Source organism: Aeromonas sp. JL9, from assembly GCF_024436075.1.
Classification (GTDB): domain Bacteria; phylum Pseudomonadota; class Gammaproteobacteria; order Enterobacterales; family Aeromonadaceae; genus Aeromonas; species Aeromonas veronii.
Genome location: NZ_JANFNV010000028.1, coordinates 1 through 54,047, shown reverse-complemented (window position 1 = coordinate 54,047; position 54,047 = coordinate 1). Strand labels below are relative to the sequence as shown.

General features: G+C 59.2%; 49 protein-coding genes and 1 pseudogene. 31 read left to right on the top strand and 19 right to left on the bottom strand.

Translation table 11 applies throughout. From position 1 onward, the window contains the following. The first annotated feature begins 508 nt into the window (after positions 1-508). A complete protein-coding gene (locus tag NOM06_RS16895; RefSeq protein WP_255912459.1) occupies positions 509-1,684 on the top strand; it encodes a retropepsin-like aspartic protease in 1,176 nt (391 codons plus the stop codon). A gap of 38 nt (positions 1,685-1,722) precedes the next feature. Here NOM06_RS16895 and NOM06_RS16890 read toward each other — a convergent pair whose 3' ends face one another. Further along, on the bottom strand, positions 1,723-2,319 hold the full coding sequence (locus tag NOM06_RS16890) for an MliC family protein (RefSeq protein ID WP_255912457.1): 597 nt from the start codon (positions 2,317-2,319) through the stop codon (positions 1,723-1,725). A gap of 186 nt (positions 2,320-2,505) precedes the next feature. Continuing rightward, positions 2,506-2,871 (bottom strand): DUF2061 domain-containing protein, encoded by a 366-nt coding sequence (locus NOM06_RS16885; protein WP_042084552.1) that lies wholly within the window; start codon positions 2,869-2,871, stop codon positions 2,506-2,508. Positions 2,872-3,062: 191 nt separating this feature from the next. Between NOM06_RS16885 and NOM06_RS16880 the strand changes: the two genes are divergently transcribed. Beyond that, positions 3,063-3,269: a hypothetical protein gene (locus NOM06_RS16880; protein ID WP_042656489.1), complete on the top strand. Its 207-nt coding sequence runs from the start codon at positions 3,063-3,065 to the stop codon at positions 3,267-3,269. A gap of 483 nt (positions 3,270-3,752) precedes the next feature. Here NOM06_RS16880 and NOM06_RS16875 read toward each other — a convergent pair whose 3' ends face one another. The 6 genes from NOM06_RS16875 to NOM06_RS16850 form a co-directional block, all read right to left on the bottom strand. Then, complete coding sequence (locus NOM06_RS16875) at positions 3,753-4,427, bottom strand: hypothetical protein (RefSeq protein ID WP_255912455.1); 675 nt, start codon at positions 4,425-4,427, stop codon at positions 3,753-3,755. A 114-nt stretch (positions 4,428-4,541) separates the two neighbouring features. Further along, positions 4,542-6,383, bottom strand: coding sequence for an ATP-binding protein (locus NOM06_RS16870; protein WP_255912454.1), 1,842 nt, complete (start codon positions 6,381-6,383; stop codon positions 4,542-4,544). A gap of 2 nt (positions 6,384-6,385) precedes the next feature. Further along, entirely contained in the window at positions 6,386-7,558 is a 1,173-nt protein-coding gene (locus tag NOM06_RS16865) for an SIR2 family protein (protein ID WP_199355854.1), read from the bottom strand. A gap of 738 nt (positions 7,559-8,296) precedes the next feature. Continuing rightward, complete coding sequence (locus tag NOM06_RS16860) at positions 8,297-9,151, bottom strand: 23S rRNA (adenine(2030)-N(6))-methyltransferase RlmJ (RefSeq protein ID WP_255912453.1); 855 nt, start codon at positions 9,149-9,151, stop codon at positions 8,297-8,299. Continuing rightward, positions 9,145-9,606 carry a DUF2390 domain-containing protein gene (locus NOM06_RS16855; RefSeq protein WP_244776189.1) on the bottom strand — a complete coding sequence of 154 codons (462 nt, stop codon included), beginning with the start codon at positions 9,604-9,606 and terminating at the stop codon, positions 9,145-9,147. The genes NOM06_RS16860 and NOM06_RS16855 overlap by 7 nt, the downstream gene beginning before the upstream one ends. After that, positions 9,599-11,509, bottom strand: coding sequence for an ABC transporter ATP-binding protein (locus NOM06_RS16850; protein ID WP_043821646.1), 1,911 nt, complete (start codon positions 11,507-11,509; stop codon positions 9,599-9,601). Before NOM06_RS16850 ends, NOM06_RS16855 begins: the two co-directional genes overlap by 8 nt. A 154-nt stretch (positions 11,510-11,663) precedes the next feature. Here NOM06_RS16850 and NOM06_RS16845 point away from each other — a divergent pair, with 154 nt between their 5' ends. Beyond that, entirely contained in the window at positions 11,664-12,077 is a 414-nt protein-coding gene (locus NOM06_RS16845) for a CBS domain-containing protein (RefSeq protein ID WP_040068349.1), read from the top strand. Positions 12,078-12,190: 113 nt separating this feature from the next. Here the strand turns inward: NOM06_RS16845 and NOM06_RS16840 are convergent, their stop codons facing one another. The 3 genes from NOM06_RS16840 to NOM06_RS16830 all read right to left on the bottom strand — a co-directional run bounded on the left by NOM06_RS16840 (position 12,191) and on the right by NOM06_RS16830 (position 15,919). Then, positions 12,191-13,852, bottom strand: a complete 1,662-nt coding sequence (locus tag NOM06_RS16840) for a hypothetical protein (protein ID WP_255912452.1) — start codon at positions 13,850-13,852, stop codon at positions 12,191-12,193. A 168-nt stretch (positions 13,853-14,020) separates the two neighbouring features. After that, positions 14,021-14,488, bottom strand: coding sequence for a hypothetical protein (locus NOM06_RS16835; protein ID WP_255912451.1), 468 nt, complete (start codon positions 14,486-14,488; stop codon positions 14,021-14,023). Positions 14,489-14,542: 54 nt separating this feature from the next. Further along, positions 14,543-15,919 (bottom strand): PLP-dependent aminotransferase family protein, encoded by a 1,377-nt coding sequence (locus NOM06_RS16830; RefSeq protein WP_255912450.1) that lies wholly within the window; start codon positions 15,917-15,919, stop codon positions 14,543-14,545. 116 nt (positions 15,920-16,035) lie between these two features. Between NOM06_RS16830 and NOM06_RS16825 the strand changes: the two genes are divergently transcribed. The 8 genes from NOM06_RS16825 (at position 16,036) to NOM06_RS16790 (ending at position 24,113) form a co-directional block, all read left to right on the top strand. Then, on the top strand, positions 16,036-16,632 hold the full coding sequence (locus tag NOM06_RS16825; protein WP_005335536.1) for a LysE family translocator: 597 nt from the start codon (positions 16,036-16,038) through the stop codon (positions 16,630-16,632). A 125-nt stretch (positions 16,633-16,757) separates the two neighbouring features. Beyond that, entirely contained in the window at positions 16,758-17,348 is a 591-nt protein-coding gene (locus NOM06_RS16820; RefSeq protein ID WP_005335534.1) for a LysE family translocator, read from the top strand. A 125-nt stretch (positions 17,349-17,473) separates the two neighbouring features. Next, positions 17,474-18,172, top strand: a complete 699-nt coding sequence (locus NOM06_RS16815; protein WP_255912449.1) for an aspartate/glutamate racemase family protein — start codon at positions 17,474-17,476, stop codon at positions 18,170-18,172. A 130-nt stretch (positions 18,173-18,302) separates the two neighbouring features. Continuing rightward, positions 18,303-19,409: a 1-acyl-sn-glycerol-3-phosphate acyltransferase gene (locus tag NOM06_RS16810; protein WP_139432270.1), complete on the top strand. Its 1,107-nt coding sequence runs from the start codon at positions 18,303-18,305 to the stop codon at positions 19,407-19,409. 314 nt (positions 19,410-19,723) lie between these two features. Further along, positions 19,724-20,194: a YhcH/YjgK/YiaL family protein gene (locus NOM06_RS16805; protein ID WP_255912448.1), complete on the top strand. Its 471-nt coding sequence runs from the start codon at positions 19,724-19,726 to the stop codon at positions 20,192-20,194. A 221-nt stretch (positions 20,195-20,415) separates the two neighbouring features. Then, positions 20,416-21,615, top strand: coding sequence for an acetate kinase (locus tag NOM06_RS16800; protein ID WP_005354534.1), 1,200 nt, complete (start codon positions 20,416-20,418; stop codon positions 21,613-21,615). A 143-nt stretch (positions 21,616-21,758) separates the two neighbouring features. Continuing rightward, positions 21,759-23,000, top strand: coding sequence for a mechanosensitive ion channel family protein (locus NOM06_RS16795; protein WP_101529604.1), 1,242 nt, complete (start codon positions 21,759-21,761; stop codon positions 22,998-23,000). Between the two features lie 186 nt (positions 23,001-23,186). Next, positions 23,187-24,113 carry a L,D-transpeptidase family protein gene (locus NOM06_RS16790; RefSeq protein WP_042656463.1) on the top strand — a complete coding sequence of 309 codons (927 nt, stop codon included), beginning with the start codon at positions 23,187-23,189 and terminating at the stop codon, positions 24,111-24,113. 69 nt (positions 24,114-24,182) lie between these two features. On the opposite strand, the gene NOM06_RS16785 is transcribed toward NOM06_RS16790, so the two are convergent. After that, positions 24,183-25,076: a DUF535 family protein gene (locus tag NOM06_RS16785; RefSeq protein WP_255912447.1), complete on the bottom strand. Its 894-nt coding sequence runs from the start codon at positions 25,074-25,076 to the stop codon at positions 24,183-24,185. Positions 25,077-25,400: 324 nt separating this feature from the next. Here NOM06_RS16785 and putP point away from each other — a divergent pair, with 324 nt between their 5' ends. The 10 genes from putP (at position 25,401) to rpoS (ending at position 33,864) form a co-directional block, all read left to right on the top strand. Next, positions 25,401-26,918, top strand: a complete 1,518-nt coding sequence (gene putP / locus NOM06_RS16780; protein ID WP_005354514.1) for a sodium/proline symporter PutP — start codon at positions 25,401-25,403, stop codon at positions 26,916-26,918. Positions 26,919-27,126: 208 nt separating this feature from the next. Then, entirely contained in the window at positions 27,127-27,444 is a 318-nt protein-coding gene (gene ftsB / locus NOM06_RS16775) for a cell division protein FtsB (protein WP_005335520.1), read from the top strand. After that, positions 27,437-28,129, top strand: a complete 693-nt coding sequence (gene ispD, locus NOM06_RS16770; protein WP_255912446.1) for a 2-C-methyl-D-erythritol 4-phosphate cytidylyltransferase — start codon at positions 27,437-27,439, stop codon at positions 28,127-28,129. Before ftsB ends, ispD begins: the two co-directional genes overlap by 8 nt. Positions 28,130-28,275: 146 nt before the next feature. Further along, entirely contained in the window at positions 28,276-28,752 is a 477-nt protein-coding gene (gene ispF, locus NOM06_RS16765) for a 2-C-methyl-D-erythritol 2,4-cyclodiphosphate synthase (protein ID WP_005335518.1), read from the top strand. Next, entirely contained in the window at positions 28,752-29,810 is a 1,059-nt protein-coding gene (truD, locus tag NOM06_RS16760) for a tRNA pseudouridine(13) synthase TruD (RefSeq protein ID WP_255912444.1), read from the top strand. The genes ispF and truD overlap by 1 nt, the downstream gene beginning before the upstream one ends. Further along, entirely contained in the window at positions 29,791-30,552 is a 762-nt protein-coding gene (gene surE, locus NOM06_RS16755) for a 5'/3'-nucleotidase SurE (RefSeq protein WP_040068372.1), read from the top strand. The genes truD and surE overlap by 20 nt, the downstream gene beginning before the upstream one ends. Before the next feature lie 7 nt (positions 30,553-30,559). Beyond that, positions 30,560-31,177 carry a protein-L-isoaspartate(D-aspartate) O-methyltransferase gene (locus NOM06_RS16750; protein ID WP_005335507.1) on the top strand — a complete coding sequence of 206 codons (618 nt, stop codon included), beginning with the start codon at positions 30,560-30,562 and terminating at the stop codon, positions 31,175-31,177. Next, positions 31,174-31,755, top strand: coding sequence for a YqaA family protein (locus NOM06_RS16745; protein WP_021229508.1), 582 nt, complete (start codon positions 31,174-31,176; stop codon positions 31,753-31,755). Before NOM06_RS16750 ends, NOM06_RS16745 begins: the two co-directional genes overlap by 4 nt. A gap of 9 nt (positions 31,756-31,764) precedes the next feature. Further along, positions 31,765-32,835 carry a LysM peptidoglycan-binding domain-containing protein gene (locus NOM06_RS16740; protein WP_139477910.1) on the top strand — a complete coding sequence of 357 codons (1,071 nt, stop codon included), beginning with the start codon at positions 31,765-31,767 and terminating at the stop codon, positions 32,833-32,835. Between the two features lie 45 nt (positions 32,836-32,880). Continuing rightward, the gene (gene rpoS / locus NOM06_RS16735) at positions 32,881-33,864 is read left to right on the top strand and encodes an RNA polymerase sigma factor RpoS (protein ID WP_005335504.1); all 984 of its coding nucleotides are present in this window, start codon (positions 32,881-32,883) and stop codon (positions 33,862-33,864) included. 114 nt (positions 33,865-33,978) lie between these two features. On the opposite strand, the gene NOM06_RS16730 is transcribed toward rpoS, so the two are convergent. Then, entirely contained in the window at positions 33,979-35,016 is a 1,038-nt protein-coding gene (locus tag NOM06_RS16730) for an alkene reductase (RefSeq protein ID WP_255912442.1), read from the bottom strand. Between the two features lie 199 nt (positions 35,017-35,215). On the opposite strand from NOM06_RS16730, the gene NOM06_RS16725 reads away from it, so the two are divergent. Further along, entirely contained in the window at positions 35,216-35,782 is a 567-nt protein-coding gene (locus NOM06_RS16725; RefSeq protein WP_005335495.1) for a TetR/AcrR family transcriptional regulator, read from the top strand. 106 nt (positions 35,783-35,888) lie between these two features. On the opposite strand, the gene NOM06_RS16720 is transcribed toward NOM06_RS16725, so the two are convergent. Beyond that, positions 35,889-36,842: a LysR family transcriptional regulator gene (locus NOM06_RS16720; protein ID WP_139477906.1), complete on the bottom strand. Its 954-nt coding sequence runs from the start codon at positions 36,840-36,842 to the stop codon at positions 35,889-35,891. A gap of 155 nt (positions 36,843-36,997) precedes the next feature. Here NOM06_RS16720 and aguA point away from each other — a divergent pair, with 155 nt between their 5' ends. After that, positions 36,998-38,095 carry an agmatine deiminase gene (aguA, locus tag NOM06_RS16715; RefSeq protein ID WP_167557523.1) on the top strand — a complete coding sequence of 366 codons (1,098 nt, stop codon included), beginning with the start codon at positions 36,998-37,000 and terminating at the stop codon, positions 38,093-38,095. A 266-nt stretch (positions 38,096-38,361) separates the two neighbouring features. Continuing rightward, positions 38,362-40,065 (top strand): amidase, encoded by a 1,704-nt coding sequence (locus tag NOM06_RS16710; protein ID WP_255912440.1) that lies wholly within the window; start codon positions 38,362-38,364, stop codon positions 40,063-40,065. A gap of 185 nt (positions 40,066-40,250) precedes the next feature. Here NOM06_RS16710 and NOM06_RS16705 read toward each other — a convergent pair whose 3' ends face one another. Then, entirely contained in the window at positions 40,251-40,964 is a 714-nt protein-coding gene (locus tag NOM06_RS16705; protein WP_255912438.1) for a hypothetical protein, read from the bottom strand. Between the two features lie 965 nt (positions 40,965-41,929). On the opposite strand from NOM06_RS16705, the gene NOM06_RS16700 reads away from it, so the two are divergent. Together NOM06_RS16700 and NOM06_RS16695 are read left to right on the top strand one after the other, a co-directional pair. Continuing rightward, positions 41,930-42,694: a CphA family subclass B2 metallo-beta-lactamase gene (locus NOM06_RS16700; protein WP_255912436.1), complete on the top strand. Its 765-nt coding sequence runs from the start codon at positions 41,930-41,932 to the stop codon at positions 42,692-42,694. A 215-nt stretch (positions 42,695-42,909) separates the two neighbouring features. Next, positions 42,910-44,181 carry a hypothetical protein gene (locus tag NOM06_RS16695; protein ID WP_255912434.1) on the top strand — a complete coding sequence of 424 codons (1,272 nt, stop codon included), beginning with the start codon at positions 42,910-42,912 and terminating at the stop codon, positions 44,179-44,181. 81 nt (positions 44,182-44,262) lie between these two features. Here the strand turns inward: NOM06_RS16695 and NOM06_RS16690 are convergent, their stop codons facing one another. Continuing rightward, a complete protein-coding gene (locus NOM06_RS16690; protein WP_255912432.1) occupies positions 44,263-45,510 on the bottom strand; it encodes a DEAD/DEAH box helicase in 1,248 nt (415 codons plus the stop codon). A gap of 217 nt (positions 45,511-45,727) precedes the next feature. Further along, positions 45,728-46,192 (bottom strand): hypothetical protein, encoded by a 465-nt coding sequence (locus NOM06_RS16685; protein ID WP_255912430.1) that lies wholly within the window; start codon positions 46,190-46,192, stop codon positions 45,728-45,730. Positions 46,193-46,390: 198 nt separating this feature from the next. Between NOM06_RS16685 and NOM06_RS16680 the strand changes: the two genes are divergently transcribed. Beyond that, the gene (locus NOM06_RS16680) at positions 46,391-47,299 is read left to right on the top strand and encodes an S-adenosyl-l-methionine hydroxide adenosyltransferase family protein (RefSeq protein WP_255912428.1); all 909 of its coding nucleotides are present in this window, start codon (positions 46,391-46,393) and stop codon (positions 47,297-47,299) included. 191 nt (positions 47,300-47,490) lie between these two features. Further along, positions 47,491-50,529: a cytochrome c peroxidase gene (locus NOM06_RS16675; protein WP_255912427.1), complete on the top strand. Its 3,039-nt coding sequence runs from the start codon at positions 47,491-47,493 to the stop codon at positions 50,527-50,529. Positions 50,530-50,711: 182 nt separating this feature from the next. Here the strand turns inward: NOM06_RS16675 and NOM06_RS20945 are convergent. Beyond that, positions 50,712-50,810: pseudogene (locus NOM06_RS20945) on the bottom strand (carbonate dehydratase); the annotation flags it as partial. A 12-nt stretch (positions 50,811-50,822) separates the two neighbouring features. Continuing rightward, positions 50,823-51,383 (bottom strand): carbonate dehydratase, encoded by a 561-nt coding sequence (locus tag NOM06_RS16670; protein ID WP_005343397.1) that lies wholly within the window; start codon positions 51,381-51,383, stop codon positions 50,823-50,825. 197 nt (positions 51,384-51,580) lie between these two features. Between NOM06_RS16670 and NOM06_RS16665 the strand changes: the two genes are divergently transcribed. The 3 genes from NOM06_RS16665 to NOM06_RS16655 all read left to right on the top strand — a co-directional run bounded on the left by NOM06_RS16665 (position 51,581) and on the right by NOM06_RS16655 (position 53,616). Beyond that, the gene (locus NOM06_RS16665) at positions 51,581-52,222 is read left to right on the top strand and encodes a ribonuclease (RefSeq protein ID WP_255912426.1); all 642 of its coding nucleotides are present in this window, start codon (positions 51,581-51,583) and stop codon (positions 52,220-52,222) included. 72 nt (positions 52,223-52,294) lie between these two features. Beyond that, positions 52,295-52,573: a helix-hairpin-helix domain-containing protein gene (locus tag NOM06_RS16660; RefSeq protein ID WP_255912425.1), complete on the top strand. Its 279-nt coding sequence runs from the start codon at positions 52,295-52,297 to the stop codon at positions 52,571-52,573. Then, positions 52,570-53,616, top strand: a complete 1,047-nt coding sequence (locus tag NOM06_RS16655; RefSeq protein WP_255912424.1) for a nitronate monooxygenase family protein — start codon at positions 52,570-52,572, stop codon at positions 53,614-53,616. Before NOM06_RS16660 ends, NOM06_RS16655 begins: the two co-directional genes overlap by 4 nt. Positions 53,617-54,047 lie beyond the last annotated feature (431 nt).

The window sequence follows — 54,047 nt, the reverse complement described above, 5'->3', positions numbered from 1 at the left end:
ATGAGCGTTCACATTGGTCCGGAAATGGTGTTCACGTTGAACCGGAATCGGTGTTCATGATCGGCCGGAATATGCAGGTCGAAGGCAACTCTCGCTTATCCATTCCATTCGGCATGGCTACCGCCCCTGAATTTCAGCCTCCAGTCTGCTGCGTTTCACCAACGGGATGGGGTTGGCATGGCTCATGGGAGACTCCGACGAGGCAAGTGTTGCCAAATGGCAATATTAACCATGGCGCTGTGTAGAGAAAGCTCAATATTGAGATTTTCTGTGCAAGATCAATAAGTTAATCAAATGTCACCCACGATTGATGACGCGCCGATATAGCGTGAACAGCCATTCTTTATCAATCTCCATAGAATATTCATGGTCATATCTGGCTTGAACTAGCATAAAACTCTTTGTTATTGTCCGTGCCCCCTGCGGAAATAGCTTATTTATCTATAAATCAACAAGATAGCATTATGCGGTGGCGTCGCGGGGGCATCTGCTATCGGGAAGGAGAGTTATGAAGTCGCAGTTCAAAGTGGCGCTGGCCATGTTGGCCCTGTTCGTCGTCCAAGGCTGCACAGCCCCGGATTCATCCACCAAGCGCAATGTACCCGGCCCGGTGCTGACCGCGCATTACGAAAGTGCCCCCCTGATCCCCGTCACTATCGCCGGTGAGCAGTACCAGTTTTTGCTCGATACCGGGGCCAGTATCACCTTTATCGATCGTCGTCTGGCCAGCCGCTTCAAGGCGCTGACCTTAAGCGAATTGCCCAGGGCCTATCAGGCTGATTTTGCCACTGTGAACAGCGTTTCGAGCCAACTGGGCAGCGAGCAGCTTGGTTTTGTTGAGCCGCAACCCTTCTCGGTGGGGTCGGTCACCATTGATGACAGCGAGCTGTGGGCAACCGTTGATTTCGATCTTTTCTCCCAGTCTCTTGGCAGCCGTATCGATGGCATCCTCGGGATCGACACCATCCGCCGTTTCAACTGGGTGTTTGATCGCGACAGGCATCAGCTCACGGCTTTGCTGACGGCACCGTCGGCAGCCACGTTCGAGCGTTGCATCGGCTATGAAGACAGCTACAACCGCTCCCCGGCAGTGTATCTGACCCACGGCGAGAGCAGCGTGCGCATGTATCTGGATACCGGGGCCGATCAGAGCTATGCCGACCATGCCTTTATCGACTTTATGGCGAGCCAGAAGGCGATCTCTGGCGAAGATGCGATGCCACGCAAAGGGGTGGACGCCAGCGGTATGGTGGAGGGGCGTGAACATATCCTCACCGGCCTGCACTTTGATGAGCGCCAGCTCGGTGAGCTGCGCGTTTCGGAAAACAGCAATGAGCAGTATGGTCTGGGGCTGGATTTTGTTAACCGCTTCAATCGCTTTGCGATCATGCCAGGGCGGATGATGATCTGCTACGACGCCAACAGCCTGGCGCGCAAAGTGCCGCCAACCCTGCGCAATATCGGAGTGCGTTTTGATGGCGAGCATCTGCAGGTCTACTACAGCGACGAACGGGATCTGGCCCCCTATGGTCTGGCCAACGGCGACATTCTGGAACAGATCAACGGGGTGGCTTATCGTCCCCTAGAGATCGACAAGGTGCGTGAACTGCTCAGCACCAGCAAGCCGGGGTCGCTCAAGTTGCGAATTGTGCGGGAAGGAAAACCGCTGGATATTGCCATCTAGTCAAGGTGGGGCGGCAAGACGAGCCGCCCCTATGAGCCTCAGCCCTTGGTCGGATTTTCCATGCAGGTGAGGGTTGGCTGGCCGTAACGCTCCAGCGTGGCTTCATCCCCTTTGATGAAGAAGGTGAGGTTTTGCCCTTCATAACGGGCGCCGCTGGCGCTGGGGGCTTCATAGGCGAGCGCTTGTTGCTGCTTGTCGCCCTCGCTCAGGTTGATCACTGCGGCGGGCAGCTTGGCATCGTTATAGAAGTAGGTAGAGAGTGTGACGCTCTTGCCGCACTGGTAGTTGACCGGTGCCGGCACCATCAGCTGGCCGCCGCTGATCTGCAGTTCGGTGATCCGCAGCAGGTAGTTATCTTCCACACACTGGCGCAGATCCTGCCCCTTCCAACAGTCGTTGCGACCCTTGATCCAGCCGCGCTGCATGGCGCGCTCTGTCTTGAGCTGTTCGGGAGAGAGCGCAGCAATCGCCTTGGGGTAGAGGGCCGCCAGTTCGTTATCAAGGGCGGCCAGTCCGGCATCCTTGCAGATCAGGGTTTCGACCGACCCGGAGGCTTTGGTGCAGTCAAAGGAGGGGGTTGCGGCGCTGGCCAGCAGAGGGGCAAACAGCAGGGTGGCAAGTAAGGTCTTGTTCATCGATAGATTCCAGCAATGAGGAGGGCATATTTGCCTACTACAGCACACTCTACAGGGCAATGCAGCAAGGGAGCCGAGCGCACTTGCACTGCTGAATAGCTGCCAAACGGACAAACCCGACACTCCTGGCCGGAATGTCGGGTTTTTTGTGGCCGCGATAAAGGGGGAGGCGGGTTGCCCGGTTGATCAGGCCAGCGCCAGTTGCTGACTGCGGGCGCGCCACAGCCGCTCGTGGAAGAAGAACACCACGGTATTGATGGCCGGTTCGATCATCGCCATCACACCGCCGGTGAGCAGTTCGCCGCTCAGCAGGAAGGCAACCCCGAAGGCCACCGAGAAGTGGACCACCGCGAAGCTGCTGGTCTTGGCCTGCAGGCTGTGATTTGGTTTGAGCTTGTGCCAGCCAAGGTCATGAAAGTAGAAGGCGACCGTGTTGACGGCGGGCTCGATCAGGGCGATCAGGCTGGCGGTCAGCAGCTCACCGGTCAGCAGGTAGGCCACGGTAAAGGCGACACCGAAGTGCAGGATGGCAAAGCTGATGGTCTTTTTCATGATGGCGGCTCCCTCTGTTGATGATGAGAGTATCCGCCGAAATGAGATTAAATGAAAACTATTCTCATCTATTGCCAAAATAGAGAGAACCTATCAACGGGCGAGTGGCCGGTGTGGTTCAGCGGTTGCCAATCGCAGCCAAGGCGATAAAGTACAGGTTCTTCACACTTGCCCATGAAAAAGGATCTTTCATGAATATCAATGCCACCCTGCTTGGCCAGTTCATTGCGTTGCTGATGGTCATCGTCGGCGTCATCGCCTGGCGACTGGCGCGCCGCAAGAGCGAGCATCCGGCGCTGGTCACCCTGATCTGCTCCCTGCTCTGTCTGTTTCCGCCCTTTGGCCTGCTGGCCCTGTTGCTGGTTGCGCTGAAACAGGATCTGCCCGCCCGCTCATAGGGCGCGCAGGTTCAGGCTGCTTGCACACACTGGCCGTACCAAAAGCAAAAGCCCCGTGATGGGGCTTTTGCGTTTCAACTTTGTGGTCGCTGTGGGGAGGGGGATTAACCTTCGGCCTTGTTGAGCCACTCGACCCTGTACAGAAGACCTTGGACACCCATCTTTTGGGTTCGGGCTCTGCTATGCCTTGCTCAAAAAGGTGGGTGTCCCAGATTTGTTGGCGGATAGTCCCAGTTCAAAGCTGTATCATGCCACTGTGATAGTTCGCTTAATCGCCCGAGTGCTAGTTTGCTCAGAGGCAATATTTCCTCTATCGGACCTACATCGAATTGCTTTAATGCGGCCTCATTACCACACCATAAAGAACCACCACCCCATTCAAACATTAGTCTGATGCGGAAGACCTCGGACATGGTGGTGGCCTCTAACGTTTGAGTTCAGCGGCGCGCTTTAGCGCGTCCGCTGGAACGAATTGTTAGATGCCTATGCTTGGCAGGCGCGTCGACATGAACAATATGCACCACAGCCATGATTTGGCCACATGCTTGTAGATGCGAGCTCAATTTTTATGATTTCATCAATAAGCGGTTCTTCGTCAAGCTCTTGAACGTAAAGCATTTCAAACATCTTATTCTTGTGTCGCTCACTTAACGGAAACATCGGAGTAATGCTTTTATCTCCAAATGCGGCAACTGCCAAATCTTTGCGAATTTCAGGCGTGTACTGCTCGCGATACATCAATTGCCACTTATATAGAGTGCGCTTTCCTAGAAGGCGGCAAATTTCACGGAATTGACCTTGAATGCGCTTAATTCGATCTTTCTTGTATTTTTCAGGATTTTCCTTGAATTTTTTGGCAGCCTTTTCGCGCTCGGCCTGCGTTATAGGGAAATGGTGAATGTAGCGATCGAAGTTTTTATTGCAGTATTCCATGTAGTTTTTTGTGTCCGCGATAAATAGATGCCACATCTCATCAATCATATACATTGGGTCATTGATTGAAAGATCACACTTCTCCGCGTTTGCTGCGAACCAAAGCCATCTCTTTGTTTCTTCAAAAATATCCAACGCTTCTTCCCGCGTCACCGCATATCGGTCTAAGAATTTTTGAATGAGGTCTGGGTTTTCGTACTTCAGTGCCTGTTCTAAAGTCTTCATTTCATTCTCCTTTTCTGCAGGTCAGGGTTGGGGGCATCTAACGCCGCACTCACCGGTAAATTATGAGCGCAGCGAGTAATTTATCCGCGTGCAGTGCCTTGTTATAACGCGCTTCTAACTGCACATTCTCTCAGATATCTCTTTCAATTTTTCTATATCTAGGCGATCACTCGCCCAGCCCTGAGCAAATGGTATCGTATTTGATTTCGGCAATTGCTCTTCTTTTAGATCCCTAACTCTTACTCTGGAAGGTAGAGCCGAACCTTCACCAACAAAAATTGCTTCTTGCTGAGATAAAATGGGTAATGCTCCAACCATGCCAGAAAGTCCATCTGGCAAGAATCGAGCGACATGCTGCTGGTCTGCAGAATTTGTTAGCCTTAGTACTACCCAAGTACCACACTGTGAAATTACTGTGCTGTCCACATCGGCTGGCCGCTGGCTTACCAGCATCAAACCAATTCCGTATTTTCGCCCCTCTCTTGCTATACGCCTGATTGCTTCCTGAGCGGCTGCGTACTGAGCCTCCCCGTGATCTGGAACATACCTATGAGCTTCTTCACACACTAATAATATAGGATCCTTCTCTTTCTCTTCTTGAGTTTGAAATACTTTGTACTGAAAAAGCAACCTAGCAATTAGTGCGGTAAGCGGGCCTGCAACTTCATTTGGTAAGCCTGAAATATCAATAATTCTAATATCTTTTCCTGCCTGACTAGGTGCGCCAATGAATTGATTCAAAACTTGATGTAGCTTTATTTCAGCATCGTTATCAACCCAACACCTCATCATAAATGAAAGTCGAGTATCTCTTCTCAGAACTTTTAATTTATCTAACACTGCTGAAACATAGGACATACCAGAATCTGATGGTGGTAGTGACTCTAAAATCTTTGTGCCTTTTTTAAATCTTCCACCCTGTATATACCTAACATGAGCTTCGAACTCATCAAGACAAAATGGTCTCGGCTTATCACGATCGAATTCCAGAATTTCTGAAGTATCCTTGCCATCGCATAAATCTGGATCGTCAAAATTTTCTAAATGGTTAAGGGCCTCTGTACCGAACTCTCTTGGGCAAGGTTTGACAATTCCAGCGGCAACCATTCTTGCATGAGCGAGAGCTATTTGAACTACATTGTTTTGACTGGTAGCGCTTCTTTCCGTTTTACCGATAACTAGGTTAGTAAACTCATCACTAGACATTAACCAATACGGTAGCTTTATCTCTTCCTGACCATCGTCGCCTGCCGCTATGTCATATGCTCGGTACTGTACAGCTCTCTCTTTAAAGGCTGAACCATACTCACCATGAGGATCAATGACCACTATCTGAGGAGACAGCTCTTTATCATTATTTTTATGCGATAGTACGCTATGAATAATCGCGGCAACAGTACCTGACTTACCAGATCCTGTAGATCCAAGAACCGCACAATGCATACCAAACATTTTATTAATGTTAGCTCGACAGGCTGTAGATTCAGAAGCACTGTAAACCGCAAAGGGAACTAATGGATCTACTTCATCATCTCTTGTACCTTCAGCGGAACGGTAGACAAAAGAAATTTCTTCGTTGGTTAGCAGGAATACGCCTTGTTGGGGCAAAGGGTAGGTTTTAATACCACGCTTAAAGGCCAAAATTGACTTTGTATTATTCCAGCTGCCTTCAGCTAACAGCTGGACTTCCATTACACGCTGATCAGAATCAGAAGTCACAGGCATACCTGCTTCAATTAACTCTTCCGATCGCATTCTGAGCATTGTTACCAAGCCAAAAATTATTTTGCGACCATAGTGAATTTTAACCATGCTACCTATTTGACCGATAGGGTAAACACGACCATTAAAAGTTCTTGTTAATTCAGATATTTTATCTGAAATCTCAACTTTTATATTGGTTCCTGACACCTCAACAACTTGGCCTATTTTCAACTCTTCAGATGGTGTAAACATAACTAAACCTCGCATCCGTTCTTTAATACTGATGTTACACCTTTGAATGTCCACCAATAATCGTCTTTGTCTTTTCTTTTAAATGGGCCTTCTTTTCCAATATATAGGCCGTGTATGGATGCGATAATTACTCTTGAACCAAAACTATCGCTACGCCACTTTTCTAAACATGGTGGAATTTCATCTCTACACTCCAAGAATGCGAGCAATACTGTTTTATTTTCTGCTTTCGATAACGCAAATTCAATTTCGTTGTTGATATGATCATCGCCAAAACTATAGCCGCACACCGCTAACATATTGCTATTGGAAGAATTTAGCGATTTTCTGAATAAGTCAAACTGCGTAGAGAACGGATCTTGCTGAGTGGCAACGTATTTAGTGGCTTGAGGGTAAATTAGAACCCGACGGTCCGCCTTTGGATATAGATCATTTTCCCTAACTCGCCATACATACCCTTTGTCACAAAGAAACCAATCTATGGAGCCATGCATTTTAATTAAGTTGGCGCGCTGATTGTTCGCTGGAATGGGTTCTCCATACTTCTGTTTTCGATAGGCTATAGCACCACCATCAAACCCATCCCAATAAGGAATTTTATTTAGTGCTAATGCATCTTCTAAAAGAGTGTCATAGTTGGTTGTGAAAATATTGACAGCTTTTCTTCGCTCATGAACACCAGCGGATGCGTGATTAAATAGAGTGTCAACAAATTCTAAATGTGCTTCGATGTCTACAATTGGTTTAGACAAAGAGCCTTCTTCAACTGTATTTCCATCCTTGTCCTCAACATAGCCACACCGGATAACATTTGAGATAGACTCAAGAATTTTATTATGTACATCCTTTAGGGTTGCTAACTCAACTTCCACCCCACGAATTACAGTTTTCTTTTCTTTATTTCTTTCAGCTAATGCAGCATAGTCGCCAAGATGACTAAGAACATGCTCTATATGGCACTGCTCTGGCAGCTCTTCAAACAGTGGAGTGATAATATCGTCATATAACTTCTTATGACTAGCTTCTATATCCTTCTTAACTTTATTCGTTAAAGGGTACATTAACGGTAATTTAGCATCGAAACTTATTCCTGCACCCAATAGCCAACTTTGCTCACTACACTTCAAGTGTTCCTCTACTTGCAAGAACAACTCGTCATCAATCAAATCATCCATTTTCTTTCCTTCTTATAGAGTTGTACCGAAGCTGGCAACCAGAGCGTTATAACAGTGATTAGATGGAAGGCGGCACTAATCCGTTAGCAGAGCATTCCATATAACTCCGTAACATTTTCACTGCCGCCAAGTAAAAACAATCATTAAATCATAACGTCATCAGCTTTCTTCGCATGCTGGGCGTATTCGCTTGACTTCCTCTTTTTGCGCCACCGTTACTACTGTATGAAAAATCAGTGCTCAGGGCAGTCGTGGAAAGCGCCGCCAGATCACGCCTGCGTGAGCAGGTCAGAAATAAAAATGGTGCCGTCACCATGTTGAGTCGGTCGTAGGCAACTCTCGCTTATCTATTCCATCCGGCATGGCTACCGCCCCTGAATTTCAGCCTCCAGTCTGCTGCGTTTAACCAACGGGATCGGGTTGGCATGGCTCATGGGGTGACTCCTACGAAGCTTTGTTGCCAATCGGGTATATTAGCGGCGGGCAGGCGGAGGGAAAGGACGAGATGGCCGATTTCTGAGCTAGATCGACTAATTAGTCAATAACGACTGATCTGGTATGCAGATGGGGCGGGTGCTGCCATTGATGAGGAAAACAGTTAGTGGGTAAAAGCGCTGGTGGGTAATAAACAAGAAGCCCCTGAACGGGGCTTCTCTTTGGCGGCATAGCCACTATGAACGGCTGGGCTGATCGTCTCGCTGGCGCGTTAACCGGGCGCCGGAGCGGGCTGGTGCGGGCTTACTCTTCGACCTTGTTGAGCCACTCGACCTTGTATTGGGCGCCTGCGCCCTGCGCCAGCTTGGCACACAGCGGTTTCAGGAAGGCTTCAATCTGCTCGTCCAGCATCCAGGGCGGACTGATGATCAGCATCCCTGAGCCGTTCATGCCCCAGTCGGCAGTCTGGCCGGCCACTTCCAGCTCGGCCACCAGGACGTTACCGAAGTTCTCGCGCTTGATGGCACGCAGCATGTCGCGGGATTTGTCCGCCTCTTCCCCCAGAATGGGATACCAGAGGGCGTAGATGCCGGTGGCCCAGCGTTTTTGCGCCTTTTTCAGGGTATCGACCACGGCGAAGTAATCTTCTTTGAGCTCATAAGGCGGGTCGATCAGCACCAGCCCGCGGCGCGGGGTGGGGGGCAGCAGGGCGACCAGCCCTTCGAAGCCGTCACGGTGGTGCACGGCAACGCGGGGGTCATAGCCCATGTTGGCGCGCAGGTCTTCGACCTCGTTGTTGTGCAGCTCCATCAGCGCCAGCTTGTCCTGCTCGCGGGTGAGGCGACGGGAGAGCTCCGGCGAGCCGGGGTAGTAGTGCAGCTCACCGTTCTGGTTCATCTCCTCGATAACACCCAGATAGGGGGCCATGGCAGACCACTGGGCCCGCTCGTCCCACAGGCGGCCGATGCCGTCGGCATACTCGGCCTTCTTCTGGGACCAGTCGCCGCGCAGGTCGTAGAGACCGCCACCGGCATGAGTGTCCAGCACGATGAAGGGTTTCTCCTTCTTCTTGAGGGACTCGATGATCAGGGCCTGAACGGCGTGTTTCAGCACGTCGGCATGGTTGCCGGCGTGAAAGGCGTGGCGGTAGCTCAGCATATTAGATCTCTGAGGGGGCCCTGCTGGGCACCCAGTAACGATAGATAGTTCAACAAATTGCGGCTGTTGCCGCGAAACAGGGAGAGGCTGCGCAGGGTCTGCAACAGGACGCCCTGTTGCAGCCGCTCCAGCTCCAGCTCGTGGGCCAGCATCGACTGATACTGCTGCTCGTCGAGTCGCGTCTTGGCGCTTTGGCGCAGGGCGCGCCACGGGGTCAGCACCGCCTCGGTCTGCACCAGCGCCGGTTGCAGGTCGGTCAGATCGACCACGATGCCGAGCTGATCGAGCCGGTGCAGCAGCAGCGCCAGATTGACGTTGCCCCCCTGCTCCTGCACGGTGAGCCAATCCTGGCTGCGCTCACCATAGACCTTGCCGCTCCAGTGCCAGAAGCCGATCGGCGTCGGCAATTCGTGGACCGCGACTAGCTCGCTGGCCATCAGCTGTTCGTCACGCAAAGAAGGCTTGCTCCATGGTTTCCAGCTCTTCGGAGAGGCTCATCCACTCCAGCTCCACCTCTTCCAGTTGCTCCTTGAGGGGGCCCTGGGATTTGAGCAGTTCGGAGAGCTTGGTTTTAGCGCTCTCTTCGTAGATGGCGGGGTCGGCCAGCTGGCTCTCGATGTCGGCCAGCTTGCCCTGCAGCTTCTCCATGCTCGCTTCGAGCTTTTCCAGCTTCTGGCGCAGGGGCCGAGTCTGCTGGCGAAACTCCGCTTCGCGCCGCTTCTGATCCTTGCGCGCCACCGCCGAGTTGGCAGAGACGGGGCCATCGGCCGGTTTGGCGTTGGCCTCTTTCTCTTGCTCGCCGAGCCACTTGTGGTAGTCGTCCAGATCGCCGTCGAACGGCTCGACCCGGCCACCGTGTACCAGATAGAAGTCATCTGTGGTGGTACGCAGCAGGTGACGGTCGTGGGAGACCACTACCATGGCCCCTTCGAAGCCTTGCAGCGCCATGGTCAGGGCGTGGCGCATCTCCAGATCCAGGTGGTTGGTCGGTTCATCCAGCAGCAGCAGGTTCGGTTTTTGCCAGGTGATCAGCGCCAGCACCAGCCGCGCTTTTTCGCCGCCGGAGAAGGGGGCCACCTTGTCGAGCGCCTTGTCACCGTGGAAGCCGAAGCTGCCCAGATAGTTACGCAGCTCCTGCTCGGTCTTGTCCGGCGCGAGGCGGGCCAGATGATCGAGCGGGGAATCATCGAGACGCAGGGTCTCCAGCTGATGCTGGGCGAAGTAGCCGATGCTCACCCCGGCGCTCACTTCGAGCTTGCCGGAGAGCGGCGGGTTGGAGCCCGACAGCATCTTGATAAAGGTCGATTTACCGGCGCCGTTGCGACCGAGCAGACCGATGCGCGAACCCGGTACCAGATTGAGTTTGATCTTCTCCAGGATCACCTTGTCGCCGTAACCGGCAGAGAGGTTCTCCATGGCGATGAGCGGGGTCGGCAGGGCCGACGGCTCGCGAAACTCGAAGCTGAATTCGGAATCGGCGTGGGCGGGCAGGATCTTCTCCATCCGCTCCATGGCTTTCAGGCGGCTCTGGGCCTGACGGGCCTTGGAGGCCTTGTAGCGGAAGCGGTCCACATACGCCTGCATGTGGGACATCTCCCGCTGCTGCTTCTCGTACATGGACTGCTGCTGGGCCAGATGTTCGGCGCGCTGCAGTTCGAAGTCGGAGTAGCCGCCGGTGTATTCGTTGAGCTTGCCGTTCTCGATATGGATGATGCGGCTGATGACCGAATCGAGGAAATCGCGGTCGTGAGAGATGAGCACCAGCGTGCCCTGATAGCCCTTGAGCCACTTCTCCAGCCAGATCACCGCGTCCAGATCCAGGTGGTTGGTCGGTTCATCGAGCAGCAGCAGATCGGAGCGGCAGAGCAGCGCCTGAGCGAGGTTCAGACGCATGCGCCAGCCACCGGAGAAACTGCGCACCGGCGAGCTCAGCTGCTCGTCGCTGAAACCGAGGCCGTGCAGCAGCTCGGCGGCGCGGGCGCGGATGCTGTAGGCGCCGATGGTATCGAGGCGACCGTGCAGCTCGGCCACCAGCAGACCATTGTCATCCTGCTCGGCCTGTACCAGCTGTGCTTCCAGCGAGCGGAACTCCTTGTCGCCGTCGATCACATACTCGAGCGCGGAGCAGTCGAGCGCCGGGGTCTCCTGCGCCACGCCTGCGATCTGCCAGCCAGCGGGCAGGCTGAAGGTGCCGCTGTCGATGGCCAGCTCGCCCCGTACCAGTGCAAAAAAGGTGGACTTGCCACAGCCGTTTTTGCCCACCAGACCCACTTTGTGGCCGGGGTGAATGGTGGCGGAGGCGTTGTCCAGCAGCTTGCGGCCGCCGCGGATCAGTTCGATTTGACTGGCAACTATCATGGGTGGGATCTGCTTGCTCAAAATGGAGGAGAAAAACTGGCGCGGATCTTACGTGAAATGACGCTGATTTGCACTGTAGCGAAGGGCTGGCCACTGGCTGGCACTGCAAAAACATGCCATAACAGAGAAACCAGTTTGGTTACGGGAGGTTAGCATGCATATCAGGGATATTATGACGACCCGGGTCGCCACCGTTTCAATGGATGATCGACTCCGAGTCATCAGGGATATCTTCGAGCAGGCACACTTTCGCCACCTGCTGGTGCTGGAAGAGGAGGAGCTGGTAGGGGTCATCTCGGATCGGGATCTGTTCCGCGCCATCAGCCCCTATCTCGACTCCGAAGCCGAGATGAGCCGAGATACCGAAACCCTCAACAAGCGGGCCCACCAGATCATGAGTCGTCAGCTCGTCACCATCGCTCCCCATCTCACCGTGCGCGACGGCGTCAAGCTGATGCTGGAGAAGGGGGTTTCCTGCCTGCCGGTGCTGGAGAATGGCGCCCTGGTCGGCATCATCAGCTGGAAAGATTTTCTCAAGGCGGCGCTGGAGAGTGATGCGCTGGTTTGAGCCCAACGCTCATCGCCATCAGCTGACAGAGAACCAATATAGAGAGGGGAGCCAAGGCTCCCCTTTCTATATTGGCTTTGACGACAATGCCGGTTTGCACGCCGCCAGCATCATCACGGCTCGGGCTGCCCTGCGACAAGACAGGAGGGGCCGCTGCCGGAGAGGTGCGGCTGAAGATGGGTGCGGATCTCCTGCAGGGTGCGCTGGTACTGCTGGGCATGTTGATCGAGAAACGCGGGGCTGTGCTTGAGACGCCGCTCCAGGGTATCGACCAGCAGCGCCACCCTGGGAGCGGCCATACCCGCTGGCCAGCAGTGTTGCAGCAGCTCCAGCAGTTGCCAGGCATCGCCCGGCAGGGCGGGGAACTCCTCCAGCAGCTGCAAGCCCGCTTGCAGGGCTGTCTGATACTGGCTGGCCTGCATCGCCTTGTGGCGCAGCTGGCGCAGTTCGTTCAGCCGCTGCTCTCTCGCCGTCAGGCGCAGGCCCAGCTCGGCCACCAGATGGTGGAACAGCTGGCGGGTGAGCGGGTGGGGCGCCACCCTGACGCGGTATTGGGTCAGCTGGGTCAGGTAGCGCTGGGCGTGGTGGGGCAAACCGCAGAACTGGCTGACCGCAAAGCCGAGCAGCAGGGTTAGGTGGTTGTCGCTCCCCTCATCCGGCTGGTGGTGGGCAATCAGGATCAGCGCCTCGTCGAAGCGGTAATCCAGCCCCAGCATCAACGCCTGCAGCAGCTCATATTCGTGGGGTTGCAGGTGGACGGTGCGTTTGAGGTGCTCCCACTCCTGTTGCAGGGAGCGGATCCGGTTGCTGGAGGGGGCGTGCCACAGCACCGCCAGACTGGCATTGAGCATGAAGCTGTCGATGGCGAGCCGGACGCGCTGCTCGCTGAAGTGGCGCAGGGTCAGGCTGTTGGCCTGCTCCAGCACCTTCTCCTCATCTTGCAGCACCAGCCCGAGCAACATCGCCAGCTGATGCCAGCGCGGCTGATGGGGGCGGATCTGCAGCAGCTCTCCCATGGTCTCCCACGCCGCCAGCCAGTGATGCTGATGCAGCTGGCTGGCGAGTTGCAGCTCCAGCCGGGTGGCCATCGAGACGCTGGCCTGATGGCGCTGCAAGTCGGTCCGGGCGCTCTGCAATTTGCCGAGCCCCAGCATGGCGTAGAAGAGCCCGGCCCTTGGCCAGCTCGCCTGATACTCGTTGGCACAGAGGGCATAGTGCTGGGCGGCGGTGATCCGTTCGGTCGATTGCAGCAGCAGGTAGCCCTTGAGTCGATCCAGCCAGGGGGTCAGCGAGCGATTCTCCCGTTGAAACAGCAAGTCTTCACAGAGGGCGGTAGCCAGTTGCCACTCCCGCAGCAGAATGGGGGCGGCCAGCGTGCGTGTCAGGTTGCTTAACTTCACCAGCTGGCCGAGCACCGCGGTGAGCTGTTGGGTCATGAAGGGGAGGGGCAGATAGAGGGAAAAGTAGAGATCCGAGGGGAGAAACTCCTGCTCGCTCTGATCGGCATCGAGCAGCAGCAATACGCAACCGGGTTGCAGCAGGCCGAGATAGTGCGCTTCGTGCAGCAGCCGGGCTCCGTCAAGATCCTGCTGCTTGTCCTGCTGACAGATGATGGCGTCGAAGGCGTGTTGTTGCAGCAGGGCCAGCAGGCCGCTGCGCTCGTGGTTTGGATGGCTGTGGTAGTGGATCCGGTCGGCGGGCACCCCCTGTTCGGTCAGTTCCCGGGTAATGGCGCTACGGAGCAGGGGATCCTCTTCGAGCAGCAGTATCGTCATGCAGGTACTTCCTGTGAGCAAACCATTAGGTTGATTATGGTAGACCCAAGAGGAACATAGGCACAGCACTCGCTGAGTGAAAAGCTGACAGTAGCCAGCAGGGTGCTGGAGGGCGCACTATGGGCTGTTATTTCAATCGGTTATGCCATCGCTCAGGGCTGCGACCTGCTATTGCCGAGGGCGGATCTGCGTCCCGAAGGGGCAGTCGCTCTGGTGGATCAGCCGCGACCCCTTGCCCTGTTCTCCCAGCCAGCTTAATTCCAGTTTGCCGAGGCGGCCCAGATGGCGCAGTTCGAACTCGTAGCGCTGGCAGAGGTTGTCCTGGGGCAGGCTCGCCATCCCCGCTGGCAGGCGGTATTGATAGCGCAGGAGTGGCCCATCCTCCAGCTTGCTGGCCACCGGCACCAGCCCCTCTGGGGTGGGCTGCGGCGCCCCGAGTGCGCGGCGCAAACTGAGCGGGGCATCGATCGCCTTTTGATAGTGCAGGCCGTTCATCGCCGCCAGCTCCTCTTCCAGTCGTTGCAACTCCCCTTCCAGTCCATTGAGCGCGGCCCCCAGCTGCTGGTGGGTCGTTGACGAGGCGCAGCCACCCAACAACAGGGTGGCAAGCAGCAGGGTGGCTCTGATGGGGGGCACGGCATCTCCTTGGCAATGACGATGAAGCGTGAAGGTCAGGTCGGCTGGCCCTGACTATAGCAGGGGATTGCTGGGGGGCGTCCCCTGCAGCAGTTGGGCCAGACGGGCCAGCCCCTCGCCGACCCGGGCGTCGGTGGCGGGCTGGCTCAGGCTCAGGCGCACCCCCTGCGGAGCGGCAAACTGGCCGGCGGCGAAGTGTTCCCCGCTCGCCACGCCAACGTCAAGGGCATCGGCGGCGGCAGCAAACTGCTGGCTGCGCCAGGGCTCCGGCAGCGGCAGCCAGGCGTGCATGCTGCCCGGCTGCCAGCGGGCGGCAGGCAGCAGGTGGCGCAGCAGTTCACCACGGCGTTTGAGGATCTCCCGCTGCTGCTCGACCAGCGGCATGATCTGGCGCTGACTGACCATTTTGCAGGCGAGCTCGATCAGCAGCGGGCTCACCATCCAGCTCGACAGCCGCATGGTCTGGGCGAAGGCGCTGCGCAGGGCAGGGGGAGTCAGCACGAAGCCGACCCGCAGGCCGCCGCAGGCGATCTTGGCCAGACTGCCCAGATAGATGACCCGCTCCGGCGCCAGATTGACCAGAGGGATCACCGGTTGCTGGGGCAGCAGGCCGTTGACGTCATCCTCGATGATCAGCAGATCGTGGCGACGGGCGATAGCGACGATGGCCTCCCGCCGCGCCAGACTCATGATGGCGGTGGTGGGGTTTTGCAGGGTCGGGGTGAGGTAGAGTAGTTTGGCCCGGCGGGTGCGGCAGGCGGCGTCCAGCGCTTCGGGCAGCAGACCCTCCTCATCCATTGCCAGTCCCACCACCTGATTCTTCAGCTGGCGAGCGTTGCCCAGCATGCCGGGGTAGCTCAGCCCCTCGCACAGGATGGTCTCCCCCACGCAATTGGTAGCCAGCAGCGCCAGCATGATGCCGTGCTGGGCGCCGTGGCTGAACAGCAGGCGATCCTCACTGCAGACCACCCCTTGCTCCGCCAGCCAGTTGACGAACTGCTGGCGCTGATCCGGTCGTCCCGCCTCCTTGTCGTAGCCGAGCAGGGCGTTGAGATCCCCGTCCGCCACTTCCCCCAGCATGGGGCGAATGATGGCCGCCCGATCCAGCTGTACCGGCAGGTTTTGCCACAGCTCGATGCGGTGCCCCTCCTCCTGGCGGATCACCCACTCATTGGCGGGATCCGTGTTCACTCCCTTGACCCAGGTGCCGTGGCCCACCCGGGCGGCCAGCAGGCCGCGCCGCTCCGCCTCGCTGTAGGCGCGGGTGACGGTGCCGACGGTGACACCCAGACGATCCGCCAGGGATCTGTGGGTAGGCAATCGTGTCTGCGGTGGCAGCTCGCCATTCGCGATCCCCTGTTCGATCGCTTTGACCAGCTTGAGGTAGAGGGGGCCATCAAAGGCCGCAAGGTTGGGCGTCCAGATTGTCATGGTGACAATAAATCCATTGATCAAAAATTGTTGTCAATATAGCGTGAATTTCAACCTGATAACAACCAAGCAGCACACATTGTATCGATACAATGTGGCGAGCAAGGAGTCACAATATGACGATGGAGTGGTATGTCACCCTGTTCGGTTTTGCCGTACTCACCTGCGGTACGCCGGGGCCCAATAACCTGATGCTGACGGCCTCCGGTGCCAACTTTGGGGTGCGTCGCACCCTGCCACATCTGCTCGGGGTGGGGCTGGGGCAGCCGGTGCTGCAGCTGGTGCTGGCGCTGGGGCTCTATCCGCTGTTCGAGCGCTGGCCCTTGTTGCGCCTCGGTTTGCAGATCTTCGGTAGCCTCTATCTGCTGTGGCTGGCGTGGCGTATCGCGGTGGCCGGGGCGCCGGGGGATCCGGCCCGGCGCGCACGTCCGCTGACCATGCTGGAGGGGCTGGGCTTTCAGTTCCTCAATCCCAAGGCGTGGATGATGGGGATCTCCGCCATCAGTCTGTTCAGCCTGCCCGGCGCCAGTTACTGGTCGAGTCAGCTGGCGGTGATGGTCATGTTTGTGCTGGTGGCCCTGCCTGTCTGCTTTGTCTGGGTGTTGTTCGGCCATCAGTTGAGCAACTGGATCAGCTCGGATCGGGGCTGGCGGCGACTCAACGGTTCTCTCGGTCTGCTGACGGCGCTCTGCGTGGTGATGCTCTGGTATTGAGCCGTGTTGCGCTGGAGGGGGAGGTGGCCTGGAAAGAGGCATTTCTGACTTGTCGCCACGGGGTTGGCTCTGCATATTAGAAGGCTTTCCCCATAACGGGGGCGTTGCATCGACAAGAGGTTGAGATGGATCTGAACTGGTTACTGCCCCTGGCGGGGTTTGCCCTGGTTACCTGCGGCACGCCGGGGCCCAACAATATGTTGCTCACCAGCGCCGGGGCGGCGCAGGGGTTTCGCCGCACGATTCCCCTGCTGGTGGGGGTGGTGGGGGGGATCAATCTGATGATCCTCGCCACTGCGCTGGGGCTTGGCGTGGTGTTCGAGAAGGTGCCGCTGCTGCACGACGGCCTCAAGCTTATCGGCTCGGCCTATCTGCTCTGGCTGGCGTGGAAGGTGGCGACCGCCAGCGGCCCGGCCGAGGGCAACCGGCCGCTCATTCCCGCCCATCAGGGGGCCATGCTGCAACTGCTCAACCCCAAGGCATGGATGATGGCGCTCTCTGCCATCAGCGGTTTCACTCTGGCGGGGGAGGCTTACTGGCCCTCCGCGCTCTGGGTGTTGGTGATCTTCTTTATTACCGGCCTTTATACCGGGGCGTTCTGGGTGCTTTTTGGTGCCCAGGTGCGGCAAATCATTCGCACCGCCCGAGGCTGGCGGCGTTTCAATCTCGGCATGGGGCTGGCGACGGCCGCCTGTGTCGGGATGATCTGGATTTAGCCCGGGGTTGACCCGGGCCTTTACCGGCTGTCTTGTTGGCCCTGCGGGGCCTTTTTTATCTCGCCCCGTGACCTTGCCTGCAAGGTGGCATGGTTCTGCCCTCCCTTGGGATAAAAGGAGTTCCTATGAAATGTATCGGTCTGCTGGGTGGCATGAGCTGGGAGTCCACCGTCAGTTATTATCAGGCGCTCAACCGCGGGGTGCGGGCACAGCTCGGTGGCTTGCACTCGGCGCGGGTGCTGCTCAACAGCGTCGACTTTGCCGGTATCGAGCGGCTGCAGCATGCCGGTGACTGGCCCGCTACCGCCCGCCTGCTGGCGGCGGAGGCGCGCAAGTTGCAGGATGGCGGCGCCGATTTCTTGCTGATCGGCACCAACACCATGCACAAGGTGGCGCCCGAGATTGAGGCGGCCATCGATATCCCGCTGCTCCATATTGCCGATGCCACCGCGGCCAAATTGCGGGCGGACGGGATAACCCGGGTCGGCCTGCTCGGCACCCGCTTCACCATGGAGCAGGATTTTTACAAGGGGCGCTTGCAGGAGCGCTTCGGGTTGGCGGTGCTGGTGCCCGATGAGGCCGGGCGGGAGCGGGTACACAGGATCATCTATGACGAGCTCTGTCTGGGGGAGACCCGCGCATCGTCGCGGGCCGAGTATCTGGCCATTATCGAGGAACTGGCGGCCGCGGGTGCCGAGGCGGTGATCCTTGGCTGCACCGAGATTGCCCTGCTGGTGGGGGATGCCCGGGCGGCGGTGCCGCTCTACGACACCACTGCCATCCATGCCGAAGCGGCGGTCGCGCTGGCACTGGCAGCTGATTAATAAACTGGTCAGATCTCACTATTCATGCTTGTCTCATACCCCTTGCCATAAAAGCGTGTAAAATTGCGCCCTGAATTTTCCCCGGCCAACGCGGGTTGGCTGCGGTTTCCTAGCATGCAAGGCTGACATTGTGACTGAAGTAGATAGATTCGCGGATATTCGCCCCTACCGCGATGAAGAAGTGCCGGCAGCCATCGAACGGCTGATCCAGGATGATGAATTTATCGGCGCCATCGCCAAGTATCGTTTCGGTTCCCTGATGAGCTGGCTGGGTTGGGCCATCCGCCCGCTGATCCGCCTGTTCCTGCGCCGCAAATGGTCAAAAGTGACCACTGTGCATCAGGTCCAGATGGGGGTCACCCGGTACATGTCCCGCATGATCGCCACCTCCACCAAGGGGGTGACCTTCTCCGGGATCGAGCATCTAAAGAAAGAGCAGGGCTATCTGTTTGTCTCCAACCACAGAGACATCGCCATGGACCCGGCCTTCGTCAACTGGGGGCTGCACACCCACGGTTTCGATACCGTGCGCATCGCCATCGGTGACAACCTGCTGCGCAAACCCTGTGCCACCGAGCTGATGAAGCTCAACAAGAGCTTTATCGTCAAACGTTCCGCCAAGGGGCCGCGGGAGATGATGAAGGCGCTCGGCGAGCTGTCTGCCTATATTGGCAACTCGGTCCACGAAGGTCACTCCATCTGGATCGCCCAGAAGGAAGGGCGCGCCAAGAATGGCGATGACAAGACCGATCCCGCCATCCTCAAGATGTTCTACGTCGACGGCAAGAAGCAGAAGATCGACTTCGTCGACTACATGCGCAGCCTCAATATCGTGCCGGTCAGCATTAGCTACGAGCTGGATCCGACCGACAAGGCGAAGGCGCGCGAGCTCTACGAGAAGTCGGTCAACGGCAGCTATGAGAAGGGCGAGTTCGAGGATATCGAGAGTATCGTCGCCGGTATCGTCGGCATGAAGGGGCGGGTACACGTCTCCTTCGGCGCGCCGATCACCGAGGGCTTCAGCGATCCGGACGAACTGGCCGCGCTGATCGACAAGGCGATCTGGAGCAGTTACCACCTCTTCCCCAGCAACTATCTGGCGGCCGATGTCTCCGGCAAGGCCAACACCATCGAGCAGGCGGCCTTCCTGACCCGTCAGTCAGAGGTGCCGGAAGAGCACAAGGCGATCTGGCGGGCCATGTACGCCAAACCGGTGGAAAACGCCCAAAAGGCTTGAATGAAACCGGTAGCTAAACGGTTTTGCGAAAAAAACGGGCGCTGATGCGCCCGTTTTTGCGTCTGGTCAAAGTCGAGGGGGAAAGGGTGGTGAATAATATGGTTTCAGCTGGTACGATCACTATGAAAATGGGATTATGTCTCTTGGCAAGGTGCTGACGAGTGTGTAACAGTGCCCATATAGCTGAACATGAGCAAAAGCTCTAAACCGGTTTGCACGGATTGCAGACGGCATTATTGAAGGACCTGTCACAGGTCCTTTTTCATTGGCGGGCAAAGATGCCGCCCAGATATACCTAACAGGAAACAGACGCCATGATCACCGGTAGCCTGAACACCCTGCAGCGGACGCCGCTGCCCGCCCCGCTGGCCAGCATCATGGCCGAGGTGGTGAAGAGCGTGGCTCACTGGGGTGACGCTCCGCTCGGCAAGACCGAGATCGATGGCCTCAACCTGTTCTGTCTGGTGAGCGAGGATCTGACCGAGCCAGCCGCGGATCGCCGTGGCGAATTCCATCAGCAGTATCTCGATATCCAGTTGCTGCTGCGCGGTGAAGAGTGGATAGGTGTGGGCCCCCACGACTACGTGAGCGACGGCGCCGACCATCCCCATCCCGACCTCTGGTTTGTCGATGACGAGCAGACCAGCTACCTGGCGCTGCAACCGGGCGATTTCGCCATCTTCTGGCCGGGCGAGCTGCACCGCCCGCTCTGTACCTTCAACCAGCCCGCCAAGGTGAAGAAGCTGGTGGTCAAGGTACACAAGGATCTGCTGGCTATCGCCTGAGCATTCCCATTGAGGCGAGCCCTGCGCAGCTGATGCGTTGAGACTCGCAAGCATTGAAACCAGTGATACGCACCACAAGTTGCGATGACTCTTTCAAGAGCAAGAATTGAAAAATTGGACGCACCCTCCTGCGACCATAAGCCCCCGGCAGGGGAATCCCATCCTCTTTTGGATGACACGACACTGTCGGCATAAAGCCGAAGCACAGGAAGATGTAGAAAATGAGCAAGTTGGTATTGATCCTTAACTGCGGTAGCTCTTCCCTGAAATTTGCCGTAATGGACGCCGAAACAGGTGAGGACATGCTGTCCGGCCTGGCCGAATGCTTCAATCTGGATGATGCACGTATCAAATGGAAACTCCACGGGGTCAAGGGCGAAGCCATGCTGGGAGCGGGTGCCGCTCACCAGGAGGCCCTCGACCATATCGTGGGTCACATCCTGCCGCAGGATCCGACTCTTGCCGAGCAACTGGTGGCCATCGGTCACCGAATCGTACACGGTGGCGAGCAGTTCTCCCGCTCCGTGCGCATTGATGACGGCGTGATCGCCGGTATCGAAGCCGCCATTCCGTTCGCCCCGCTGCACAACCCGGCGCACCTCATCGGTATTCGCGCCGCGCTGAAAGTGTTCCCGCAGCTGTCCGAGAAGAACGTGGCCGTGTTCGACACCGCTTTCCACCAGACTCTGCCGCAAGAGGCCTACCTCTATGCGCTGCCGCACAAGCTCTACCGCGAACACGGCATCCGTCGTTACGGTGCCCACGGTACTTCTCACCGCTACATCGCGGAAGAAGCGGCAAAAGAGCTGGGCAAGCCGTTGAATGAGCTGAACATCATCAACTGCCACCTGGGTAACGGTGCCTCTGTCTGCGCCATCAAGAACGGCGAATCCGTTGACACCTCCATGGGTCTGACTCCGCTGGAAGGTCTGGCGATGGGTACCCGCTCCGGCGATATCGATCCGGCCGTGGTCTTCTTCATGCACGACCAGCTCGGTTACAGCGTTGAGCAGATCAACCACACCCTGACCCGTGAGTCCGGTCTGTTGGGGATGACCGAAGCGAGCAGCGACTGCCGTTACGTCACCACCAACTACGCCACCGACGCCGGTGCCAAGCGCGCGCTGGATGTCTTCACCTACCGTGTGGCCAAGTATGTCGGCGCCTATGCCGCTGCGATGGACGGTCGTCTGGACGCCGTGGTCTTTACCGGTGGTATCGGTGAGAACGCCGCCATGGTGCGCGAGATGGTGCTGAACCGTCTGGCCCTGTTCGGCTTCAAGGTGGACAAAGAGGCCAACAACGCCGCGGTACTGGGTGGCGAAGGTCGTATCACCACCGCCGACAGCCGTTGCGCCATGGTGATCCCGACCAACGAAGAGCTGGTCATCGCTCGCGATGCCCTGAGCCTGGTCTGCTAAGTCAGCCTCGCTTTGAAACAACGCCCGGCCTGTGCCGGGCGTTGTCATTTCTGGCGTACGCCGATTTGACATGGGGGAGGGGAGCGGTACCCTGACCACCACTGTTTTTGCAGCCTGCGGGCTGCCCGGTTCGGGAGAGAGCAATGAAAGAGGCGTTTTTTAACTGGTTGTCGGGCCTTGGGGTGGAAGTGACCAGCATGATGGCGCTGGTGATCGCGCTGGGCTTTATCGTCATCACCTCGTTGCTGCTGCACATGGCGCTGCACCGAGTGTTGCTGGTCCGGCTGGTGGGGATCCTCGGCAAGGCCAAGCAGGTATGGCTGCCGCCCCAGTTGCAACAGCGCCTCTTCAACCGGCTCGCCTTTGTGCTGCAGGGGGCCGTGCTGCTCGGTCAGGCGGAGATCTGGCTGCCCCGCCAATCGGATAGCCTCAAGCTTATCGAGATGGTGGCCCAGCTCTGGATTCTGCTGTTCCTGTTGCTGGCCTTCTTCGCCCTGCTCGACTGCCTGTTGTCGGTGAGCCGTTACACCCGCCTTGGCCGGGATTTGCCCCTGCGCGGCATCTTCCAGGGGGCCAAGCTGGTAGGCAGCATTCTGGTGGGCATCCTGATGATTGCCCTGCTGCTCGGCAAGTCGCCGCTGTTCCTGTTCAGCGGTCTGGGTGCCATGACCGCAGTGCTGATGCTGGTATTCAAGGACCCCATCCTCGGGCTGGTGGCGGGGATCCAGCTCTCCGCCAACCGGATGCTGAGCGTCGGTGACTGGCTGCAGATGGACAAGTACGGCGCCGATGGCGAGGTGACCGACATCGGGCTTACCACGGTCAAGGTATCGAACTGGGACAAGACCATCACCACCATTCCCACCTATGCCCTGATCTCCGACTCTTTCAAGAACTGGCAGGGGATGACCGAGTCCGGCGGCCGCCGCATCAAGCGCAGCGTCAATATCGACATGACCAGCGTGCGCTTTCTGACGGCCGAGGAGCAGTTGCAGCTCAAGCAGGCCCAACTGCTGGCACCCTATCTGAGCCGCAAGGAGCAGGAGCTGAGTGCCTACAACCAGCAGCTGAGCGATGCCCTGAGCTGCCCCATCAACGGTCGTCACCTCACCAACCTCGGCACCCTGCGCGCCTATCTGGATGCCTACCTGCGTGCCCACCCCGGTATTCGCAAGGACATGACCCTGATGGTGCGCCAGCTGGCACCCACGTCAGACGGTCTGCCGCTGGAAATTTACTGCTTTACCGCGACTACCGCATGGGCCGATTACGAAGGGATCCAGGCCGATATTTTCGACCATATCTTCGCCATCATTGAGCAATTTCATCTGCGGTTGCATCAATCTCCCACAGGTTACGATATGCGTGCCTGGCAACGGGGATAAACAGGGAAACCGGGCGGGTCGGGGACGCGGAAAAAACCGCATATTAATCATCGACCCGTCGCCACTTGTCAGTTGAAATTTGCCGTGCAGAGGAGAAAAATGGCGGCCTTCTCTTCGCGCCCCTGATCCCACTTGATCAGCTGCCAGCCCAGAGACGTCATTTCAAGTCATCATCATGGGAAAGTTATGAAGCTCCTTCGCAATAGTGTGGCAACACTCTGCTACAGCCTGCTGCTGACCGCTGCGCCGGTTTTCGCTGTTGAATATGCTCTGCCTGCGGCCAACAGCCGTCTGGTAGGGGAAAATCTGGAATACGTGGTCCCGGCCGAAGAGAACGGCCAGCCGCTGGAGGCCATTGCGGCGAAATTCCAGCTGGGGCTCACCAACATGACTGAAGCCAACCCGGATGCGGATCCCCTGCTGGTACAGACTGGCGAGAAGCTGGTGATCCCCCAACAGCTGATCCTGCCGGATGCACCGCGAGAAGGGGTGGTGCTCAACGTGGCCGAGATGCGCCTCTACTACTACCCCAAGGGTAAAAAAGTGGTGGAAGTGCTGCCCATCGGCATCGGCCAGCTTGGCACCGACACCCCGGAAAACTGGGTGACCAGCGTGCAGCGCAAGAAAGCGGGCCCGACCTGGACCCCGACTGCCAAGATGCATGCCGAATATGCCGCCCGTGGCGAGAGCCTGCCTGCGGTATGGCCGGCCGGTCCGGACAACCCCATGGGTCTGTTTGCCCTCTACATCGGCAAGATGTACGCCATCCACGGTACCAACGCCAACTTCGGCATCGGCCTGCGGGTGAGCCACGGTTGCGTGCGTCTGCGCAACGACGACATCGCCTACTTGTTCAAGCAGGTACCGGTCGGTACCCGCGTCCAGTTCGTCAACCAGCCGATCAAGGCCTCTCTCGAGCCCAACGGCGTCCGCTATCTGGAAGTGCACCAGCCGCTGTCGCGCAGCGAAGAGGAGTTCAACTCCAAGCTGCCGGCACCGCTGCCGATGACCCCGGCGGTGACCCGTTTCATTGCCCACGCCGACAGCGACTCCCAACTGGTGAAGCAGGCGCTGGAGCAGCGCAACGGCATGCCGATGGCGATCAACCGCTAACGGCACATCCCCGTCACGACAAAGGGCGAACAGCATGCTGTTCGCCCTTTTTGTTTCTGCTGCGTTGACTCAGCTTCGCAGCAGATTTACCTGCAACTCGCTGCCGAGCTGATCGAGCAGCTGATAGCGCGCCTTGTAGCTGGCCCGCTTGCGGGAGGGGATCTCCTCCAGCGTCTTGCGGGGCACCTCCAGCGGCAGGCTCATCCAGAGTTCATCCTGCACGCAGCCCTGATGCTCCTGCCACAAGCCGTCGAGGTCGAACTTGACCCGATCGGCGGTGCGCTTGCTGCTCTGATAGATGTGGCTTTGGGTGCGGATCCCGAGCAGGTGCTTGCACGCCAGCCCCCGGGCCAGCTCGGCGGCCATATAGACCAGCAAGGACATGGGGCGCAGCCCGCCGCACGCCTTGGTGACCAGCTTGATCTCCTCGCTCTGCCCCTTGCCCCCCTGCAGCGAGCAGATCTCGAGGGTCGGGTTCGGCGCGGGGCGTAGATTGAGGGCCATGTAATAGAGGGCCGCGTCACCCAGCTTGAGGGTCAGGCTCATCTCCCCCTCTTTGCCCATGTGGGTTTGGTAATCCAGTTGCAGGGTCAGCGGTGCCGTTAGCTTGTCGCTCTGCCACTGGGCCAGCAGCAGGCCGCGCCCGCTGTAGATCGCCAGCTGTTGCGCCTTGGGCAGCTGGCGAGTCAGCTGTTGGTAGTGGCCGCTGATAAGCCCCGCTCGCAAGCGCTTGCGGAGCCCCTTGTGGCGATAGGGGTGGATCGGCTTTTCCAGAATATCGGGGAAGCGGCTGATCGCCTGCGCCAGCAGCGGTTGCTCCTGCTGCTGGCGATAGAGGGCGCGGGCGCCGGGATTGAGCCAGAGACGTCCCACATACTTGGCCCGTCGGATGAGATGACCCGACTCCTCCACCGGATGAAGGCGGCGGGCGAGGGTTCGCAGGTGTGACAGATGAGATGACATGGTGCCGACCTCTGGCTGGAGTGATGAGACAGGCGGGGAGTGTAGGAGCGGGGCGCAGGCTTGTAAAAAATGGATAGTAACAAAATGTGAAAACATAACGCTCAGTAGCGGCTGGCGCTGCGAGATGACCGCCACGGCCACGGCAGGAAATCTGGCGCCATCCTCTTGATGCGGCAGATGATTTGATGCGCAAAGGTTTTTATTGTGTTTTGTGTTTGTTGAAAGTGGTTGAGCTGGCGCGAACGGCTGATTAAGCTAGGCCGGTTTTTTAGGGATGAGCCCGTCACCAGAGCGGGCAGAAAATGACACAAAACGGAGTTTTGCATGACAGCTAGCACACCCATGTTAATCACCTTCCTGGTGTATATCCTCGGAATGGTGTTGATCGGCTTCGTCGCCTATCGCGCCACCCGCAACTTTGATGACTACATTCTGGGCGGCCGCCGGATGGGGAGCTGGGTCACCGCTCTCTCTGCTGGCGCTTCCGACATGAGCGGCTGGTTGCTGATGGGCCTGCCCGGCGCCGTTTTCGTCAGCGGCATCTCCGAGAGCTGGATCGCCATCGGTCTGGTGATCGGTGCCTACCTCAACTGGCGCTGGGTAGCGGGTCGCCTGCGGGTGCATACCGAGAAGAACCGCAATGCCCTGACCCTGCCGGACTACTTCACCTACCGCTTTGAAGATCACAGCAAGGTGCTGCGCATCCTCTCTGCGCTGGTGATCCTGCTGTTCTTCACCATCTATTGCGCCTCCGGCGTGGTGGCCGGTGCCCGTCTGTTCGAGAGCACCTTCGGCATGGATTACAACACCGCCCTCTGGGTCGGTGCCGCCGCCACCATCACCTACACCTTCTTCGGCGGCTTCCTCGCGGTGAGCTGGACCGATACGGTGCAGGCAACCCTGATGATCTTCGCCCTGATCCTGACCCCGGTCTTCGTCATCATCGCAGTCGGCGGGGTGGACAGCGCCATGATCGAGGTGGCCGCCAAGAGCGCTACCAACCTCGACATGTTCAAGAATCTGGATGTGATCGCCATTGTCTCGTTGATGGCCTGGGGTCTTGGCTACTTCGGTCAGCCCCACATTCTGGCCCGCTTCATGGCGGCGGATTCCCACCACTCCATGGCCAATGCCCGCCGTATCAGCATGACCTGGATGGTGTTCTGCCTCGCTGGCGCGGTGGCCATCGGCTTCTTCGGGCTGGCCTATTTTGCCCGCTTCCCGGAAGTGGCGGCTGGAGTGACCGGCAACCCGGAACGGGTCTTTATCGAGCTCTCCAAGATCCTGTTCAACCCCTGGATCGCCGGTGTGCTGCTCTCCGCCATTCTGGCGGCGGTGATGAGCACTCTAAGTTGTCAATTACTGGTCTGCTCCAGCGCCATCACCGAGGATCTCTACAAGCCCTTCCTGCGCAAGAACGCCTCCCAGCGTGAGCTGGTGTGGGTTGGTCGCCTGATGGTGCTGCTGATCGCGGTGATTGCCATCGCCGTCGCCATGAATCCGGAAAACCGGGTGCTGGGGCTGGTGAGCTACGCCTGGGCCGGTTTCGGTGCCGCCTTTGGTCCCGTGGTGCTGCTATCGGTGCTGTGGCCGCGAATGACCCGCAACGGTGCGCTGGCGGGCATGCTGGTCGGTGCCATCACCGTCATCGTCTGGAAGCAGTTCGGCTGGCTGGGGCTGTATGAGATCATCCCGGGTTTCCTGTTCGCGCTGCTGGCCATCGTAGTGGGCAGTCTGCTGGGCGAAGCGCCCTCTAAAGCGATGCTGGAGCGTTTCCGCGATGCCGAGGAGGAGTACAACACCCCGGCCGAGAGCGCGGGAGAGCCGGTCGCGGTGAACTGATCCCCCTTACCGCTTTCTGATTGAGAGCCCCGCCCCCGGACAAGGAGCGCCCTGGTTGGCCATCCTTGCACCGGTTTGGCGGGGCTTTGTGCTATCTGATTCACTCTTGGGCACTTTTTTATGTTCGGCCGGTGGCTCCCGGGTGCTCGCTTTCTTTTGTCTTGGCACCGAATATGGGACACTAGGCCGCCTGAAGGAGACCTAGTGCATGCGGCTATTCACCCTGATCCTGATCCTCCTGCTGGGGGGACTGCAATATGACCTCTGGCTGGGGAAGAACGGGCTATCCGATTATCAGAACCTGTCGGAGGCCATCTCGCAGCAACAGCGGGACAACCAGACTCTCAAGGATCGTAACGACCTCATTTACCGCGAGATAGATGATCTCACCTCTGGCCTCGAGGCCATCGAGGAGTTGTCGCGCAACGATCTGGGTTACATCAAGCAGGGGGAGACCTTCTACCGGATCATCCCCAAAGAGAAAGACAAAGAGACAGCGCCGGACGATGAGCCCTACGATGACTGATGCCAGCCGGGTATCCGGCCTGACGGCGATCGTCCCTGCCGCCGGTATCGGCAGCCGGATGGGGGCCGATTGCCCCAAGCAGTACCTGCAACTGGCGGGTAAAACCATTCTCGAACATACCCTGGAGCGGCTGCTCTCCCACCCGGCCATCGTCCAGGTGATCGTGGCGCTGGCGCCCCATGACCGCTGGTTCGAGGCCCTGTCCGTTGCGGCCGACCCGCGCATTGTGCGGGTAGAGGGAGGCGCCGAGCGCGCCTTTTCCGTCCTCAATGGCCTCCATGTGGCGCAAGGGGAGTGGGTGCTGGTGCACGATGCGGCCCGTCCCTGCCTGACTCACGGCGATCTCGATGCGCTGATTGCCGCGGCCATGAACTGCGGCGGCGCCATTCTCGGCAGTCGGGTGCGCGATACCATGAAGCGCTCCGATGGGGAGGGCAATATCATCGCCACCGTCGAGCGCGAGCAGCTCTGGCATGCCCTGACGCCGCAGATGTTCCCGACCCGTGCCCTGAAGCGGGCGCTGGAAGAGGGGTTGCTGCTGGGCGCCACCATCACCGACGAGGCCTCCGCCATGGAGCGGGCCGGATTCACGGTGCGCATGGTGGAGGGGCGCGCCGACAATATCAAAGTGACCCGGCCGGAAGACTTGTCGCTGGCGGGGCTGTTTTTAAGCCAGCAGGCATAAGCCCCTCAGTCAGAACAGACCGTTCAGAGCAGAGTGTCTCGAACAAACAGGCCCGAACAAGGAGTTAGCATGATCCGGATTGGACATGGTGTGGACGTACACAAAATTGATGGGGTTGGTTTCAGCATGTTGGGAGGTTGCCGCTGATGATGCGCATTGGTCATGGTTTTGATGTCCATAAATTTGGTGGTGTTGGCCCCTGCATGCTGGGTGGCGTGCCGGTTCCCTACGAGCAGGGGCTGGTTGCCCACTCCGACGGCGATGTGGTGCTGCACGCGGTGAGCGATGCCCTGCTGGGGGCTATCGGTGCCGGTGACATCGGTCGCCACTTCCCCGATACCGCTGCCGAGTTCAAGGGGATCGACAGTCGCATTCTGCTGCGTGATGTCTTTGCCCGGGTACAGAAGGCGGGGTATGCCATCGGCAACCTGGATGTGACCATCATCGCCCAGGCCCCCAAAATGGCGCCCCATATCGACGCCATGTGCGCCGTGCTGGCCGCCGATCTGCAATGTGATTTGAACCGGGTGAACGTCAAGGCGACCACCACCGAACAGCTTGGGTTTACGGGGCGCAAGGAAGGGATCGCCACCGAAGCCGTCGTCCTACTGGTGAAACAATAATGCTGGAACAACTTGCCTATCTGCACGGGGCGCCCACCGCCCGCGGTATCCTCAAGGCAGAGGCCGCCGACTTCGTGGTCAATGAAGATCTCGGATTCGAGCCCTGCGGTGAAGGGGAGCATATCTTCGTCCGGGTGCGCAAAACCGGCGAGAACACCGCCTGGGTAGCGGGTCTGCTGGCCGATGCGGCCGGGGTCAACCGCAATGCGGTGACCTGGGCGGGCCTGAAGGATCGCCACGCGGTGACCGAGCAGTGGTTTGGCATTCATCTGCCGGGCAAGGTCGAACCGGACTTGTCGGTCATCGAGAGCGACAGCATCCAGATCCTGCAAGCCAGGCGTCACAACCGCAAATTGCGGGTCGGCTACCTCAAGGGCAACCATTTCACCCTGCGTCTCACCGGTCTGGAACAGGCCGACGGGCTGGAGGCGCGCCTGCAGGCCATCGCCACTCAGGGCGTGCCCAATTACTATGGTGAGCAGCGTTTTGGCCGCGATGGCAACAACCTGGAAGCGGCCAAGGCGATGTTTGCCGGCAAGCGGATCAAGGATCGCAACAAGCGCTCCCTCTACCTCTCTGCCGCCCGCAGCATGCTATTCAACGCCATTGTCAGCGCCCGTATCGAGCAGGGGCTGGCCCATCAGCTGCTGGCCGGTGATTGCGTGATGCTCAAGGGCAGCCACTCCATCTTCAGCGAAGAGAGCGTGACCCCCGAGCTGGAAGCGCGTCTTGCCTCCGGCGACGTGCAGCTCACCGCGCCCCAGTGGGGCCGTGGCCGTCTGGCCAGTCAGGGCGCCGCTGCCGAGTTCGAACAGGGCGTGCTGGCCCCTTACAGCGATTGGTGTGACGGGCTGGAGAAGGCAGGGTTGGATCAGGACAGGCGCCCCCTGCTGCTCAAGCCGGAGCAGATGAGCTGGCAGCTGGACGGCGAGGCGCTGACCCTCTCCTTCTTCCTGCCGGCGGGCGCGTTTGCCACCAGCGTGGTGCGCGAGTTAATGCAGGCCGAAGAGGCCGATCACGGTTTCAGGAATCAGACCGATGCGAATTCTGGTCAGTAATGATGATGGTGTGCATGCTGAGGGGATTCGTGCCCTCAGCGAGGCGCTGCGCGCCTGCGGTGAGGTCATTGTGGTGGCGCCGGATCGTAACCGCAGCGGCGCGAGTCACTCCCTGACGCTGGAAGTACCGCTGCGGGTTACCCGCATTGCAGAAAACGGCTTTAATGGGTGCGAGAGCTATGCGGTGAAGGGGACGCCGACCGACTGCGTGCATCTGGCGGTCAACGAGCTGGTGCGCCCTGAACCCGACATGGTGGTGGCCGGTATCAACCACGGCGCCAACCTGGGGGATGATGTCATCTATTCGGGCACGGTCGCCGCGGCCACCGAGGGGCGCCATCTTGGCTATCCCTCCATCGCCATCTCGCTGGTGGGCAAGACCCACTTCGCCACGGCGGCCCACTATGCGGCCCTGCTGGTGAAGGGGCTGATGAAACACCCCCTGCCTGCCGATCAGATCCTCAACGTCAACGTGCCGGACTTGCCCCTCGAGCAGATCAAGGGGATCAAGACCACCCGCCTTGGCAATCGCCACCGGGCGGAGTCGGTGATCTGCACCGAGGATCCCCGTGGCCAGCCCATCTACTGGATCGGCCCCCCCGGTAGCCAGCAGGATGCCGGCGACGGTACCGATTTTGCTGCCATCGAGCAGGGCTATGTCTCGATTACCCCCCTGACCATCGATATGACTGCCTATGACAGTCTCGCCGGTCTGGGGGCCTGGTTAGATCTGCAGGGATGAGGGTGGTGTGATAGTACAGCGCCTGTTAAATCAGCTCATTGCGCAGGATATTCGCGATTTTCGCGTGCTGGCGACCATCGCGAAAGTGCCGCGCCAGCTGTTTGTGGACGAGGCCATGGCGCACAAGGCGTGGGACAACACCGCCTTGCCCATTGGCCACGGCCAGACCATTTCGCAGCCCTATATGGTGGCGCGAATGACCGAGTTGCTGATGCAAAACAATCCGGCCCATGTGCTGGAGATTGGCACTGGCTCCGGTTACCAGACGGCGATCCTCGCCCATCTGGTGGAGCATGTTTATACCGTTGAGCGGATCAAGTCGCTGCAGTTCCAGGCCCGGCGCCGACTGCGCCAGCTCGATCTGCACAATGTCTCGGCCAAGCACGGCAACGGCTGGCTGGGGTGGCCCAACAAGGGGCCTTATGACGCCATTCTGGTGACGGCTGCGGCGAGCGAGATCCCGACGGCACTGACCGATCAGCTGGCCGAAGGGGGTCGACTGGTGTTGCCCGTGGGCGACAGCCAGCAGACCCTGCAGCTGATCGAACGATCCGGATCCCAGCTGACCAGCCGTATTCTGGAGCCGGTACGTTTTGTTCCCCTGATTGACGGAGATGTTGAGTGAAGTTGTTTTCCCGTTTGTACGTACTGGTGATGCAGTGGGCCCGCCACAAGCATGCCCCCTGGTATCTCTCCATCACCGCTTTCATCGAGTCGGTATTCTGGCCGATCCCGGTGGATGTGATGCTGGCGCCGATGGCGCTCGCCAAGCCCCACAAGGCGTGGCACTACGCCACGCTGGCCACCCTCTTCTCTGTGCTGGGCGCCCTGTTTGGCTATGCCCTTGGCTATGCCCTGTGGGATCCGGTCGTGCTGCCACTGGTGGAGTCTGTGGGCTATCAGGACAAGATCGAAATCGCTCGCAACTGGTTTGAGCAGTGGGGGATCTGGGTCATTTTCATTGCCAGCTTCACCCCTATCCCCTACAAGGTGTTTACCGTGACGGCAGGGTTGTTGCAAATGGCTCTGCTGCCCTTCATCATCACCTCCCTCATCGGTCGTGGCATGCGCTTTTTCCTGGTTGCGGGCCTGATGCGCTGGGGTGGCGAGAAGATGGAACGCAAACTGATGCACTACGTAGATGTGCTCGGTTGGCTCTGTATTGGTCTGGCCGTGGTGGCCTATTTCTGGTTTAGTCGTTAAGGATCCATTATGCGTTCGCGTATTTGGCAAGGAAGCAGTGTCGTGGTGTTGTCATGGCTGCTGCTTGCCTGCTCCTCCAGTAAAAATGCAGCTCCGGTAGATGGTGTTGATGAGGGGCAGTTTGTCTCGACCATTCCGGCTCGCCAAAGCGGTGCCCAGGTCAGCGCCCCCATTCAGGGCGGCAGCTATGTGGTGAAGCGGGGCGATACCCTCTACTCCATCGCCTTCAACTCCGGCAACGATGTGCCGTCGCTGGCCAGCCTCAACAACATCAGCCCGCCCTACAACATCTATCCGGGGCAGCGACTGCGGCTCGATGGTTCCAGCGCCAGTGTTGGCAGCAGCCGCAGTGCCGGTACCTATGAGGTGCGCCGCGGCGATACCCTGAGCAGCATTGGCCGCCAGTTCGGCATGACACCGCAGGCGCTGGCCCAGAGCAACAACCTGAGCGCCCCCTATGCGCTGCAACCGGGTCAGGTGCTCAATGTCCAGACCGCAGGCGGTGGTTCGACCCAGATGGTGGCTGCGACTCGTCCGGCAACCGCAACGCCGGTTACAACAAGTCGCCCGAGCAGCGGTCCGCGTCCGTTGGCCGAGCCGAGTGGATCTGGTCAGACCACGCCGTTCATCTCTCAGAAATCCGTTGCTCCGGCAGCACCGAAGGAATACGCTCAGTCCAAAGAACAAAAAATAAACAACTCCCAGTCGAGACTTGCTTGGCACTGGCCCGCAAAAGGCCGGATTGTCGAGGGGTTCTCTGTTGCAGAACAGGGTAACAAGGGGATCGACATAGCCGGCCAGAAGGGGCAACCCGTCTACGCCGCCAGCAGCGGTAAAGTGGTATACGCTGGCAGTGCTTTAAGGGGGTACGGCAAGCTGATTATCCTCAAGCATGATGATGACTATCTCTCCGCTTACGCACACAACGACGAGTTGCGGGTGAAGGAAGGGGACAGCGTCAAGGGGGGCTCGGTCATTGCCAACATGGGTAGCACGGACGCGCCGGATGTGCGATTGCATTTCGAGATCCGGTACAGAGGCAAGTCGATCAATCCGATGAGCTATTTGCCAAAGCGTTAACCCCAGAGAGACCGTCTTACTCTGGTAACGTCAGGGAGACACACCATGAGCCAAGAACAACTGGTAATGCAGGATGCAGAGTTAGAGTTTGACGCTGAACCCGAATCTCACGAGGTAGAAGAGTTGCAGGAGGTAGCCGCCGAGGCGGACGAGACTATCTCCGATGAGTTGCTGGCACCTGAGCTGAACAAGGTGATGGATGCCACGCAACTCTATCTGGGGGAGATTGGCTTCTCCCCGCTGCTCACTGCCGAAGAGGAAGTCTATTACGCCCGTCGTGCCTTGCGGGGTGACAAAGCTGCCCGCAAGCGCATGATCGAGTCCAACCTGCGACTGGTGGTGAAAATCGCCCGTCGTTACAACAACCGCGGCCTGGTGCTGCTGGATCTCATCGAAGAGGGCAACCTCGGTCTTATCCGTGCGGTCGAGAAGTTTGATCCCGAGCGCGGCTTCCGTTTCTCTACCTATGCCACCTGGTGGATCCGCCAGACCATCGAGCGGGCCATCATGAACCAGACCCGTACCATCCGTCTGCCTATTCATGTGGTCAAAGAGTTAAACGTTTACCTGCGCACTGCGCGCGAACTCTCTCACCGCCTCGATCATGAACCGACCGCCGAGGATATCGCTTTCGCGCTCGATCGTTCGGTGGATGATGTGAATCGCATGCTCAAGCTCAACGAGAAGATCACCTCGGTGGACACTCCCATAGGCGGCGATCGCGACAAGGCGCTGCTGGATGTGCTCTCCGACGAGCGCGGCATGGGGCCTGAGCTGGAGTCACAGGAAGATGATATGCGTAGCAGCATCGTGCACTGGCTGGAGGAGCTCAATCCCAAGCAGCGGGAAGTGCTGGCACGTCGTTTTGGTCTGTTGGGTTATGAGCCCGCCACCCTCGAGGATGTGGGAGCCGAGATTGGCCTGACCCGCGAGCGGGTACGCCAGATCCAGGTGGAGGGGCTGCGTCGTCTGCGGGAGATCCTGCTGAGTCAGGGGCTCTCCATCGAGGCGCTATTTCGTACCAATTAAGCATCCGCACCAATTAAGCCCGCACCAGCTGATCAGCGCATCAGCCAGATAGCACGAGGGGAGCAACAGCTCCCCTCGTTTTTTATTGCCTGTCGTCTGGCGATGGCTTCGTGGTTATACCAGCTCAGCCAGCATGGTGTCGGCGTAGGGCACCAGCGCTTCTCCCTTCTTCACCTTGGTGAGGTAGTCCGGGTTGGCGATAAGCGGACGGCCGATGGCCACCAGATCGAAGCGGTTAGCCTCGATGGCCGTAGCGGCGCGCTCGGCGTCGTAGTTGCCCACCCCGACCAGATTGCCCTTGTAGTGGGCGCGCAGATAGTCGGAGGCACGGCCACCCAGATAATCGAGGGTGAGGTTGTCATCGAAGATGCCGAGGTGGATATAGGCCAGCGGGCGATCGTTCAGCTTGCCCAGCAGGTAGTCGAACACGGCGCGATCTTCCGGGCTGCCCGCCAGATGGACATAGGCACCCGGGGAGAGGCGAATACCAACCCGATCACCGCCGATGCGGGCGCTGATGGCATCGACCACTTCCAGCGCGAAGCGGCTCATCTTTTCCGGGCTGCCACCGTAGTTGTCGGTGCGCAGGTTGGTGGAGTGGTGCAGGAACTGGTCGATCAGGTAGCCGTTGGCACCGTGGATCTCCACCCCGTCAAAGCCCGCCTCGATGGCGTTGGCGCCCGCTTGGGCGTAATCCAGCACCAGCTGGGCGATTTCGGCCTCGGTCAGAGCACGCGGCACCTGATAGGTCAGCTCGCGCATGCGGGGCACAGTGCCCTCGTGCGCCACGGCAGAGGGGGCCAACACTTCAGCCTGATGGAAGAAGGGGTGGGAGAGGCGGCCGACGTGCCACAGCTGGGCGAAGATCTTGCCGCCTTTGGCATGTACGGCGCTGGTCACTCTCTTCCAGCCATCGATCTGCGCCTGGGTGAAGAGGCCCGGGGTATTGGGGTAGCCCTGCGCGTCGGGGCGGATGATGACGGCCTCTGAAACAATCAGGCCGATGTCGGCGCGGCGGCCGTAATAGGCAGCCATCTGCTCGGTCGGCACCAGACCTGGGCCTGCCATGCAGCGGGTGAGCGGGGCCATCATGAAACGGTTGGCCAGGGTCAGAGTGTCATTGAGTCGATACGGCTGAAACAGGGTATTCATGATAGGTTGTCCTGAACGGGTTATTCTTGAACGTGCATTCAAGACGTTTTTTGCGTCGGGCGCAAGCTTTTTTTGAATGCACGTTCAAGAAGGTTGGCCCGAGCGGGCGGCTGGGGTAAACTTGCCGCCCTTTACAGCCACTCTTTATCGGCGGGCCCTGTTGCCCCTTGCCGGTGAACCATTTCCCACGGGAGGAACCATGCGCATAGCCGAGTTTGATCGGGACGAGGTACTGCGAAATGCCATGGAAGCGTTTCGCGCCAAGGGATATGCCAAGACCACCATGCAGGAGCTGGTGGCTGCCACCGGCCTGCACCCGGGCAGTATCTACGGCGCCTTTGGCAACAAGCGCGGCCTGCTGCTGGCGGCGGTGGATCACTATGTCGAGGGTAAACGCACCCTGCGCCGCTCATTGCTCGACAACCCGAGCCCGCTGGCGGGCCTTGCGGCCTATCTCGACCGGATTGTGGGGGAGGCGCTCTGCGGCTCCTGTCTGGTGACTCGCACCATGATGGAGCTGAGCGAGCAGGATGAGGAGCTGACCCAGCGGGTCAAGGGGATCTATGGCGAGCTGGAGCAGGATCTGGCCGAGTTGCTGACACAGGCGCAGGCCAAGGGTGAGCTGGCCCCGGATAGCAATATCCACACCCTCACTGCCCTGCTGCTGATCAACCTGCAAGGGCTGGTCACCTTCGCCCAGTGCCGCCCCGATCGCCCCCTGCTGGACGACGTAGTCGCCCAGCTGATGCGGGCCCTGCGGGCGTAACGCGATACAGCAGAAACAACAGTGGCTCCCTCGGGAGCCACTGTTGTTTCTGGTCTCAGCCCTTCCTCGGCTTTTCCATCAATCTTTGATGCCAGACGCCGCGGCCTTACCTCGGCCCCACCAGTTCTTTCATCAAATCTTTCAGCCATACCAGCGCCGGTTGCTGCGCGTGAACGGGATGCCAGACGCAGTTGAGGTGATAGTCGGGCACGTCTTCGGGCAGCGGCAGGCTTTTCAACGGCCAGTGGGTGGCGAGCAGCTCGGCCACCATGCTGGGCAGCACCAGCAGGTGATCGCTCTGGCTGACGATGGCGGCGGCGGACATATAACTCTGGCTGTTGACCGAGATGGTGCGGCTAAAGCCCTGACTCTTCAGATAGCGGTCGAGGCTTGCCTCCGAGGTACCGAGCGGTGAGTGGAACACATGGGGCATGGCGATCAGCTGCGGCAGGGTGATGCGCTCCTGCCACAGGGAGGGGTCATCCTCGGCGTCGGCGGGGGCCGATTTGGCAATAGGCAGATCGGCGCGCACCAGCCCGGCCAGCGGCTCGGTGAGCCAGGTCTCCTTGCCGAGATACCCCGGAACCTGCATGTACTCGTCAAAGCCCAGCACCAGATCGATCTCGCCGCTCGCCAGCTCGGCTTCGGGCAGGGTGTCGCGCAGGATGCGGATCTCGATGGTGACCCCTGGCGCCAGCCGTCTGAGCCGCTGAATAAGCGGCGGGATCAGCACGCACTCCACGTAATCTGTGGTGCAGAGCACGAAGCGCCGCTTCGACTGGCTCGGCTCGAACTCTTCTTCCTCGGTGAGCTGCTGCTCCAGCAGCCGAAGCGCCTGCTGCACCCCGAGATGCAGCCGCTGGGCGCGCGGGGTTGGCAGCATCCCCTGCGGGGTGCGCACCAAAAGCGGGTCGCCGAGAAAGGTGCGCAGCCGGTTAAGGGAGTGGCTCATGGCGGGCTGGCTGATAAAGAGCGCCTCGGCGGCGCGGGTGACGCTGCCCTGCGTCATCAGGGCGTCAAACGCGAGCAGCAGATTGAGGTCGAGCTGGTGCAGTTTCATGGGGGGATTATTCGCCGTGTTTATGGGACAATCCATCCTATTCATTTGATGGATGGGGGCGCAACGTCTTACTCTGCGACCCACTCTTATTTTTCCGGGTTCCCGCGCCGCATCGGGCGTAAACGGGGGCCTCAATCCATGCAAGGAGCCTTGCGATGAGCATCAAGACCATTAACTCCACGCCGGCCGCCGACGGCTTCACCATGCCCGCCGAGTGGGCGCACCAGCAGGCCGTCTGGATGATCTGGCCGTTTCGCCCGGACAACTGGCGCGTAGCCGGTCGCTTCGCGCAAGAGACCTTCGCCAAGGTGGCCGATGCCATCGGTGGTGCGACTCCGGTCTTTATGGGTGTACCGGCCCAGTTTATGGAGCAGGCCCGCGCCATCATGCCCGCCCACGTTACTCTGGTTGAAATGGCCAGCGATGACTGCTGGGCCCGCGATACCGGCCCGACCATCGTCACCAACGCGGCCGGCGAGTGCCGTGGGGTGGATTGGGGCTTCAACGCCTGGGGCGGTCACAAGGGTGGTCTCTACTACCCGTGGAATCAGGATGAGGAAGTGGCAGCCCAGATGCTGACCCAGCACGGCATGGCTCGCTACGATGCGCCGCTGATCCTGGAAGGGGGCTCCATCCACGTCGATGGCGAAGGCACCTGCCTGACCACCGCCGAGTGCCTGCTCAACGAAAACCGCAACCCGCACCTGACCAAAGAGCAGATCGAAGCTTACCTGCGCGACTATCTGGGCGTTACCAGCTTTATCTGGCTGGACGAAGGCGTCTACATGGATGAAACCGACGGCCACATCGACAACATGTGCTGCTTCGTGCGTCCGGGTGAAGTGGCCCTGCACTGGACTGACGACCAGAACGATCCCCAGTACGCCCGCTCCGTGGCCGCCCTCAAGGTGCTGGAAGCGGCGGTCGATGCCAAGGGTCGCAAGCTGAAAGTGTGGAAGCTGCCCCAGCCGGGCCCGCTGTTCTGCACTGAAGAGGAGTCTGCCGGTGTCGAGAGCGGCAGCGGTGTACCGCGCGAGGCAGAAGGCCGTCTGGCCGGTTCCTACGTGAACTTCCTCATCACCAACGATCGCATCGTCTATCCGCTGCTGGATGCCGCCACCGATGGCGAAGCCCAGCGCATTCTGGAAGAGATCTTCCCGGAGCACACCGTGGTCGGCGTGCCGGCCCGCGAGATCCTGCTGGGCGGTGGCAATATCCACTGCATTACTCAGCAGATCCCCTCCGGCAAATAAGAACCGGATGACGATCCTGCTGCGAAGCCGTGATCAAGGCTCATGTGCTGCTCGGAATCCTCATGTATTCACATACACTCCGGTTCCTGCGCTGCTCTTCACCTTGCTGACGGCCTCTCGCGACGGGTCGTAAACCGGTTTACGCCAGCTGAGGTTGGTATTCAAAACCCCACGCCGTGGGGTTTTCTCTCTTGATGGTGTGATGGTCGCCGGCGCTGATGCGGCGATCATCATGACAAACAGTCACCCTTTTACAGGAGATCCCCATGATCGAAGTGACCGAGGTTTCCATTGCCGAGCTGCGTGCCGCGCTCGAATCAGGCCGCACCACAGCGGTCGAACTGGTCAAGGCCTATCTGGCCCGGATCGAGGCCTACAACGGCCCCGAGACTGCCACCAAACTCAATGCCGTGGTGGTCGCCAATCCCGATGCGCTGAAAGAAGCCGAGGCTTCCGATGCCCGCCGCGCCCGTGGCGAGACCCTGAGCCCGCTCGACGGCATCCCCTACACCGCCAAAGACAGCTATCTGGTCAAGGGGCTGACCGCCGCTTCCGGCAGCCCGGCCTTCAAGGATCTGGTGGCCCAGCGCGATGCCTTTACCGTTGAGCGCCTGCGCGCCGCCGGTGCCATTTGCCTTGGCAAAACCAATATGCCGCCGATGGCCAATGGCGGCATGCAGCGCGGCGTCTATGGCCGTGCCGAGAGCCCCTACAACGCCGACTACCTGACCGCACCGTTTGCCTCCGGCTCCTCCAACGGCGCCGGTACCGCCACCGCTGCCAGCTTCTCCGCCTTTGGTCTGGCCGAAGAGACCTGGTCGAGCGGCCGTGGCCCGGCTTCCAACAACGGCCTGTGCGCCTACACTCCGTCCCGTGGCGTCATCTCGGTGCGCGGCAACTGGCCGCTGACTCCGACCATGGATGTGGTGGTGCCCTATGCCCGCACCATGAACGACCTCCTGGAAGTGCTCGACGTAGTGGTCGCCGACGATAGCGATCCCCGTGGCGATCTGTGGCGCCTGCAGCCCTGGGTACAGCTGCCCAAGGCCTCTGAAGTGCGTCCGGCTTCCTATCTGGATCTGGCTGCCAAGGCCGATGCCCTCAAGGGCAAGCGCCTCGGCGTGCCGCGCATGTTTATCAACAAGGATGAACTGGCCGGCACCAGCGAAAACCCCGGCATCGGCGGCCCGACCGGTCAGCGCATCCATACCCGCGAGACCGTGATCGCCCTCTGGGAAGATGCGCGCAAGGCGCTGGAAGCCGCTGGCGCTGAAGTCATCGAAGTGGACTTCCCGCTGGTCTCCAACTGCGAAGGGGACCGACCCGGCGCGCCGACCGTGTTCAATCGCGGCATCGTGAGCCCGGAGTTTCTCAACGACGAGCTGTGGGAGCTCTCCGGCTGGGCGTTCGACGACTTCCTGCGCGCCAACGGCGATCCCAAGTTGAACAAGCTGGCCGATGTCGATGGGCCGAAGATCTTCCCCCACGATCCGGGCACCCTGCCTAACCGCGAGGGCGATCTGGCGGCGGGCATGGACGAGTACGTCAATATGGCCAAGCGCGGCATCAAGCGCTTTGACGAGATCCCCACAGTGCCGGACGGCCTGCGCGGTCTGGAGAAGACCCGCAAGCTGGATCTCGAGGACTGGATGGACGGGCTCCAGCTCGACGCCGTGCTGTTCCCGACCGTCGCCGACGTCGCCCCGGCTGATGCGGATGTGAATCCGGCCTCCGCCGATATCGCCTGGAGCAACGGCATCTGGGTGGCCAACGGCAACCTCGCCATTCGCCATCTCGGCGTGCCGACCGTCACCGTCCCCATGGGGGTGATGGCCGATATCGGTATGCCGGTGGGGCTGACCTTCGCCGGTCGCGCCTATGACGACAACAACCTGCTGTGCTTCGCCTCGGCCTTTGAGTCCACCGGCAGCAAGCGGATGGTGCCGCCACGCACGCCGCCGCTGGGGTGATTGGTGTTGGGATTAATATCCCGTGCTAATTAGGTGATAAAATAAAAACCACCTGCGAAATGCAGGTGGTTTTATTTTTAGTTATCAGGAACACTAATTTTTAATCGTAAGTAGATGCAGTAATAAAATGAAACTTCTCTTTAAATAGATATTATTTAGCATCATGGCTCTGTTTAATTATTGCTCTACTCAATTGTGTATGCTGCTTCAATAGCATCTATTTGCGATAGACCCTTGTTAATCATCTCATTGTTAGCTTCTTCTCTTAAGATAGGCTTTCCATCTCTAGCGTAGGGAAATAATGCAGTTACCCTGGCGGCAAAATAGCCAAGTTTTCTAATGTGAGCGATTATATCATCAGGCATAACAAGCAATTCTTGTTCTCTATTGCTATCATAATGAATATCTACCAGTCTAGCCCGAATGATTTGCAATTCAGCCAGAATATCAGCCATATATATGGCATCAGGTTTGTTTGCTGCAACAATACAACCCTGAAAGGCTGAATCAACCCATTCTGGGATTTGATAGAAGTTGCCATTTATATATAGTAAATGTCGATCGCTGTTAGGTTCATTCCTATTTATATAGGCCTCCTTTAGAAGGCCCGCAGAGTGTTTGCAAAAATAGATTAACTGAGTTAATGCTTCTGGTAGGAGAGCTTTTGCAGCTAAAAGTTCTCTTTCCCTTTTCTGGTGATCTGAGTACATAGTGGTAGCAAGAGCAATAATACTAGCCAAAAGGGCTATCATTGCCGCATTCAAAGTTTGCCATGTGTTCCACACACCCTGCACATAATTCCAGTCTAGGTCGCTAATGTAAAATGGGTAAGCAACCATGGAAGCAAGATATAAAGCGAAAAGGAGTGATGCAAAAAATAAGAAATATTTGTTGGACACTATTGTACCTTCAACTAATGACCTGAACCGCTCAAAAATATAACTGAATGCTCGGGAGATATCTATTGTTTCGGGACGTAGGTTCGAATAGCGAAGCGTATTCGGACAATCGCGAATGTAAGGGGGTTGAGGTGACGCTGATGTTCAGGGTTTCCTGCTTCTCTTGCTATCAGGATATTCGCGGTAAACGAACGATTACGCTACGCTAATCGACCCTACATTATGTGGCTTATTGTTACCTTCCCCTCATCCCCGGCCCTTCTCCCGCAAGGGGAGAAGGGAGCAAAACGGTTCAGCTGACTGTGCTTTACGTGCGAGGTACGGGTGGGGATGGGAGTTTGGAATTGGCACGGGTCATCCCCTCTCCCCCGGGAGAGGGCTAGGGTGAGGGGCCGCTATCTGTGTTGTAGGTTCGAATAGCGAAGCGTATTCGGACGATCGCGAATAGGAGGTCGCCGAGAGGCCGCTGATATCCGGAGTTCTCATCTGGTCTTGCCATGACGTGGTGCGTGGCGGTAAACGGACGATTACGCTGCGCTAATCGACCCTACATGATGGGACTTATTGTTACCTTCCCTCATCCCCAGCCCTTCTCCCCTTGTTTGTGATCAAGAGTGGGAGAAGGGAGCAAAACGGTTCAGCTGACTGTGCTTTACGTACGAGGTTCGGGTGGGGATATGAGGGGGTTGGAATTGGCACGGGCCATCCCCTCTCCCTTGGGAGAGGGTTAGGGTGAGGGGCCGCTATCTGTGTTGCAGGTTCGAATAGCGCAGCGTATTCGGACGTTCGCGAACAGGAGGTCGCTGCCGATTTTCCCGGACTTTCCCCTGACTTCCCCCAGACTTCACCTTCTCTTCACACAACCTCATTTTCCCCTCACAAATCCCCCGTATCTTCTGCCCACTGCTTAAAAGGCCCGGCTTGCCACAGGGGTGGCGAGGGGGCGGTTGGTTCGAGGGAGCAAGATGATGAAAGGTTGGATGAAGTGCGGGTTGGCCGGGGCCGTGGTGCTGATGGCGAGTTTCTGGGGTGGCAGCGTGCGGGCGGCGGGGATCGAACTCAAACAGGTGAGCGGCCCTGTCTATGTGGTGGAGGACAACTACTACGTCAAAGAGAACTCCATGGTCTATTTCGGGGCCAAGGGGGTGACGGTGGTGGGGGCGACCTGGACGCCGGATACTGCCCGCGAGCTGCACAAGCTGATAAGAAGAGTCAGCAGCAAGCCGGTGCTGGAGGTGATCAACACCAACTACCACACCGATCGGGCGGGCGGTAACGCCTACTGGAAGTCCATCGGGGCCAAGGTGGTGGCGACGCGCCAGACCCTGGATCTGATGAAGAGCGACTGGGCCGAGATTGTCGCCTTTACCCGCAAGGGGCTGCCGGAGTATCCGGATCTGCCGCTGGTGCTGCCCAACGTGGTGCACGATGGCGACTTCACGCTGCAAGATGGCAAGGTACGCGCCTTCTACGCGGGCCCGGCCCATACGCCGGACGGCATCTTTGTCTACTTCCCCGACGAGCAGGTGCTCTATGGCAACTGCATCCTCAAGGAGAAGCTGGGCAACCTGAGCTTTGCCAATGTGAAGGCCTATCCGCAGACCATCGAGCGGCTCAAGGCGATGAAGCTGCCGATCAAGACGGTGATCGGCGGTCACGACTCACCGCTGCACGGCCCCGAGCTGATTGATCACTATGAAGAGCTGATCAAGGCGGCGCCGCAGTCATAGCCGCTGCGTGGCAGACAGACTGCAAGCCGTACCATCGCTGCAATCAGCAGCCATAACGGCACACCACAAAAGGCCCGCTTTCAGGAAATAAGCGGGCCTTTTGCGTTTGCGGTTTTTTTGGTGGCTGTGAGTGCGTGGCATTAACGCTGTTCAAGGGAGGGAGGCTTTCATAAGATGGCCCTCTCTCTTTTCCCTGAAAGTTATCCATTTTCGTTATGCAATACGCCTCTCTCGCCCGCCTCAAACAGGCCTTTATCACCGGAATGTGGGCCTCGCTGGTCAGCATCGTTATCGGCTTCGCCTTCAAGGTGTGGCTGGCGCAATGGGTCGCCAAGGGGGAGCTGGCGCTGTTCAACAGCGTGGTGGATTTGATATCCCTCTCTTTTATCCTGATGACAGGTTTTCGCTCCTCCATGGTGGTGAGCTACTCCCAGACCAAGAACGATCGGGACATCATCAATATCTTTCGCTACTTCCTCATCAGCATCGTGCTGCTCACCTGGGGGGCGGTGATCCCCTATATCAAGCACGGGCTCCATATCCGGGTGGAGTATCTGCAACTGGTGGGGGTCATCTTCGGGCTGGGGCTCAAGGTCTATTTCACCAATCTGGTGGCCATGTACCGGATGTATGCGCTCTCCAACCGGGTCACCTGGCTGGAGCCGCTGGCCAACGGCCTGTTGTTTATGGCCTGCTATTTCGGGCTCGGGATGGATGCGCTTGCCTCGCTCTTCTACGGGCTGACCTTCTCGTCGCTAGCCATCGCCGGTTATATGTATGTTTCGCGCCGTCGGGCCATCGCCACCAGGCCGCTGGCCAAGGTGGCGCTCGGCCCCGAGATGGTGAGCTATGTGAAGAAGAGCTTTACCGCCTCGCTGGAGGCGGGGGCCAGCATCCTGATGATTTACATCACAGTGCTGCTCACCATCCGCCACTTCAGCATCGACGAGCTGGGGGATTTTCAGGTGGTGGTGCGTCCCATCTTCACCTACATGACCACCCTGTTTGTCTTCCCCATCTACCGCTTTGTGCTGCCTGAGCTGGCGGTCAATCTGCGCAACGGCGATCATAGCCAGATAAGGCTTATTCGCCGCTGGATCTTCCGTCTCTCCACCATCGTCAGTCTGGCCTTCTTTGGCCTGATGCTGCTGGCGGGCAAGCCGCTGGTGCTGTTGTTCTTCCCCGCTGACTACGTGGGGGCGGTGCCGGTGCTGTTCCACTTCTCCATCTTCTTCATCTTTATGATGCTCAACGGCTATCAGCTCGCCTACATCAAGGCCCACGGTTACTTTACCCAGAGTCTGCTGATCCGGCTGGCGGGCATAGTGGCGCTGGTCACCGCCTACTATCTGGTGGCCGAGTTTACCGCTAATGTGGTGGCGATTATCGTGGCGCTGGGCCTCGGCTATATGGTGATGTTTATCCTCTCGACCCTGGCCGAGCGGCAGATCTTGCGATCCCTGCCACTGGTGCTGGCGACCCGCTAGGGGTCACTCGCCAGATCTGGCCCCTGTCAGATAACAAAAAACGCCCGTGCGGGCGTTTTTTTATTGGCAGCGCAGGGCGGCTTAACGCTTGCCCTTGCCACTCTTGTTGCCAGCGAGCGCCTGCTTTCTGGCGCGCTGCTTCTGGGCCGCCTTGCTGTTGCGACGCGGCTCGGGCTCAAAACGGGTGAGATCCGGCTCAAAGCCCGGGAACCACTGCTGGGGCAAGCGGGTGTCGAGTACCGCTTCCACTTTCTCCAACAGCGGCGCATCTTCCGGGCTGAACAGGGTAATGGCGAGCCCCTTGTTGCCGGCGCGGCCGGTGCGACCGATACGGTGGACGTAATCCTCGGCCACAAACGGGAACTCGAGGTTAATCACATAGTTGAGATCCGTGATATCGAGGCCGCGGGCTGCTACGTCGGTGGCGACCAGCGCCTGCAGGGTGCCGGCGCGAAACTCCAGAAGCACCTTCTCCCGCGCGCTCTGCGACAGGTCGCCGTGGAAGGCCAGCGCATTGATGCCCGCCTTGCCAAGCTGCTGGGCCAATTTGTCGGCCCCCTGCCGGGTGCGGCTGAAGATGAGGGCCGGTGCCCAGCCTTTCACTTTCAGCATATGTTCGACCAGCGCCAGCTTGCGATCGCTGTCCACCGTGTAGACCCGCTGCTCCACCTCGGCCGCCGTGGTGTTGCGCGGTGCCACTTCAATCAGCTCGGGGTCGCGCAGCAGCACTTTGCAGAGGGCAAACAGGTTGTCGTCGCAGGTGGCGGAGAAGAGCAGTGTCTGGCGATCCGCCGGGATCTGTTTGAGCAGCGCCTTGATCTCGTCCATAAAGCCCATGTCGAGCATCCGATCCGCCTCGTCAAACACCAGATGGCTGAGGTGTTCAAGGCTCAAGGCTCCCTGACGCAGATGGTCGAGCAGGCGGCCCGGGGTGGCGATCAGGATATCAACGCCCTGTTTCAGAGCTTCCACCTGTGCCGCGATACTCACTCCGCCGTAGACTTGCGTGCTGGTGAGACCGGTGCCCTGCCCGTAGCGCGCCACGCTCTCGGCGACCTGCACCGCCAGTTCGCGGGTCGGCACCAGCACCAGCGCACGGATCGGGCGGGGCTCTGCCTGTGGCTGCTGCAGCAGCTGCTCCAGTAGTGGCAGCACAAAGGCGGCGGTCTTGCCGGTGCCGGTCTGGGCCCCCGCCATTAGATCCCGCCCCGCCAGAATGAGCGGGATGGCGCGAGCCTGAATGGGGGTCGGCGCGGCATAGCCGAGCTCGGTCAGGGTCTGCTGCAAGCGGGAGGAGAGGGCCAGTTCGGCAAAGGAGGCTGTGGACATAGGGGCACCAGTCGGGGTTATCGCGGCCTGCGGCCACGATGCAGTGAGTGATCGTGGCCGCGATGGTAACAGAAGCAGGGGGAGCGGCAGAAGGCGGTGATGAGCAAGGGTGCATAGCTCCTGGTTTTGCATGCCGCGCATGGCGGTGGCGCAGGACCTCGTCGCCGCGCTTCTGTTTTACCGCGAGTCTGCAGTGCAAGGGGCATCAGCCATGACACTACTCCACGATCAGCACGCTCTCGCTGGCCAGATGGTGCAGCCACTCCCTGACGATCAGCAGCACGGCGGCAAAGTGTTCGTCGCGGGGCAGCAAGCTGGCGGCGAGGGGATCCCCTTCCGCCATGGCGGCCAGCTGGCCAAAGGCTTGTTCCACCAGATCCCGGTCGAGCTGGTTGTCCCCCAACACTTCGGCCAGCGATGGCTGGCTGCGCAGGGTCAGCTGCAAGCCGGGCGGGACCTGCGGGGCGATGCGCATCAGCTCATCTTCCACCACCATGATGGCCTGCTCCAGTTCGAGCGGGGTGGGTGGCGTGTGGCGAAACGGCCCGGGCTGGATGGCGTGGGTGCCAAAGGCCAGCGGGTAGTGTGACGGGGCCGCCCCGGGCTGGCTCAGCCAGAGCTGACTGCTCTGTTCACCAATCTCCAGCAGCAGGGTCATCATCTCCGGTACGGGTTGTGTCATGGTGCTGAGCTCCTGTATTGTAAACGTTTTCCCATTCTGCCTTTGATACCCCCGCTGTCGCCGTTTGGCGAGCACAATTTCTGCGAGTCGTCCCTCACTTTGTTGCAAACCCCTTGCAAAAAAATCCATTGGTGGCAGTCTGGATGTCTAAATGGCTGTCGCCGTTTCGTTATCCTCAGATGATTCAGGAGTTCAGATATGGATATTCGCACTGCTCCCCGCGCCATCGCGCTTGCCCTCATGCTGGCAAGCGGCATCGCCGCCGCCAACGAAGCGCTGGTGATCCAGACCGATTTCGGCCTCAAAGATGGCGCCGTGTCGGCCATGAAGGGGGTTGCCTTCGGGGTGGATCGCACCCTGCCCCTCTATGACCTGACCCACGAGATCCCGGCTTACAACATTTGGGAAGCCTCCTACCGCCTCTACCAGACCCTGCAGTATTGGCCCAAGGGCACAGTGTTTGTCAGCGTTGTGGATCCGGGTGTCGGCACCGAGCGCAAGTCAGTGGTGCTCAAGACCAAGAGCGGTCACTACATCGTGACCCCGGACAACGGCACCCTGACCCTGGTGGCCGAGCACTTCGGTATCGAGGCGGTGCGCCAGATCGATGAGAAACTCAACCGCCTCAAGGGTTCCGAGAAGTCCTACACCTTCCATGGCCGCGATGTGTACGCCTATACCGGCGCGCGGCTCGCCTCCGGCGCCATCAGCTACGAGCAGGTCGGCCCGCTGCTGCCTGCCGAGGTGGTGAAGATCCCCTATCAGCCTGCGGTAGCCGAGAAGGATGGCACCCTCAAGGGCACCATCCCGATCCTCGATGTGCAGTACGGCAACGTCTGGACCAATATCGACGATGCCCTGCTGACCAAGGCGGGGATCAACAAGGGGGATACAGCCTGCATCAAGATCCGCGAAGGGGATGTGGTCAAATATGACGGCAAGGCCCCTTACGTCAGCAGCTTCGGTGATGTGCCGGAAGGTCAGCCGCTGGTCTACCTCAACAGCCTGCTGCAGGTGTCGGTGGCGCTGAACATGGACAGCTTCGCCGCCAAGCATCAGGTGCAATCCGGTGCCAACTGGCATATCAACCTGAAGAAGTGCTCCTGAAGATTGTCGGGCTTTCGACAAGCGGGTTTGAAGCAAGAGAGGGCAGCCAAAGAGGCTGCCCTTTCTCATTGGGTGGTAAGGCGTTGCTGATAAGGATTTGTTGTCAAAAAGCATATTAATTGAATGCAATTGATAATGATTGGCATTTGGTTGGATAATCGCGCACTTGTCTGACCACCCAACCATACCGAATGAAAACCAGCCTTTTACTGCTCAGCCTGCTTGCTCTGACCGCATGCAATGACAATCACAGCAATACGTCGGTGACCCCCTCACCCGAGGTGATCCCGCCGGTCGTCAAGCCGACCGAACCGCCTATCACGCCGCCAATAGTGCCGCCGGAAACCCATACCCGGGTTCCTCTGACCATTGAGGTCAATGTGACCGATCGACTGGGGGCGGGAGCACAGCTCGAGGTGAGACAGGTCGCCACCGGGATCCGCGTGCAACAGGCCATCGAACCGGGCCAGCTTGCCCGCATCACCTTGTCTGAAGGTCTGCAACTGGATCAGCCGCTGGAGCTGCTTGGCAGCGACGAGGGCTATCTGCTGCGAGCGGTATCGGTGCGGGTGGCGGATCTCTCGGCCGGGATCACGCTGGCGCGCCGCAACAGCGTGCCGCGGCTGGGACTGAACGAGGAGGAGACGGCGCTCTTCCTGCTGGCGGATCAGAGCGGGGATGGTTCCCTCAGTCAGGCCGAGTGGGGCAGGGCAGAGGAGATCCGCCTGCAACAACAGGCTGCTATTCAGGATTACGCAGCCTTCCTGCTGGCCCAGCGCCAGCCGGGCGCCGTGCTCGACTATGCCGACAGCTGGCAGATGCTGCTGGCCCTGCGCGATGACAAGCAGGCGCGCAGCTGGTATCAGCGCAGCAACAGCGCCCAGATCCAGTCCGCCCGCACCCAGATCTATCCCGCCAACCCCAGCCAGCCGGACGAGCCGGAGACGGCAGATCTGCTGCGTCTCGATGAACAGGGGCTGCTGGTGGTGCGTGGCCCCTGGCAGTGCCTGCACGATGTGCGCACGGTCAGCGGGGTCAAGGGTAGCCAGTACTGGCTGTATGGCAGTGACACCAGTGCGTTGAAGATTGCCAGCCAGCCACAACTGGCTGCGGGGCTGACCGCTTGCGGCCGCAGCGACTGGCGCCTGCCGACCCTCACCGAGTTCGAACGGCTGCTGAGCAGTGACAAGTCGGCATGGCGCTATCCCAATACCTTTGCTGTTGGCCTGCCCGCCCAGATCTGGCTGCAGGATGGTGCGGGTCAACCCCGTCTCTATCAACTGGCGACCCGAACCTGGCTGGATGAGGGAGAGGGGGGTCTGCTCTGGTATGCGCTGGCACCCTATCCGGTGCGTCCCTCCGTGGTGCGCGACAGCAGCAAGCCGGACATGGCGGTTCTGCGCGCCCAATACAGCGGTTCATCGGCCCAATGGCCTGCCGCCCGGGTGGATGAAGGGGTGGAATGGCAGGAGCTGGGGCCGCTGCCGGCGGTTCCCTTCCCGGCCGACAACCCCTATAGCCGGGCCAAGGTGGTGCTGGGTCAACAGCTCTTTTTCGACAAGCAGCTCTCCAAGGGGCGGGATATCAGCTGTGCCAGTTGCCACGATCCGCAAAAGGGGTGGAGCGACGGCCTGAGCGTCTCGGTCGGTCATCTGGGCCAGAAGGGCAATCGCAACGCTCCTTCCATCCTCAACAGCGCCTTCAGCTCGACCCAGTTCTGGGACGGGCGGGTCGCCACGCTGGAGGAGCAGTCGCTTCACCCGATCCAGAACCCCATCGAAATGGCGCTGAGTCATGACGAGCTGCTGGCTCGCTTGCAGGCCAGCCCCGACTATCAGGCTGCTTTTGCCACCGCCTTTGGCGATCAGGGGATCACGCTGGAGCGGATCGCCAAGGCGATCGCCACCTTCGAACGCACCATCATCAGCCGCGACAGCGATTTTGAGCGCTTCGTCAAAGGGGATAGTCAGGCGCTCAGTGACAAGGCGCTGTGGGGGATGCATCTTTACCGCACCGATGGCCGCTGCATGAACTGCCATTCCGGCCCGCTGCTGAGTCAGCACGGGTTCGAGAGTGTGGGGCTCACCTATTACGGTCGTGGCAAGCTGGAAGATCGCGGGCGCTTCCTGCAGACCCGCAACAAGGCTGATATCGGTCGCTTCAAGACCCCCAGCTTGCGGGACGTCGCCTTTACCGGCCCCTATATGCACAACGGCATCTTCCCGATCCTGGCCCAGCGTATCGGCGGCTCGGTGCAGGGGGTGGTGGCCATGTACAACTTTGGAGTGACCAAGTGGAGCAGCGGGGTCGGCTTCCCGACCGGTGCGGATCAATACGATCCCTTCTTCCCCAAAGCCTCCGATCACCTGCATGCTCTTGGCCTCAGCAATGACGAGCTCGATGCCATCGGCGAGTTTTTGCGCAGCGCCTCGGCCGAGCCGCGCCGCACTCCGGCCACGGTTGCCGAGCTGGGGGTGAGTGAGGCGGATGACCCGACTCCGGTGGGGGCGGTGATCACCGGCTTGGCCGTGCTGCCTGACCAGCCTCAGCTGGAAGTGGGGCGGACGCTTCCCCTGCAATTGCAGTGGCAACTGAGCGATGGCTCTCTCGGTCCGCTCGATGGGCCTGTTGAGTGGCACAGCGAACAGCCGGAGTACGCTACCGTGAGTCCGCAGGGCGAGGTGCGCGGTGTGGCGGTCGGTACGGCACGACTGGTGGCGACCACGGCTCGTCACACGTTGAACGTGACGGTGCAGGTGGTGGATGCCCAGCCTGATTTTGCCCGGGGCTGTCGTCAACCCGAGCTGGTGGCGGGCAAGCTGGCCTTTGTCTGCCAGTTGACCAGGGACGAGGCGGATCGTCTGTCTATCTCCTATGACGGTGTGAGCAGTGACAGCGATGGTGACTACAATCCCTTCCCGCTGGAGTATGTGACCATGGGTCAGGCGCGGGCGCGGGATTACTGCCAGCAGCTGGTGGCACACGGTCATGATGACTGGCGTCTGCCGACCCGGGCCGAGCTGGAGGTGCTGTTTGCCGCCTACAACAAGGATGGCGCGACGGATCAGTTACTTCAGCAGCAGGGGTGGCCGCTCTACAACCACTACTGGAGCAGCGATGCAACTGCCAATGACGATGGTGAGCTGCCGTTGCTCGATCTGAGTACTGGTGATCCGCTGTGGGATCTGGTGGATGAAGCTCATGCCGCCACCTGCGTCAGGGCCATCTAGCCTTCATATAGAGTCAGATGAAAAACGGGCGCCTCGGCGCCCGTTTTGTTCTCTGGTAATAAAGAAAGGGATCAGAACTCGTTGGAGAGCGCCTTGTACCCTTTGACCAGATCGATATTGGTGTGGGCCACGTCCTCGGAGAACTCGGCGGCATCGACCGAAACCCGTGGGAAATAGAGGGATCAGAACTCGTTGGAGAGCGCCTTGTACCCTTTGACCAGATCGATATTGGTATGGGCCACGTCCTCGGAGAATTCGGCGGCATCTACCGAGACCCGCGGGAAATAGAAGGATCAGAACTCGTTGGAGAGCGCCTTGTACCCTTTGACCAGATCGATATTGGTGTGAGCCACGTCTTCGGAGAATTCGGCAGCATCCACCGAAACCCGCGGGATATGGGTCAGATCGCTCTGCTGGTTGATGCGGGTGGTGGAGGGGACGTAGAACTCCGGTGGCAGATCGCAGCCATCGATCACCGAGTTGTGACGCACCACGGCACCATCGCCGATATGGCAGTTGAACAGTACGCTGTTGAAGCCGATAAAGACCCGGTTGCCCACTTCGCACGGCCCGTGGACGATGGAGCGGTGGGCGATGGAGGTGTACTCGCCGATGGTGACGGCGGCGCCGGATTTGGAGTGGATCACCACGCCATCCTGAATATTGGAGTTGGCGCCGATGACGATGGGTTCCATCTCGCCGTTGGCATCCACTTCGTCGGCGCGGATCACCGCATAGGGGCCGACAAACACATTCTCTTTGATGATCACCTTGCCACAGATGATGGCGGTCTTGTCGATATAGGCGGATTCGTCGATGACAGGCAGATGGCCGGAGGGATTCTTGCGGATCATGTTACATCCTGTGGTTGCTTGAAATGATGCGGTGGCGCACCCGGCGCCAGGATGCCAGCTTACGCCTCGTTAGTATCCGGTGAAACCCCGAAGTGGTCTGACCCTTGTCGCAAGCCTTGGCGGGAGCACTGTTTCCGCGCGCTGGAATATGGGAGCATTGCAGCCATTCCCGAGTTGGTTGAAATGGACATATATAGATGAAGAAGATGATTGCCCTGTTGGCGGGTGGTTTGTTGCTCTCCTCGGCCGTGCAGGCCAAAGGGGAGGCGGGGGAGTTTGACTATTACGCCATGGCGCTCTCCTGGTCGCCCGAGCACTGCGCCGTCAAACCGGCGGATCGGGACCAGTGTTCCCGCAAGCTGGGGTTCGTGCTACACGGGCTCTGGCCCCAGTACGATCGCGGTTACCCCAGCAACTGCACCCGCGAACGGCTCAATCCCGATATGGAGAGCGAGTTTGCCGACCTCTACCCCAGCCGTTTTCTCTATCGCCATGAGTGGGAAAAGCACGGCACCTGCTCCGGCCTGAGCCAGCAGGACTTCCATCAGCTGGCAAGCGATCTGCGTCAGAAGGTGAAGATCCCGGCGGCTTATCAATCCCCGGAAGAGCCGCTGCGCAAAACCAGTTTCCAGCTCAAGGCCGATCTGGCGAGCGCCAACGAGTGGCTGGCCCCCGGCAACATCACGGTGGCCTGCGCCGATGGTGGCCGCTTCCTGCGGGAGATCTACATCTGCGTCAATAAAGAGGGGACGGATGCAGTCACCTGTTCCGCCGAGATGCAAAAGCGCGAGCGCCGCTCCTGCGGTCAGCCGGATTTCCTGCTGCGTAGCGTGCGTTAATCCTCCACTCTCTTCATCGGGCCCCTTGCGGGCCTGATGTGTAACCACGGTTATCGGAAAGGAGTCTGACAGATGGATGGCAACAACCGGTTTGGCCCGAAAGAGCGGGCCCTGCTGCTCGGCGTGAAAGGGGTGGGGCCGACCGTTATCGGGCGGCTCGAACAGCTTGGCTACCATACCCTGGCCGGATTGGCCGAGGCCGACACCACCCATATCGTCCAGCTGGTGGCCAGCATGCTGGGCTCGACCTGTTGGCAGAACAGCCCGCAGGCGCGCAGTGCCATCGACGGCGCCATTGCGCTGGCCCGCGCACATCTGGCAGCGGACGCGACAAGCGGGGTGAATGGATGAGCCTCTTTACCGAGCTGGGAATGCGTTATCCCATCATTCAGGCGCCGATGGCCGGTGTGCAGGGCAGCGAGCTGGCGCTGGCCGTGACCCGTGCGGGCGGCTTGGGCTCCTTGCCTGCAGCCATGCTCACATCAGCGGAGCTGCGCAACGAGCTGGAGCGACTTGCCCAAAGCGGCCTGGGGCAATTTAACATCAACTTCTTCTGTCATCGGCAACGGGAACCGGATCCCGTTGCACTGGCCCGCTGGCAGCAGTGCCTTTCACCCTACTACGCAGAGTTTGGTCTGGAGCCTTCAGCTGTTACGACGGCACCAAGCCGTGCCCCCTTCAATGAGGTGCACGCCGCCATGGTAGCCGAGTTCAGACCTGCAGTGGTCAGCTTCCACTTCGGTTTGCCCGCGCCCGAGCTGCTTGCCCGGGTGAAAGCGGCGGGGGCCAAGGTATTTGCCAGCGCCACTACGGTGGCGGAGGCTGTATGGCTCGCTCAACACGGCGCCGATGCCATCATCGCTCAGGGATTGGAGGCGGGCGGTCATCGCGGTCATTTCCTCTCCGATGATATCGCCTTGCAGCAGAGCACCTTGACCCTGCTGGCGCAGATCCTCGCGGTGACCGATCTGCCGGTGATTACCGCTGGCGGTATCGTCGATGGCAAGGGGATCGCCAACGCGTTGGAAATGGGGGCGAGCGCCGTGCAGATGGGCACTGCCTTTCTCTGCTGCCATGAAGCGACCACCTCGGCGCTGCATCGCGCTGCCCTCCACTCACCCCAAGGCCAGCAGACTGCGCTGACCAATCTGTTCAGTGGCCGCCCGGCGCGGGGTATCGTCAACCGTCTGATGCGTGAGCTGGGCCCGCTCTCGGATCTTGCCCCTCACTTCCCCTATGCCAGTGGCGCACTGGCACCGCTGCGGGCCACTGCCGAAAAGAGGGGTGACAGCGGCTTCTCTCCGCTCTGGGCTGGCCAGAATGTATCGGGCTGCCGGGATCTTTCCGCTGGCGAGCTGATGGCGTGCTGGGTCAAAGAGGCTGGATTGGGATAAGCGCTTCTATATATGCCTCATACGCCTTCTTATATAGAAGATGTCGAGGGCGCTGCGCGTTAGACGTGACAGTGCGGCAATGGTGGATGAATGCCAAGCCAGTACCCTTGTAAGGCATTTATCCGGTGTAAAACGTCCTCACCTTACCCTTGGCTGTGGACAAGTTTGTATAAAAGCTGTGATTGGATATGAATAACTAAAAAAGTGCCCTTTTTTGCAATTTTATTGCCGATAAGGGGTTGCCAGAAAGAATCTGTTCCCTATAATGCGCCTCCATCGACAGGGCAAGCGGCAACGCAAACAACCTGGTCGATAACCTCGAAAAGCCTTTGAAAATAAGGCTTGACTCGAGACGGCGGTTGAGTAGAATTCCACTCCCGCAGCAACACGCTGTTGCGTCGCTCTTTAACAATTTGAATCAAGCAATCTGT

What these genes read in the sequence shown, in the direction of transcription:
- NOM06_RS16740 (WP_139477910.1), top strand. Translation starts at nt 31,765, where the DNA reads ATGCGTTCGCGTATTTGGCAAGGAAGCAGTGTCGTGGTGTTGTCATGG.
- NOM06_RS16725 (WP_005335495.1), top strand. Translation starts at nt 35,216, where the DNA reads ATGCGCATAGCCGAGTTTGATCGGGACGAGGTACTGCGAAATGCCATG.
- NOM06_RS16850 (WP_043821646.1), bottom strand. Translation starts at nt 11,509, where the DNA reads ATGATAGTTGCCAGTCAAATCGAACTGATCCGCGGCGGCCGCAAGCTG.
- truD (WP_255912444.1), top strand. Translation starts at nt 28,752, where the DNA reads ATGCTGGAACAACTTGCCTATCTGCACGGGGCGCCCACCGCCCGCGGT.
- surE (WP_040068372.1), top strand. Translation starts at nt 29,791, where the DNA reads ATGCGAATTCTGGTCAGTAATGATGATGGTGTGCATGCTGAGGGGATT.
- NOM06_RS16870 (WP_255912454.1), bottom strand. Translation starts at nt 6,383, where the DNA reads ATGTTTACACCATCTGAAGAGTTGAAAATAGGCCAAGTTGTTGAGGTG.
- NOM06_RS16840 (WP_255912452.1), bottom strand. Translation starts at nt 13,852, where the DNA reads ATGACGATACTGCTGCTCGAAGAGGATCCCCTGCTCCGTAGCGCCATT.
- NOM06_RS16820 (WP_005335534.1), top strand. Translation starts at nt 16,758, where the DNA reads ATGGATCTGAACTGGTTACTGCCCCTGGCGGGGTTTGCCCTGGTTACC.
- NOM06_RS16660 (WP_255912425.1), top strand. Translation starts at nt 52,295, where the DNA reads ATGGATGGCAACAACCGGTTTGGCCCGAAAGAGCGGGCCCTGCTGCTC.
- NOM06_RS16830 (WP_255912450.1), bottom strand. Translation starts at nt 15,919, where the DNA reads ATGACAATCTGGACGCCCAACCTTGCGGCCTTTGATGGCCCCCTCTAC.
- NOM06_RS16655 (WP_255912424.1), top strand. Translation starts at nt 52,570, where the DNA reads ATGAGCCTCTTTACCGAGCTGGGAATGCGTTATCCCATCATTCAGGCG.
- NOM06_RS16880 (WP_042656489.1), top strand. Translation starts at nt 3,063, where the DNA reads ATGAATATCAATGCCACCCTGCTTGGCCAGTTCATTGCGTTGCTGATG.
- NOM06_RS16815 (WP_255912449.1), top strand. Translation starts at nt 17,474, where the DNA reads ATGAAATGTATCGGTCTGCTGGGTGGCATGAGCTGGGAGTCCACCGTC.
- ispF (WP_005335518.1), top strand. Translation starts at nt 28,276, where the DNA reads ATGATGCGCATTGGTCATGGTTTTGATGTCCATAAATTTGGTGGTGTT.
- NOM06_RS16680 (WP_255912428.1), top strand. Translation starts at nt 46,391, where the DNA reads ATGGATATTCGCACTGCTCCCCGCGCCATCGCGCTTGCCCTCATGCTG.
- NOM06_RS16690 (WP_255912432.1), bottom strand. Translation starts at nt 45,510, where the DNA reads ATGTCCACAGCCTCCTTTGCCGAACTGGCCCTCTCCTCCCGCTTGCAG.
- NOM06_RS16800 (WP_005354534.1), top strand. Translation starts at nt 20,416, where the DNA reads ATGAGCAAGTTGGTATTGATCCTTAACTGCGGTAGCTCTTCCCTGAAA.
- NOM06_RS16695 (WP_255912434.1), top strand. Translation starts at nt 42,910, where the DNA reads ATGCAATACGCCTCTCTCGCCCGCCTCAAACAGGCCTTTATCACCGGA.
- NOM06_RS16675 (WP_255912427.1), top strand. Translation starts at nt 47,491, where the DNA reads ATGAAAACCAGCCTTTTACTGCTCAGCCTGCTTGCTCTGACCGCATGC.
- ftsB (WP_005335520.1), top strand. Translation starts at nt 27,127, where the DNA reads ATGCGGCTATTCACCCTGATCCTGATCCTCCTGCTGGGGGGACTGCAA.
- NOM06_RS16685 (WP_255912430.1), bottom strand. Translation starts at nt 46,192, where the DNA reads ATGACACAACCCGTACCGGAGATGATGACCCTGCTGCTGGAGATTGGT.
- NOM06_RS16805 (WP_255912448.1), top strand. Translation starts at nt 19,724, where the DNA reads ATGATCACCGGTAGCCTGAACACCCTGCAGCGGACGCCGCTGCCCGCC.
- NOM06_RS16720 (WP_139477906.1), bottom strand. Translation starts at nt 36,842, where the DNA reads ATGAAACTGCACCAGCTCGACCTCAATCTGCTGCTCGCGTTTGACGCC.
- NOM06_RS16860 (WP_255912453.1), bottom strand. Translation starts at nt 9,151, where the DNA reads ATGCTGAGCTACCGCCACGCCTTTCACGCCGGCAACCATGCCGACGTG.
- aguA (WP_167557523.1), top strand. Translation starts at nt 36,998, where the DNA reads ATGAGCATCAAGACCATTAACTCCACGCCGGCCGCCGACGGCTTCACC.
- NOM06_RS16890 (WP_255912457.1), bottom strand. Translation starts at nt 2,319, where the DNA reads ATGAACAAGACCTTACTTGCCACCCTGCTGTTTGCCCCTCTGCTGGCC.
- NOM06_RS16700 (WP_255912436.1), top strand. Translation starts at nt 41,930, where the DNA reads ATGATGAAAGGTTGGATGAAGTGCGGGTTGGCCGGGGCCGTGGTGCTG.
- NOM06_RS16875 (WP_255912455.1), bottom strand. Translation starts at nt 4,427, where the DNA reads ATGAAGACTTTAGAACAGGCACTGAAGTACGAAAACCCAGACCTCATT.
- NOM06_RS16895 (WP_255912459.1), top strand. Translation starts at nt 509, where the DNA reads ATGAAGTCGCAGTTCAAAGTGGCGCTGGCCATGTTGGCCCTGTTCGTC.
- NOM06_RS16845 (WP_040068349.1), top strand. Translation starts at nt 11,664, where the DNA reads ATGCATATCAGGGATATTATGACGACCCGGGTCGCCACCGTTTCAATG.
- NOM06_RS16670 (WP_005343397.1), bottom strand. Translation starts at nt 51,383, where the DNA reads ATGATCCGCAAGAATCCCTCCGGCCATCTGCCTGTCATCGACGAATCC.
- NOM06_RS16790 (WP_042656463.1), top strand. Translation starts at nt 23,187, where the DNA reads ATGAAGCTCCTTCGCAATAGTGTGGCAACACTCTGCTACAGCCTGCTG.
- NOM06_RS16665 (WP_255912426.1), top strand. Translation starts at nt 51,581, where the DNA reads ATGAAGAAGATGATTGCCCTGTTGGCGGGTGGTTTGTTGCTCTCCTCG.
- ispD (WP_255912446.1), top strand. Translation starts at nt 27,437, where the DNA reads ATGACTGATGCCAGCCGGGTATCCGGCCTGACGGCGATCGTCCCTGCC.
- NOM06_RS16865 (WP_199355854.1), bottom strand. Translation starts at nt 7,558, where the DNA reads ATGGATGATTTGATTGATGACGAGTTGTTCTTGCAAGTAGAGGAACAC.
- rpoS (WP_005335504.1), top strand. Translation starts at nt 32,881, where the DNA reads ATGAGCCAAGAACAACTGGTAATGCAGGATGCAGAGTTAGAGTTTGAC.
- NOM06_RS16885 (WP_042084552.1), bottom strand. Translation starts at nt 2,871, where the DNA reads ATGAAAAAGACCATCAGCTTTGCCATCCTGCACTTCGGTGTCGCCTTT.
- NOM06_RS16795 (WP_101529604.1), top strand. Translation starts at nt 21,759, where the DNA reads ATGAAAGAGGCGTTTTTTAACTGGTTGTCGGGCCTTGGGGTGGAAGTG.
- putP (WP_005354514.1), top strand. Translation starts at nt 25,401, where the DNA reads ATGACAGCTAGCACACCCATGTTAATCACCTTCCTGGTGTATATCCTC.
- NOM06_RS16710 (WP_255912440.1), top strand. Translation starts at nt 38,362, where the DNA reads ATGATCGAAGTGACCGAGGTTTCCATTGCCGAGCTGCGTGCCGCGCTC.
- NOM06_RS16825 (WP_005335536.1), top strand. Translation starts at nt 16,036, where the DNA reads ATGACGATGGAGTGGTATGTCACCCTGTTCGGTTTTGCCGTACTCACC.
- NOM06_RS16785 (WP_255912447.1), bottom strand. Translation starts at nt 25,076, where the DNA reads ATGTCATCTCATCTGTCACACCTGCGAACCCTCGCCCGCCGCCTTCAT.
- NOM06_RS16730 (WP_255912442.1), bottom strand. Translation starts at nt 35,016, where the DNA reads ATGAATACCCTGTTTCAGCCGTATCGACTCAATGACACTCTGACCCTG.